Origin of the sequence: Nocardia sp. CA-135398, from assembly GCF_050955845.1 — a bacterium.
Classification (GTDB): domain Bacteria; phylum Actinomycetota; class Actinomycetes; order Mycobacteriales; family Mycobacteriaceae; genus Nocardia.
Genome location: NZ_CP192084.1, coordinates 1,838,933 through 1,896,603, shown reverse-complemented (window position 1 = coordinate 1,896,603; position 57,671 = coordinate 1,838,933). Strand labels below are relative to the sequence as shown.

General features: G+C 66.1%; 44 protein-coding genes, 1 tRNA gene and 2 pseudogenes (2 of these 47 running past the window's edge). 16 read left to right on the top strand and 31 right to left on the bottom strand.

Annotated elements, in window-relative coordinates:
• A protein-coding gene (locus ACQP1T_RS08525; protein ID WP_433759395.1) for a succinic semialdehyde dehydrogenase crosses the window boundary here: on the top strand, nucleotides 1-1,214 show its 3' portion. Its footprint begins 340 nt before the window's first position; only the last 1,214 of its 1,554 coding nucleotides appear in the window; its start codon lies off the left edge, out of view; its stop codon occupies nucleotides 1,212-1,214.
• Between the two features lie 18 nt (nucleotides 1,215-1,232).
• Complete coding sequence (locus tag ACQP1T_RS08520) at nucleotides 1,233-1,940, top strand: endonuclease/exonuclease/phosphatase family protein (RefSeq protein WP_433759394.1); 708 nt, start codon at nucleotides 1,233-1,235, stop codon at nucleotides 1,938-1,940.
• Here ACQP1T_RS08520 and ACQP1T_RS08515 read toward each other — a convergent pair whose 3' ends face one another.
• The 5 genes and pseudogenes from ACQP1T_RS08515 to ACQP1T_RS08495 form a co-directional block, all read right to left on the bottom strand.
• Entirely contained in the window at nucleotides 1,941-2,312 is a 372-nt protein-coding gene (locus ACQP1T_RS08515) for a hypothetical protein (RefSeq protein WP_433759393.1), read from the bottom strand.
• A 128-nt stretch (nucleotides 2,313-2,440) separates the two neighbouring features.
• Complete coding sequence (locus ACQP1T_RS08510; RefSeq protein WP_433759392.1) at nucleotides 2,441-3,739, bottom strand: protoporphyrinogen/coproporphyrinogen oxidase; 1,299 nt, start codon at nucleotides 3,737-3,739, stop codon at nucleotides 2,441-2,443.
• Between the two features lie 3 nt (nucleotides 3,740-3,742).
• Nucleotides 3,743-6,223, bottom strand: a pseudogene (locus ACQP1T_RS08505) (type I polyketide synthase); the annotation flags it as partial.
• Between the two features lie 21 nt (nucleotides 6,224-6,244).
• Nucleotides 6,245-7,381: a 3-oxoacyl-[acyl-carrier-protein] synthase III C-terminal domain-containing protein gene (locus ACQP1T_RS08500; RefSeq protein WP_433759391.1), complete on the bottom strand. Its 1,137-nt coding sequence runs from the start codon at nucleotides 7,379-7,381 to the stop codon at nucleotides 6,245-6,247.
• The gene (locus tag ACQP1T_RS08495) at nucleotides 7,378-7,641 is read right to left on the bottom strand and encodes an acyl carrier protein (RefSeq protein ID WP_433759390.1); all 264 of its coding nucleotides are present in this window, start codon (nucleotides 7,639-7,641) and stop codon (nucleotides 7,378-7,380) included. Before ACQP1T_RS08495 ends, ACQP1T_RS08500 begins: the two co-directional genes overlap by 4 nt.
• 312 nt (nucleotides 7,642-7,953) lie before the next feature.
• Between ACQP1T_RS08495 and ACQP1T_RS08490 the strand changes: the two genes are divergently transcribed.
• Nucleotides 7,954-9,153 carry a hypothetical protein gene (locus ACQP1T_RS08490; protein ID WP_433759389.1) on the top strand — a complete coding sequence of 400 codons (1,200 nt, stop codon included), beginning with the start codon at nucleotides 7,954-7,956 and terminating at the stop codon, nucleotides 9,151-9,153.
• On the opposite strand, the gene ACQP1T_RS08485 is transcribed toward ACQP1T_RS08490, so the two are convergent.
• Nucleotides 9,132-9,878 carry a thioesterase II family protein gene (locus ACQP1T_RS08485; RefSeq protein ID WP_433759388.1) on the bottom strand — a complete coding sequence of 249 codons (747 nt, stop codon included), beginning with the start codon at nucleotides 9,876-9,878 and terminating at the stop codon, nucleotides 9,132-9,134. The genes ACQP1T_RS08490 and ACQP1T_RS08485 overlap by 22 nt on opposite strands.
• Before the next feature lie 21 nt (nucleotides 9,879-9,899).
• On the bottom strand, nucleotides 9,900-12,125 hold the full coding sequence (locus tag ACQP1T_RS08480; RefSeq protein ID WP_433759387.1) for a LuxR C-terminal-related transcriptional regulator: 2,226 nt from the start codon (nucleotides 12,123-12,125) through the stop codon (nucleotides 9,900-9,902).
• A gap of 259 nt (nucleotides 12,126-12,384) precedes the next feature.
• Between ACQP1T_RS08480 and ACQP1T_RS08475 the strand changes: the two genes are divergently transcribed.
• Nucleotides 12,385-12,951: a chorismate--pyruvate lyase family protein gene (locus tag ACQP1T_RS08475; protein ID WP_433759386.1), complete on the top strand. Its 567-nt coding sequence runs from the start codon at nucleotides 12,385-12,387 to the stop codon at nucleotides 12,949-12,951.
• Between the two features lie 113 nt (nucleotides 12,952-13,064).
• On the top strand, nucleotides 13,065-13,937 hold the full coding sequence (locus ACQP1T_RS08470; protein ID WP_433762095.1) for an AMP-binding protein: 873 nt from the start codon (nucleotides 13,065-13,067) through the stop codon (nucleotides 13,935-13,937).
• Between the two features lie 102 nt (nucleotides 13,938-14,039).
• Here the strand turns inward: ACQP1T_RS08470 and ACQP1T_RS08465 are convergent, their stop codons facing one another.
• Both ACQP1T_RS08465 and ACQP1T_RS08460 read right to left on the bottom strand, forming a co-directional pair.
• Nucleotides 14,040-14,702, bottom strand: coding sequence for a response regulator (locus tag ACQP1T_RS08465; RefSeq protein WP_433759385.1), 663 nt, complete (start codon nucleotides 14,700-14,702; stop codon nucleotides 14,040-14,042).
• Nucleotides 14,699-15,862: a sensor histidine kinase gene (locus ACQP1T_RS08460; RefSeq protein WP_433762093.1), complete on the bottom strand. Its 1,164-nt coding sequence runs from the start codon at nucleotides 15,860-15,862 to the stop codon at nucleotides 14,699-14,701. Before ACQP1T_RS08460 ends, ACQP1T_RS08465 begins: the two co-directional genes overlap by 4 nt.
• A 210-nt stretch (nucleotides 15,863-16,072) precedes the next feature.
• On the opposite strand from ACQP1T_RS08460, the gene ACQP1T_RS08455 reads away from it, so the two are divergent.
• Nucleotides 16,073-16,966, top strand: a complete 894-nt coding sequence (locus tag ACQP1T_RS08455) for a sterol desaturase family protein (protein WP_433759384.1) — start codon at nucleotides 16,073-16,075, stop codon at nucleotides 16,964-16,966.
• A 38-nt stretch (nucleotides 16,967-17,004) separates the two neighbouring features.
• Here the strand turns inward: ACQP1T_RS08455 and ACQP1T_RS08450 are convergent, their stop codons facing one another.
• The 3 genes from ACQP1T_RS08450 to ACQP1T_RS08440 form a co-directional block, all read right to left on the bottom strand.
• Nucleotides 17,005-17,811 (bottom strand): nuclear transport factor 2 family protein, encoded by an 807-nt coding sequence (locus tag ACQP1T_RS08450; protein ID WP_433759383.1) that lies wholly within the window; start codon nucleotides 17,809-17,811, stop codon nucleotides 17,005-17,007.
• Between the two features lie 182 nt (nucleotides 17,812-17,993).
• Nucleotides 17,994-18,455 carry a DUF2231 domain-containing protein gene (locus ACQP1T_RS08445; RefSeq protein ID WP_433759382.1) on the bottom strand — a complete coding sequence of 154 codons (462 nt, stop codon included), beginning with the start codon at nucleotides 18,453-18,455 and terminating at the stop codon, nucleotides 17,994-17,996.
• Between the two features lie 116 nt (nucleotides 18,456-18,571).
• Entirely contained in the window at nucleotides 18,572-19,813 is a 1,242-nt protein-coding gene (locus ACQP1T_RS08440; RefSeq protein WP_433759381.1) for a PucR family transcriptional regulator, read from the bottom strand.
• Nucleotides 19,814-20,140: 327 nt separating this feature from the next.
• Between ACQP1T_RS08440 and ACQP1T_RS08435 the strand changes: the two genes are divergently transcribed.
• Complete coding sequence (locus ACQP1T_RS08435; protein ID WP_433759380.1) at nucleotides 20,141-21,463, top strand: lipase family protein; 1,323 nt, start codon at nucleotides 20,141-20,143, stop codon at nucleotides 21,461-21,463.
• A 122-nt stretch (nucleotides 21,464-21,585) separates the two neighbouring features.
• Complete coding sequence (locus tag ACQP1T_RS08430) at nucleotides 21,586-22,230, top strand: VC0807 family protein (RefSeq protein ID WP_433759379.1); 645 nt, start codon at nucleotides 21,586-21,588, stop codon at nucleotides 22,228-22,230.
• A gap of 6 nt (nucleotides 22,231-22,236) precedes the next feature.
• Here ACQP1T_RS08430 and ACQP1T_RS08425 read toward each other — a convergent pair whose 3' ends face one another.
• Nucleotides 22,237-22,791: a PadR family transcriptional regulator gene (locus tag ACQP1T_RS08425; RefSeq protein ID WP_433759378.1), complete on the bottom strand. Its 555-nt coding sequence runs from the start codon at nucleotides 22,789-22,791 to the stop codon at nucleotides 22,237-22,239.
• Nucleotides 22,792-22,878: 87 nt separating this feature from the next.
• Between ACQP1T_RS08425 and ACQP1T_RS08420 the strand changes: the two genes are divergently transcribed.
• Nucleotides 22,879-23,280 (top strand): nuclear transport factor 2 family protein, encoded by a 402-nt coding sequence (locus tag ACQP1T_RS08420; protein ID WP_433759377.1) that lies wholly within the window; start codon nucleotides 22,879-22,881, stop codon nucleotides 23,278-23,280.
• On the opposite strand, the gene ACQP1T_RS08415 is transcribed toward ACQP1T_RS08420, so the two are convergent.
• From ACQP1T_RS08415 to ACQP1T_RS08390, 6 genes are all read right to left on the bottom strand, one after another.
• Complete coding sequence (locus ACQP1T_RS08415; protein ID WP_433759376.1) at nucleotides 23,274-24,701, bottom strand: lipase maturation factor family protein; 1,428 nt, start codon at nucleotides 24,699-24,701, stop codon at nucleotides 23,274-23,276. The two genes, ACQP1T_RS08420 and ACQP1T_RS08415, sit on opposite strands and share 7 nt — an antisense overlap.
• 18 nt (nucleotides 24,702-24,719) lie before the next feature.
• Nucleotides 24,720-27,065, bottom strand: a complete 2,346-nt coding sequence (locus ACQP1T_RS08410; RefSeq protein WP_433759375.1) for a glycoside hydrolase family 65 protein — start codon at nucleotides 27,063-27,065, stop codon at nucleotides 24,720-24,722.
• Nucleotides 27,062-27,826: an HAD family hydrolase gene (locus tag ACQP1T_RS08405; RefSeq protein ID WP_433759374.1), complete on the bottom strand. Its 765-nt coding sequence runs from the start codon at nucleotides 27,824-27,826 to the stop codon at nucleotides 27,062-27,064. The genes ACQP1T_RS08410 and ACQP1T_RS08405 overlap by 4 nt, the downstream gene beginning before the upstream one ends.
• Before the next feature lie 41 nt (nucleotides 27,827-27,867).
• Nucleotides 27,868-28,719: a MurR/RpiR family transcriptional regulator gene (locus ACQP1T_RS08400; protein ID WP_433759373.1), complete on the bottom strand. Its 852-nt coding sequence runs from the start codon at nucleotides 28,717-28,719 to the stop codon at nucleotides 27,868-27,870.
• 233 nt (nucleotides 28,720-28,952) lie between these two features.
• Nucleotides 28,953-31,175, bottom strand: a complete 2,223-nt coding sequence (locus ACQP1T_RS08395; protein ID WP_433759372.1) for a hypothetical protein — start codon at nucleotides 31,173-31,175, stop codon at nucleotides 28,953-28,955.
• Nucleotides 31,176-31,710: 535 nt separating this feature from the next.
• The gene (locus ACQP1T_RS08390; RefSeq protein ID WP_433759371.1) at nucleotides 31,711-33,285 is read right to left on the bottom strand and encodes an FAD-dependent monooxygenase; all 1,575 of its coding nucleotides are present in this window, start codon (nucleotides 33,283-33,285) and stop codon (nucleotides 31,711-31,713) included.
• Between the two features lie 236 nt (nucleotides 33,286-33,521).
• On the opposite strand from ACQP1T_RS08390, the pseudogene ACQP1T_RS08385 reads away from it, so the two are divergent.
• Nucleotides 33,522-33,620: pseudogene (locus tag ACQP1T_RS08385) on the top strand (TetR/AcrR family transcriptional regulator); the annotation flags it as partial.
• 94 nt (nucleotides 33,621-33,714) lie between these two features.
• Here the strand turns inward: ACQP1T_RS08385 and ACQP1T_RS08380 are convergent.
• Nucleotides 33,715-33,788 (bottom strand) — tRNA-Met (locus ACQP1T_RS08380).
• Between the two features lie 565 nt (nucleotides 33,789-34,353).
• On the opposite strand from ACQP1T_RS08380, the gene ACQP1T_RS08375 reads away from it, so the two are divergent.
• Nucleotides 34,354-34,902: a transglycosylase family protein gene (locus ACQP1T_RS08375; RefSeq protein ID WP_433759370.1), complete on the top strand. Its 549-nt coding sequence runs from the start codon at nucleotides 34,354-34,356 to the stop codon at nucleotides 34,900-34,902.
• Nucleotides 34,903-35,011: 109 nt separating this feature from the next.
• Here the strand turns inward: ACQP1T_RS08375 and ACQP1T_RS08370 are convergent, their stop codons facing one another.
• Nucleotides 35,012-38,014, bottom strand: a complete 3,003-nt coding sequence (locus ACQP1T_RS08370) for a UPF0182 family protein (RefSeq protein ID WP_433759369.1) — start codon at nucleotides 38,012-38,014, stop codon at nucleotides 35,012-35,014.
• 201 nt (nucleotides 38,015-38,215) lie between these two features.
• Between ACQP1T_RS08370 and ACQP1T_RS08365 the strand changes: the two genes are divergently transcribed.
• A complete protein-coding gene (locus ACQP1T_RS08365) occupies nucleotides 38,216-38,797 on the top strand; it encodes a PPA1309 family protein (RefSeq protein WP_433759368.1) in 582 nt (193 codons plus the stop codon).
• Here the strand turns inward: ACQP1T_RS08365 and ACQP1T_RS08360 are convergent, their stop codons facing one another.
• Nucleotides 38,798-39,823, bottom strand: a complete 1,026-nt coding sequence (locus ACQP1T_RS08360; RefSeq protein WP_433759367.1) for a YlbL family protein — start codon at nucleotides 39,821-39,823, stop codon at nucleotides 38,798-38,800. It abuts the gene before it with no gap.
• Between the two features lie 127 nt (nucleotides 39,824-39,950).
• On the opposite strand from ACQP1T_RS08360, the gene ACQP1T_RS08355 reads away from it, so the two are divergent.
• The 3 genes from ACQP1T_RS08355 (at nucleotide 39,951) to ACQP1T_RS08345 (ending at nucleotide 43,740) form a co-directional block, all read left to right on the top strand.
• The gene (locus ACQP1T_RS08355) at nucleotides 39,951-41,360 is read left to right on the top strand and encodes a zinc-dependent metalloprotease (protein WP_433759366.1); all 1,410 of its coding nucleotides are present in this window, start codon (nucleotides 39,951-39,953) and stop codon (nucleotides 41,358-41,360) included.
• Nucleotides 41,361-41,448: 88 nt separating this feature from the next.
• On the top strand, nucleotides 41,449-42,312 hold the full coding sequence (locus tag ACQP1T_RS08350; RefSeq protein WP_433759365.1) for a hypothetical protein: 864 nt from the start codon (nucleotides 41,449-41,451) through the stop codon (nucleotides 42,310-42,312).
• 75 nt (nucleotides 42,313-42,387) lie between these two features.
• Complete coding sequence (locus ACQP1T_RS08345; RefSeq protein ID WP_433762091.1) at nucleotides 42,388-43,740, top strand: ABC1 kinase family protein; 1,353 nt, start codon at nucleotides 42,388-42,390, stop codon at nucleotides 43,738-43,740.
• 155 nt (nucleotides 43,741-43,895) lie between these two features.
• On the opposite strand, the gene ACQP1T_RS08340 is transcribed toward ACQP1T_RS08345, so the two are convergent.
• The 5 genes from ACQP1T_RS08340 to ACQP1T_RS08320 all read right to left on the bottom strand — a co-directional run bounded on the left by ACQP1T_RS08340 (nucleotide 43,896) and on the right by ACQP1T_RS08320 (nucleotide 47,986).
• Nucleotides 43,896-44,216 carry a WhiB family transcriptional regulator gene (locus ACQP1T_RS08340; RefSeq protein ID WP_433759364.1) on the bottom strand — a complete coding sequence of 107 codons (321 nt, stop codon included), beginning with the start codon at nucleotides 44,214-44,216 and terminating at the stop codon, nucleotides 43,896-43,898.
• Nucleotides 44,217-44,359: 143 nt separating this feature from the next.
• Nucleotides 44,360-44,734, bottom strand: a complete 375-nt coding sequence (locus ACQP1T_RS08335; RefSeq protein ID WP_433759363.1) for a hypothetical protein — start codon at nucleotides 44,732-44,734, stop codon at nucleotides 44,360-44,362.
• A 108-nt stretch (nucleotides 44,735-44,842) separates the two neighbouring features.
• A complete protein-coding gene (locus ACQP1T_RS08330) occupies nucleotides 44,843-47,017 on the bottom strand; it encodes an ATP-dependent DNA helicase UvrD2 (RefSeq protein ID WP_433762089.1) in 2,175 nt (724 codons plus the stop codon).
• 58 nt (nucleotides 47,018-47,075) lie between these two features.
• Complete coding sequence (locus tag ACQP1T_RS08325) at nucleotides 47,076-47,534, bottom strand: MarR family winged helix-turn-helix transcriptional regulator (RefSeq protein WP_433759362.1); 459 nt, start codon at nucleotides 47,532-47,534, stop codon at nucleotides 47,076-47,078.
• Nucleotides 47,531-47,986: an EVE domain-containing protein gene (locus ACQP1T_RS08320; RefSeq protein ID WP_433759361.1), complete on the bottom strand. Its 456-nt coding sequence runs from the start codon at nucleotides 47,984-47,986 to the stop codon at nucleotides 47,531-47,533. The genes ACQP1T_RS08325 and ACQP1T_RS08320 overlap by 4 nt, the downstream gene beginning before the upstream one ends.
• 114 nt (nucleotides 47,987-48,100) lie before the next feature.
• Between ACQP1T_RS08320 and ACQP1T_RS08315 the strand changes: the two genes are divergently transcribed.
• Nucleotides 48,101-48,331, top strand: a complete 231-nt coding sequence (locus ACQP1T_RS08315) for a mycoredoxin (RefSeq protein WP_040694747.1) — start codon at nucleotides 48,101-48,103, stop codon at nucleotides 48,329-48,331.
• 61 nt (nucleotides 48,332-48,392) lie between these two features.
• On the opposite strand, the gene nudC is transcribed toward ACQP1T_RS08315, so the two are convergent.
• The 4 genes from nudC to ACQP1T_RS08295 all read right to left on the bottom strand — a co-directional run.
• Nucleotides 48,393-49,295: an NAD(+) diphosphatase gene (gene nudC / locus ACQP1T_RS08310; RefSeq protein WP_433759360.1), complete on the bottom strand. Its 903-nt coding sequence runs from the start codon at nucleotides 49,293-49,295 to the stop codon at nucleotides 48,393-48,395.
• 23 nt (nucleotides 49,296-49,318) lie between these two features.
• On the bottom strand, nucleotides 49,319-50,374 hold the full coding sequence (locus ACQP1T_RS08305; protein WP_433759359.1) for a potassium channel family protein: 1,056 nt from the start codon (nucleotides 50,372-50,374) through the stop codon (nucleotides 49,319-49,321).
• Nucleotides 50,375-50,509: 135 nt separating this feature from the next.
• A complete protein-coding gene (locus ACQP1T_RS08300) occupies nucleotides 50,510-54,277 on the bottom strand; it encodes an ATP-dependent helicase (protein ID WP_433759358.1) in 3,768 nt (1,255 codons plus the stop codon).
• Nucleotides 54,274-57,671, bottom strand: the 3' portion of a protein-coding gene (locus ACQP1T_RS08295) for a PD-(D/E)XK nuclease family protein (protein ID WP_433759357.1). Its footprint extends 595 nt past the window's final position; 3,398 of the gene's 3,993 nt are visible here — the last part of the coding sequence; the start codon falls outside the window, past its right edge — the gene reads right to left on this strand; the stop codon is at nucleotides 54,274-54,276. Before ACQP1T_RS08295 ends, ACQP1T_RS08300 begins: the two co-directional genes overlap by 4 nt.

Genomic DNA, 57,671 nt, shown 5'->3' with positions numbered 1-57,671 from the left:
GAACCCGGTATTACGCGCGGCTGGCACCGGAGTTATTGAAACCGCGGCGAGTTCCCGGACCACTGCCCGGCCTGACCAGGGTGCGCGTACACGCGCAACCGAAAGGCGTTGTCGGCGTCATCGCACCATGGAATTATCCGATGTTCCTGGCGATCGGTGACTCGATTCCGGCACTGTTGGCAGGTAATGCGGTGGTGCTGAAACCCGCGTCCCGAACTCCCTTCGCAGCCCTGGCCAATGCCGAATTGCTCTACGAGGCTGGACTCCCCCGCGACCTGCTCGCCGTGGTCCCCGGTTCGGGCTCGACCGTCGGACGCGCCATTGTCGAGAACTGCGACTTCCTCATGTTCACTGGTTCCTCCGCCACCGGACGGGTGCTGGCCCGGCAATGCGCCGACCGGCTGATCGGCTGCTCCGCCGAGCTGGGCGGTAAGAATCCGATGATCGTCACCGCCGGTGTCGATGTCGACAAGGTCGCCAAAGCCGCACTGCGCGCGTGTTTCTCGAACGCGGGCCAGCTCTGCCTTTCCATCGAACGCGTCTACGTCGAGCAATCCATCGCCGACGAGTTCACCGCGAAGTTCGTCGCCGCGATCGAGGCGATGCCGCTCGGTCCCGGATACGACTTCGCCACCGCCATGGGCAGTCTCAGCTCCGCCGAGCAACTCGCCACCGTCTCGAAACATCTCGCCGACGCGAAATCCAAGGGCGCGAAGGTTATTACCGGCGGCAAACCACGGCCCGACCTCGGCCCTCTGTTCTTCGAACCGACTGTACTGACCGGTGTAACTCGCGAAATGGATTGCGCCCGAGAGGAAACCTTCGGACCATTGGTCGCCATCTATCCGGTCACCGATACGGACGAGGCCATCCAACTCGCCAATGACACCGAATACGGCCTGAGCGCCAGTGTGTGGGCCGCGACCCCGGCCGCGGGTGAGGCCATCGCGGTCCGGCTGCGCTCGGGTGCGGTGAATGTCGACGAGGGCTATGCGGTCGCCGCGGCCAGCTCCAGTGCGCCGATGGGCGGTATGGGCAGCTCAGGACTCGGCCGCCGACACGGTCCGGAGGGATTGCTCAAATACACCGAACCGCAGACGGTCGCTACCGCATTGGTGGTCGATCTAGACCCACCGCCGCGCATGTCCGCCGAACGATGGCAACAATTGCAGGTGCCGATGGCGGAATTCATGCGCAAATTTCCCGGCCGATGAGCACTAGCATCGTGAGCTGTGATCACAGTGGCCAGTTGGAATGTCCTGCATCGCGTGCACGCGGAGAATTGGCGCTCCGATATCGCGACCCGCTGGCCCGATGAGGCGGCGCGCATTGCCGCGGTGACCGCCTGGATCGCCGAACGCCCCGAACAGGTCATCGCGCTACAGGAGGTCAGCGGCGATCAACTGGCGAGCCTGCGATCGGCATTGTCCGACAAGGATATTCACGCGCTGCGCTATCCGCGCGTGCCGCGACCGCGCGACGGCACCACCCCGCTGCAAGATCCCACCGAACATCTCGTCATCGTCCTCGACGAACCGGGCCGAGAAATCGCGGCCGAATCCTTCGAAAACGATCCGGGCAACGGCGCTCTCGCCGTCGAAACGGCGGGCATTGTCGTGGTGGCAACCCACGTGACCGGCGATCCGCGCCGCACCCGCCAGCTGACCCGATTGGCCGAACTCGCGCCGCCGGACCGCGCGACCGTGCTACTCGGCGACTTCAATATCGACCGCGCCACCGTGGCATCCACACTCGGCCCCGACTTCACCGTCGCCGACCCGCCACCCGACTCCGCCCCGACCCGTCCACGCACATCGGGCGCCAAATCGCAGTTCATCGACCATGTGATCGTGCACGGCACGACCGTGCGGGAGGTGGCGGTCGTGCTGGTCGACGGCCTGTCCGACCACAATTTCATCCGCGCCACTATCACCGGATAACTAGACCCCGGCACGCCACAGCCAACGCCAACGGGGCAGCTCCGCCAGCACTGTGAGCACCGCGAGCACACTGACGAGAACGGCGAGCCACACCGGCCAGGCCACCCAGGAGCCGATGACCGCCGCGACAAGTTGCAGCACCACCAGCGCGACGGTGCACCACCCCGGCACGGCGACCAGTACCTGTTTCTTGTCGCCGGGCGTGGCGAACACAGTGGGCAGTCCGATCAGCACCACCACCGACAGCACGGCCAGCACAATCGAATGCCCGGCCAGCGCCCATGGCGTCACCACCCAGGCGATGAGCTCGGTCGCAAAACGCAGTACAGACGCAACTCGGCCCCGGCCGGTCAGATTCGGCGATTCAGACACGGATGCCACACTGCCACGCGATAGGTCCCGATGCTCGGCGAAGCCCCGGGCCGAAGGGGGATGGTCCGGGGCTTCACTGGGGTTATCGCGGGAACCGGTGCGCGAGTTAACCACGCGCAATGGCGTGTTCAGGCGAGTCGATTCAGGAGATCCTCGGCTGCCGCGGTGCCGGCGCGGAAGCACGCTTCCAGAGAAGTGCCGAGTAGATAGTCGCCCGCTACCGCGAGACCGGTGCAGCTGGCGATCTCGTGCCGTAGTTTGGCGGTGAAATCACCGTGGTCGGGCAGGTAGGCACAGTAAGCGGCATCCCATGTGCGGGTTACCCGATCTCGTCGGATGGCGCCGGTGGCAGCGCAGTGCTCGATGACGGTGCGTTCGGATCGGGCCAGCCAGGATTCGAAGGTTTTGGCCGAGGGCAGCGGCCGGGCATCTCGTCCGGTGAAGATATAGCGGACGGTATCGCGGCGGCTCGGACTCTCCGGGCCCACCGCCCGACACGGGCCGTCGTCGAAGGTGATACCCCAGACATCGGGTGGGAAGATCTCGCGGTCGTATGCCACCACCGCGACCGCGGCGGGGAGATATCTGATCTGCGCGAGCAGCTTTCCGACCGTCGGGAATTCGTCGATGACGAGATCCGCGGCCGCGGGCGCGGGGGTTGCCAGCAATACCGCGTCGAAGAGTTCTTCCCTTGGTGCGGAACCATTTTCGGCTATGGCGAGCCCGCGGACCCGGCCGCTGCGGACCAGCAGACGATCCGCAGTGGCGCGAGTGCGCACGACGAACTGTCGGGACAACGCCTCGAATACCGGTTGGATACCGTCGGTGAGCCGATCGAAGTCGTCGAGCACATTCGCCAGGGTAGCGCCGAACGCACCGAGATAGACCTCTTCCGGCTCCGCACCATGTGTCCATACGGTCATGGGCCGCAATAGAATTGCGGTCAGTGCCGGTCCGAAATGCTCGCTGAGCGGTTTGTGGTCGCTGTGTGCGGCGAGTTTGGTGTAGTAGCCCGGCTCGAGCAGCCCGTCGGCGGTGAGCGCGCGACTGGCGAGGTAGGAGAATTTCGCGACATCGGGTGCGGGGGTGCCCGCCTCGATCAGGTGACGCAGGCCGGTGGGACGGTCCTGGTGATCGATGGTGAACAGCTCACCGGCAACGATCCGGGACATTCGCAACGGATACGGCTCCAAGGCGAAGGGGCCCACTTCATGGAGAAATTCGCGCAGCGCGGTGTACTTACGGCCGATCAGCCGACCACCCGCCATGATGGGGCGATCCCCCAGCAGACCGACACCGCACCGCCCGCCGGGCTGGGACTCCCGATCGATCAGTTCGACCCGGTGGCCCGCCCGCCGGAGGCGATGGGCCGCGGCCAGGCCCGAAATACCCGCCCCGACCACCGCGATATGTCGACCATCCCCCACGCCTCACCTACCCAGCCAGTAGGTTCGGTGCTGAAAGGCGTAGGTGGGCAGGTCGATTCGCCGCGCACCTGTTGTCGCGTACAACGCAGACCAGTCCACTGTGGTGCCTGCGGTATGTGCCCGAGCCAGCGCCGTCACGAATGAGATCGCCTCATCCGATGGACCGTATCCCGCGGCGTCGAGCGCCGATGTGACCACCACATCGCTATCCCCGGCAACGGTCTCGCCGACGACCTTCCGCGCCCGCTCCGACCGTGCGCCCGAACCCAATTCGAGGACAATCGATCCGCCGCGCGCGGCCGTCCACCGAATGGCATCCCACGGCTGTGCGGAATCTTGTGTCCAATATTCGGCGGTGCGCAGCTCGTCCCGATCAACCGGTCCCGCGGTGCGACCGGAGACGATCGGCACCTTCGGATCGCCGAAGCTCGCGCATACCCGCGCGACCGCAGCCGGTTCGCCTGCGGCCCTGATCAATTCCGCGGCCGAGGCCAGCGGGTACACTCCGGCCGCGTATCCGGCCGCGACCTCGCCGATGCCCTGCCCGACCAGATAGTCCGGCCGCATCCCGAACGACGCCATCAGCCCATATAAGCCGACCTCGACGCCGAATAGTGCCGCTCGCGCGAATTCTGGGAGATCCCATAACCGCGCGGCTGTATCGAACTCGCCTGCCACGACCTCATACAGCGGATGCTCCGGGAAGGCAGCGCCGACTTCGTCGAAGACCGCACGGAAGACCGGGAAGTCGGCATACAGACCGCGCCCGGCGCCGATGAGCCCGGAGTCCGGAAACAGCAGCACCGTCTTGGCAACCGGCGATGCCGTCGCCCGCAGCACCGTCGGCGAATCCTGACCGGCCGCAAGGGATTCCAGACCGGACAGCAGATCATCGTGTTTACGCCCGATCAGCACCGCCCGGTGTGGCAGGCGAGCACGCGAAACTATCAGGGAATGGCCGACATTCACCGGATCCAGGCCCGGATGCTCGCGGAGATATCCGGTGAGCCGTTCCGCCTGACCCGTCAGTGCCCGCGCCGACCGCGCGGAAACCACCCAGGCCAATACCGGAGGCGCGCTTGTCGGCTCGTCCTCGGGATCCGCCGCCGGAGCCTGTTCCAGCACTACATGGGAGTTGGTGCCGGTAATGCCGAACGACGAGACGCACGCCCTTCGTGGTCGCCCGGTCTCCGGCCACGGACGCGCCCGCGTGACCAGCTCCAATTGTCCGGTGGCCCATTCGACATGCGGCGTCGGCTCAGCTACGTGCAATGTCGGCGGCACCACACCGCGTCGCATTGCCATGACCATCTTGATCACCCCGGCTACCCCGGCGGCGGCCAGACAGTGGCCCATATTGGATTTGATCGATCCGAGCAGCGCGGGCCGATCGCGATCCTGCCCGTAGGTGGCCAGCAGTGCTTGCACCTCGATGGGATCGCCGAGCACCGTCGCCGTACCGTGCCCCTCGATCACATCCACCTCGGCGGCGGACAACTGAGCATTGGCCAACGCGTCGCGAATCACCCGCCGCTGCGCCGCACCGTTCGGCGCGGTGAAGCCATTGGACGCACCGTCCTGATTAACCGCCGAACCGCGCAGCACCGCGAGCACCTGATGTCCGTGCCGCTCCGCGTCCGAAAGTCGTTCCAGCAGCAGCATTCCCACACCCTCTGACCACACTGTCCCATCGGCGGCGGCCGCATACGAGCGACAGCGGCCATCGGGGGCCGTACCGCGCTCACTCCACGAGGCGAACATATCGGGCGTCGCCATCACGGTGACGCCACCGACCAGCGCGAGCGTGGACTCCCCCGACCGCACCGACGATATCGCCTGATGCAAAGCCACCAGCGACGACGAGCACGCGGTATCCACCGTCATGGCCGGACCTTCCAGCCCGAACACATACGAAATCCGTCCGGAACCCGCGCCCGCCGCCTTACCGGTCAACAAGAATCCGGACAGACCGCTGACCTGCTCGGTCGTCAAAGCTCGATACGCACCGTCGACAGTCCCGTACGACTGCCCGATCAGCCCGACGAATACGCCCGTTCTACTGCCGCGCAGGCCGGTCGGATCCATCCCCGCCCGCTCGAACGTTTCCCAGGCCACCTCCAGCAACTGCCGCTGCTGCGGATCTATCGCCAGTGCCTCCCTTGGACTGATGCCGAAGAAGCGCGCATCGAAATCGCCTGCGCCATCGATGAATCCGCCGTGTTCGACCATCCGCGTCCGGGTCGGATCGGGATCTGCGACCCCATCGAAATCCCACCCGCGATCGGTGGGCCATCCGGAGACCACATCTCGTCCGGCGGCGACCATCTCCCATAGCTCGTCCGGCGAGCCGACTCCGCCCGGATAGCGGCATCCCATCGATACGATCGCCACCGGCTCATTGTCGCGAGCCTCCAACTGCCGCAACCGCTCTCGGACACGCTGCAATTCACGGGCCGCGGTCCGCAGGTATTCGCGCAGCTGCTGTTCCTCAGCCATGGCGCGACCTCAGACCCCGCCCGCGGCCACCGCCGTGAGATGCATGAACGAGATGATGAAGCGGCCGGATTCGGGCACCATGCACACCAGGGTGTCGCCCTCCTTGATCAGGCCCTCGGACAACATCTCGTCGAGAATGATGTAGATGCTGGCGCTGCCGATATTGCCGACCCTGGTCAGATTGCTGTACCAGTTCACCATCTCGCCCCGAGTGATATTGCGGCGCTTGAATTCACCGATCATCAGCTCTTTCATCCGCTCACTCGAGTAGTGCACCGGATACCAGGTGACCTTCTCGGGATCGAATTTGCCCGCGTCGACGAGTCGCTGGTACTCCTGGATGCCGACCTCGACCAGATGCGGCAGCAACGACAATTTCTGCCGAATCGCCAGCGCCCCGTCATGTGCGGCTTCGCTGGTCGTCGGATAGTCGCCCCAGGTCTTGGTGCAGGCATTGTCATTGCTGCCCAGGAACATGCACGCCTGTTCGGTATTGGCGTAAGAGGTCAGCGAGATCCAGTCGATGCGCAGACTGATCTTGCCCGGCTCCGGCTCGGACCGCAGCACCGCCGCCCCCGCACCATCGGAGAGCATGTATCGCAGAAAAGCGGTCTCCATGGGGAGCGTGCCCTCCTCGATGACCGATTTCATCTCGGCGTATCGCGAACTCTTGAATCCGCGCGAGGCGAATTCGCTCGCCACCGCGACGGCATTGGTCTTCTCACCGATGGCGACCTGTAGATAGGCATCTTTGAGTGCCATCATTCCGGAGCTGCAGATCCCGTGTGCGGTCATGACTTCCATCGGCGCATAGCCGAGTTCGCCGTGAATCATGCTGGCGTGGCCGGGCCCGAGCAGATCCGGCATGGTGGTCGCGGCGGCGAGCATTTCGACCTCATCGGGGCCGAGGCCCGCACGTTCCACCGCGGCGCGCACAGCCGCCGCGGCCATCGCCGCATTCGACATCACCGTCCGCTGATTCTTATCGATCGCGTAATGGCGGGTCTTGATACCGCTATTGCCCAGGATCATCTCGCGCAGATCCGCGGAGGCGAGACCGGCCTTGCCGATGTAGTCCTCGATTTCGTCATTGGGCACCGGATCGCCGGGCAGAAAACGGCCCGTCGCGGTGATGTAGGCAGTCATCGGCTCGCTCTCTCCCGCGCGGCCACCTTGCGCTGCAGCAGGTCGGTGAAGTCCTGGAAGGTTCGCACCGAGGCGATCCGCTCGTCGTCCAGGACGATGTCGTACTTCTTCCGGACAATATCGGCAATGGCGAGCAGGCCGAGCGAATCGATACCGAGTTCGTTCAACGCCGAATGACTCTTGATTTCGTCCCGCTCGATACCGTAATGCGAATCCAGATAGTCGAATATGTCCCGCTGGATTTCGTCTACTATCGACATGCGCTACCCCAATCTGCTGCGCTGGGCGTGCCCCGAAGCCGGGTGAACAACCTCGACCAAGTCTTACATCGGCCGCTACGACCGTCAAGGTGATCACCTCGAAAGATATTGTCCGACAATATAATTCGATTGCGTCAACCCCTACTCGGCAACCCCTATCGGCAGATTTCACGCCTTGACCGGCGGCCGCGCGCACCGATACAGTTTCCGGCATCGCTATCTTTTCGAATTCGCCCGGCGAAAGTGGGCAACACCATGGGCACGAAATCTTCGAAGCGAGCCGTCATATTCTCGTACTCGCAGACCGGCCAATTGACCGACACCGTACGGGCATTCACCGAACCATTGGCCGCGGCGGGCTGGCATATCCGGCATGTTCCGGTGACACCGGCGCGGCCGTATCCGTTTCCCTGGCCGATCGGCAAGTTCTTCGGCGTCTTCCCCGACAGCGTCGACGAAGCGGCCGCGATCGAGCTCGACACCTCGGCGGCGTCGCCGGGCTCGGAACCGGATGAGCTGGTCATCCTGGCCTATCAGGTGTGGTTCCTCGCACCATCGCTGCCCATGCGCACCTTGCTCAATGCCCATCCCGAGGTATTCGCCGATCGCGAGGTGCTGTCGGTGATCGCCTGCCGGAATATGTGGTATTCGGCCGCCGTGGAGGTGGATCAGCGGCTGCGGGCACTGGGAGCCAGGCATCTGGGCACTGTTGTCGCGACCGATACGCGACCTCAGTTCGTCACACTGGTCACCACCTTGCGGTGGCTACTGGGCGGAAAACGCGAAGCGCGTGGCGTTTTCGGCAGGGCGGGCATCGATCAGCGCGAGCTCGATCGGGTCCGCGACTGCGGAACCGCCTGGGCCGCAGGCGATCCCGATGTTTCCGGTAGCACGGTCGTCTACCCGATCGCGGGAGCCGACCTATTGGCTGGTCGAATCTTCCGGCGCTGGGGCAGGCTGATTCGCGCGGCCTCCCGCCGGGGCGCGATCTTGCGGGTCGCCACTTCGACGGGATTCGTACTCTGGCTCGGCGTCTCGCTCGCCTTGATGCCGCTGGGCGCGCTGCTCGCGCTGCCCATGCACCGCCGCATCGATCGGGCCATCGATAAGGCACTGGCGGGCAGTACCTTGCGGCAGCCCGAATCTCCCTCGGCGGCAAGCGAACAGGAGACATCCCGAATCATCCAACTGTCCGGTGACGAGTACGTGCTGCTCTTCGACGCACAGAACGAATCGACCTGGCGCGACGCCGTCGGCTACGTGCGCATGATGGATACCACGCCGCTCTCGGCCGTGGCCGTGTCCCGCGATGGCGAGCACGCCGACGGTGTCCTCGCGGACCCGTCCGGCACGGTGCTCGCGGCCTACGGACTCGACGGTACCGCCGCGGTGCTGCTGCGGCCCGATGCCTTCGTCGCCGCAGTACTACCCGGCGCCGATCCGCATCAGGAACTCATCCGCGCGATGCGCGACGCCACCAGCGACGACGCTCAGACCACCAGCTCCCGCTGAACGGCGGCGACGACATCCGCGAGCCGATCCCACAGGTAGAAGTGCCCACCGGGGAATTCCCGCAGCTCGAAGACGCCTGAGGTGTGTGACTGCCAGGCCTCGGCCTCGGCCCGGCTCACCCGCGGATCGCGGTCCCCGACCAGCACCGTCACCGGGCACCGGACCCGAGCGTCCGGCTCGGGCCGATAGGTCTCCACGGCCCGGTAGTCGCTGCGAATCGCGGGCAGGAATGCCGCGGCGATCTCGGGATCATCGAGCATTTCGACTCCCGGCCCACCGAGCAGCCGCAGTTCGGTGAGGATTCCGGCATCCGATCGCCGGTGCACCGATTCGTACCGCATCGCCGACGGCGCGCGCCGCCCCGATACGAAAAGATGCCGCGGCACGACGCCTTCGGCCTCCATGAGCCGAGCGACCTCGAAGGCGACCACGGCACCGAGACTGTGTCCGAAGAGCGCGATCGGCAGTTCGCGGTGCTCGAATACCGCAGGCAGCGCGCCCGCCGCCAACTCGGCCACCGTCTCCAGACACGGTTCCCTGCGCCGGTCCTGCCGCCCCGGAGTCTGCACCGCGAGCACTTCGAACGGTCCGTCGACGGCTCGGGCCAGCGTGGCGAACGAACTCGCCGAACCACCGGCGTGTGCGAAACAGATCATGCGCGCCACCGGGCGCGGGTGCGGCCGTAGGCGCTGCAGCCAGCGCTCGTGCACGGTGGATTCGGTCATCCGCGATAGTCTCCGATCAGTTCAGCACTTGGTGCTCAGCATAAAGCGCAGTTCGGTGCGCCTGCGCACCTTCAACTTCCGGTACACCCGCGTCAGATGCTGTTCGACGGTGCTGGTGGTGATCTCCAATTCCTCGGCGATCTCCCTGTTCCGCAGCCCTTTCGCCGCCATCTCCGCGACCCGGTGCTCCGCCGAGCTCAATGATCCGATGTCTAGTGCGGCGGTCGTGCGCACCGGCTCGACGGCCTCGGTCTGGTCACCGGACAGCCGCCGCACCAGCGGCTCCGCGCCGCAGTGCACCGCAAGGCGCAGCGCCGAACGCCGCAGCGATCTGGAACGGTCCACCTCGCCGAGCAATTCGTGGGTGCGACCGAGATCCGCGAGCACCGTCGCCAATTCGAGCCGATCATCGCTGCGTCGCGCGATCGTCTCGGCCTGGCGCAGCAGTGCGATGCGGTCGGACGGGTCGACAGTGGCGGCGATCAACCGCAGCGATACCGCGCCGGTGCCGTGTCCGCGCGCATCGCCGAGCCGAACCAGATGACGTTCGGCGAAGCCCCTCGCCCGATGGTGATCACCGGCCAGCAGATAGCCGAGCGCGACATCATTGCGCCACGGCACCAGGGCAGGCAGATCCATTTTCCAGCGCCGCATCAGGGAACCGCAGAGCTGGAAGTCGACAAGTGCGTCCGCGACGCGCTCGGTTGCCAATGCGAGGTGACCGCGCGCATGCAGATAGGGCAGCGCGAGCCGAGAGTCGAAGAGGCTCAACGGAACTTCGCGATCCAACTGCGCCTGCGCCTCGGTATACCGGCCCGCCGCGGTGAGCGCGCGGACATAACACCACAGCGGCCGACCGACAACCGTGCCCAGGTTGCCCGCTGGCACCTGATTCAGCGCCTGCACGGCATATCCGGCGGCATCGTCCAACCTGCCTTGACGCAGCGCGATCTCGGCCCGTAGACCGGCGAAGATCGCCTGCCAGGTCGGTGATGAGCGGGCTACCGATTCGGCGAGCAGGGCATCGCACCACGCGGTCGCCACTTCCAATTTGTCGGCATAGATGAGGCCCTCCAATGCGGTGGTGAGGGCCTCGACGGTGCCGGAGTCCAGCCGGTGCCGCGACAGGATCTGATGTGCGACCGGCACCGTTGCCGCACGACCGGCATCGGCGGCGATGGCAGACAGCAGATTCGCGGCCACCAGGTGCAGCGAGGGCGTTCCTTCGGCGCTGGCGGTACGTGGTTGCGTTGCCACCGGGACCTGTTGGCGCAGTGGGAGTTCGGGATAGGTATAGGCGATCCAGGAGCGGAGGAAGGTGAGTTCGTCGTGGTCGGCTGCCGCCGCGTCGGCCGGTGCCGGTCGCGCATCCCGTTCCAGTAGCCGCCATGCCGCGCGCGCATCGTCCATCCGCCCGTGCCACAGCAGATATCGCACCGCGGCGTGCAGGGCGGGCGCGGACAGAGTGCCAGCCCGCACGGCGGCATGCAATCTGGCGAAATTCCTGGTGGCCGTGGATGGGTTGATCCGCCACTCGATCGAGGCGAGTACGGCCGCGATCTCGGCCCGCTCGGCCGGGCCGATGGCGGTGCGGTAGGCCAGCTCCAAACATTGCACCGCGCGGTCGATCTCATCCAAAGCCAATGCCTCGTCCGCGGCGGTACGCAGGATCGCGGCCGCCCATGGGTACCGGGTCTCGCCCGACCGCACCAGATGTTCGGCGACGGTCGCGGCGGGCGCATCCCGGTCGTAGAGGGCGGCGGCGGCCCGATGGTGCAGCAGCCTGCGGGCATCGACTCGCATACCGCGCAAAATGCACCGGCCGACCTCCCGATGCCGGAACCGCTCCGCCTCCACGATTCCGCTCGCGGTCAACTGCGCGAGGATTCGGTCCACCGCATTCGGATCATGCTGCAGCACAATGGTGATCGTTTCCGCGGTACTCGCCGCGCCGAGCACCGCAATGGCCTCGCCGACCCGCACCTGCTCCACCCCACCTCGATGCAGCCGGTGCACGACCGCTTCACCGATATCACTGACCGCATGCCGACTGACGCCCGCGCGCAACACCTGTGGCGCATCCACTCGATCGGCGGCCTCGAGACATTCTTCGGGGTAGATATCGTCCGCCAACGCCGCTGACAGGCCGGTCGCGCCGTGCACAACCGGAATCGGTTTGGTGACAACGGGGTTCTTCCAGGTGGGTGCCGAGGGGCGGTTGCGCGCAGGCGGATCGAGTTTTCCCATACTTTGTCCCAGAATCGCAGGCGAATTGCATGGCAACGTCGCGGCAGCTCTGTCGCAACTGAACACGCAACTGAGTAGCAGATCATCAACTGTCGCTGCACCATTCAGATACCCAAGGAAACCGCACAGCGAGATTGCTGTCAAGGCATCGGGAATAGGCCAGGAGTTCGTAATAGGGGAAGCTTTAGGGGTTTCTGCGCCACTACATCTTTCGCCAAACTCACAGCATGAGACATAAAAGCACACCGGCGGGTGTTCCGTGCCGGTCCGAGCGTGCGGCACCGCTGTGCTGACCGATTTCGCGGCCGATGTGCTGGTGCGCAGGCACTTTCACGCACCGGCCGCGCGCCCGTCCGGTTGGCACGATATCTCCGCGGCAACGCTGAGCTCCTATCACCGCAGCGTCCTGCTCACCGACGGCACGGTGACCCGCACACTGGAGGCGCATGTGCTCGAGCCCGTCGAGGCGCGCTGCACCGCACAGCGCGAGACCACCGCCGCCGCCGCCGACCACGATGGCTGGCTCGATGTGCCGCCAGCGGAAAAAGTGCTGGTACGCAAGGTCGACCTGGTCGGTGCGCGCACCGGAACCCGGTATGCCAGAGCCGAATCCCTGATCGCGCTCGGCCGCTTGCCCGCGACGTTCTCGGCTGCCTTGCAGACCGAGGCGGCCGGTATCGGCGGCGCATTGCAGACCACCTCGTCGGAGTCGTATCGGCAGCTGTTGTTCTACGGCCGCACCGACGATGCGGTCTGCGCTCGGTGTTATCGCATCTACATTAACCGCAGACCGGCGCTGGTCATCCGAGAGTGGTTCCTGCGCTGAGCTGACAGGATCCTGCTATTGGCGATACCGCACCCACTCGTATCCAAAAGGTGAGCGATATAAAGCAATTAATCGACGATGTAATGCCAAAGCAATACCGCGGTGAGGTGAAAATGTTTCGGACTCGACTACTTCGCCCGGTCCCGATGTTGCTGACCCAACGCGCACTGCAATCCGGCGCCGCGATCGCATTCGAGGACAGATTACGGACCGTGGACTATCGCACACTGGAGGCCCGCACCGCGCGAATGGCCGGTCATCTCGTCGCGGCCGGACTGCGCGCCGGCGATTGTGTTGTGATCTGTCTCGGCAATCGGGTCGAGTCAATCGAGGCCACCATTGCGGTGACCCGCGCGGGCTGCCTCGGCATCCCGCTGAGCCCGAATCGCGGCGACGACGAATTCCATTGGCTCATCGCGCAGCACCGGCCATCCGCCCTCTTCGTAACCTCCCTATCCGAGGGACCCCTGCGAGCGCAGCGCACACCCGTGACGGTAGTCCTCCCCGAGGACGGCAGCACGACGTCAATTCCGGGGTGGTGCAAGCGCTTCGAGGACCTGGCGAGCACCGAACCCACCGTGCTCCCCCGCGACGACTACGGCATCGATGATCCGGCATGGATCCTGTACGCAGCACGCACCGCAGCCCGGCCCACGAGTGTGGTTGCGACCCAACGGAGTTCGATCTGGTCGGTGCTGTCCTGCTATCAGCGCATGTTCGCCGGTGACGGACTGCATCCGCTCCCGGTGCCGCTGTCCTACAGCTACGCACACATCCTGTGCATCCTTGGTGTTCTCGCACTCGGCGGCAGCGCCCGGCTGGCCGGATTCGTCCCGGACGAAGTCCTCGACCAGGCAGGCGGCCCCGATTACACCTTGCTCGCCGGACTCCGCCCACCCGCACGCATATGCCTCACCACAGGCCTCACCGGCGGCCCGGCCGAACTCCTCCGCCAAACCCCCCTACTCAACCTCCTGGTCCCCTGACCACCGCACACCCCCTCGCCCGCCCTCCTGAATAGTTGCCGCATAGCCCATGAGCATCTCGCGAAGGCTATAGAGGTAGTGATCGGATATGGGACAGCCCCACTAGCGGCCGTGCGGAGCGACGAGGCCGTGCTTGTGCGCGTAGACGACCGCGTGAATGCGATCGCGCACACCGAGTTTCGCGAGCACCCGGGATACGTGTGTTTTGACGGTCTCTTCGCCGACGCCCAGTGCCGCTGCGATCTCGGCGTTGCTGCGCGCATCGGCCAAGAGCAGCAACACTTCTCGTTCTCGGGCGGTGAGTTGTGCTACCTCGGGCGGGGTGTCCGGTGCGGCAAGTGTGCCGGCGAAGCGGGATATCAACCGTCGGGTCATCGACGGGTCGATCAGTGCGTCGCCACGGGCCGCGATTCGGATGGCGGCCACCAGTTCCTCCGGCGGCAGGCTTTTCAATAGAAACCCGCTGGCCCCCGCCTGCAGGGCACGGTAGAGGTTGGCATCGCTGTCATAGGTGGTGAGCACCAGCACGCGGGTGCCGCCCGCCGCGACAATCGCCGCGGTTGCCGCGAGTCCGTCCAGCTTGGGCATGCGGACATCCAGAATCGCGACATCCGGGCGCAGCCGCGCGGTTTCGGTGATGGCGTTGCGGCCGTCGCCGACCTCGGCGACGCATTCGAGATCGGTCTGACTGTCGACCACGGCGCGCAGTCCGGAGCGGAACATGCTGTGATCGTCGGCGATCAATACCCGGACCCGTGTGTTCACGAACCTCCGATCGGCAGGGAAACCCTGGTATGCCAACGGGTTTGCGCATCGTCCGGCCCGAATCGCAGTTCGCCGCCGAATAATTCGGCACGTTGACGAATCCCGCTGAGGCCTCGGTGCTCAGCTGGATCGCCGACGTCCACGGTGTCGGCCAGCGGATTGATCGACTCCAGCACCACCCGGTTCGGCTGATAATCCACGACCAGTCGCGCGTGCGCGCCGTCGCCATGACGCAGCGCATTGGTCAGCATCTCCTGCACGATGCGATACAGCGTGAGATTCAGCGAATCCGGCAGCTCGATCGCCGCACCGCGCGCGGTGAATTCGACGGCCAGACCGGCCGCGCGCACCCGCTCCAGCAGATCCTCGATATCGGCGAGTCCGGGCTGTCGCTGGCCGTCCTCCTCGCGCCCGTGGAGCAGATCGAGTTGGCGGCGCAGATCGACCATCGCCGCCCGGCTGCTCGACTCCACCGCGGTCAGCGATCGGGTGGCGGCGGCATTCCCGGTGTCGGCCATGGCGATTCGAGCCGCACCGGCATGAATGCCGATAGCGCTGACGTGATGGGAGATCACATCGTGCAGATCCCTGGCAATGGCGGCGCGCTCCTCGGTGACGGCACGTGCGAGCGCGGTCCGCTGCTCCTGTTCACGCAATTTGGCCTGCTGCTCCAGATCGGCGATATACGCGCCACGCGCCGCCGTATATCGGCCGACCAGCCACGGCACCACACCGGCGGATACCGTCGAAGCCAGCAGCAGCCGCCAATCGTGCGAGGTATTGCTCCTGATCAGCAGATGCGCACTCGCGAAGCCCGCGCTCATCGTGACCACGGTCAGCACCGATCGCGGACCCACCATCCAGGCGCCCGCCCGATATCCCGCCACCAGGAATCCGACATCGGCGAAGCGAGCGGCGAAGCCGTGCCGGTGCAGCATCAGCGCCTCGGCAAGTCGCAGCACCACCTGAATCAGGGCCACCGCACCCGCGGTGCGCGGCGGCGCGGCCAAGGCGAGATCGGCCGCGACGATGGCGATCAGCACCGCGGTCGTCTGCCATGGGGCCACCGCGAAGACCCCGTTCAACGTCAACATCGCGGCATCGACCGCCGCGGCCGCCACCGCGACCACCAACGATTGGCGGGCCAGCGATCTGCTCACATCCAACAGTTCGCACCACCTTCGCGCCGTCCGGGTCGAGCCGTCCGCGGGCGATCCTACCCAGCGTCAGCCAATATTCCTCGGACTCTGCCCGGGCGCCGGCCGCGGCGCATCCCCCGTCCGGGGGACCGCAAATCCCTCGTCAGCGCGATGTTTGCCCAGGCCAGCGCCCGTAGCGTGGCGTTGAAGCAGCAGAGCGGAGGAGCCATCGTGATCGGTGCGCAGTTGTTCATCTACGCCATACCGGCGTTCGCCGTACTCATGTTCGTGGAATGGATCGACTATCGCCGCGATCCGGATCGCCCGGCCAACGGTCACTCCGGACGGGATATGGCCGCCAATATCACCACCTATCTGCTCGGCCGATTCCTGAAGCCGGTGCTGCAGTATGTGATTCCGTTCTCGGCGGTGGTAGTCGCGGCCGCGATCACCCCGCTGCACCTGCCGCCGACCGCATGGTGGGTGTGGGTGCTCGGGCTGGTGGTCACCGACTTCTGCTATTACTGGGCGCACCGCGCCGACCATCGGGTTCGGCTGCTGTGGACCGCGCACAGCGTCCACCACTCCAGTCGATACTTCAATCTGTCCACCGCCATCCGCCTGCCATGGGTGCATCCGGCGGCCGCCATCGTGCGCGGATTCGCCTGGGTGCCAGCGGCTTTGATCGGCCTGCCCGCGTGGATGATCTTCCTGTTGCAGACCATCGGGCTGCTCTACCAGTTCCCGATCCACACCCAGCGCATCCGGACCCTGCCGCGCCCGATCGAGTTCCTGTTCAACACCCCCGCTCACCACCGCATCCACCACGGTTCGAATCAGCCCTACATCGATAAGAACTACGGCGGCGTCTTCATCATCTGGGACCGGCTCTTCGGCAGCTTCGCCGCGGAGAGCGAACCCATCCGCTACGGCCTCACCAAGAACATCGGCACGGACAACCCGCTGAAGATCAACTACCACGAGCTCGGGGCGCTGATCAGCGATGTGCGCCACGCGAATACGTGGCGCGGGCGCCTCGGCTACATCTTCGGCCCGCCCGGGTGGACCGAGGCCGATCCGCAGGTCGTCCCCGCAGCGGCGCGTGAGGGATCGGTCGCCGCATAGCTTCGTGGTCCGCGACTTGCCGAAGTCGCGGACCACCGCTAGATCGAGTGAATGAATATGCGGATGGCGGTGATCCGTCGACTATCGGGCGCGAATTCGACGAACGCGACACCTTGGGCCGCGTCGAGCCGGACGCTGGCGCTCACCGTGCGGCCTGCGGCGATCAGCTTGTCCCACTGCATACTTCGAGCCCGATTGGTGAATTCCTCCAGCGAGATCCTGGTTCCGGCCGGAAGTTCGATGGTCGTGCGCTCGCTGAGCAGGCGCCGAACCCGCGAGATATCGGTGGCCGCCGCGGCCGAGAACACCTGGGCCGCAACCCGTTTGCCTGACCCGCCGATGCCGCGCAGTGCCCGCATCATGCCGAGCATGCCGTCGAAGCCCTGATTGGCGATCAGCTGCGGCCCCAACTTCAGTGCCGCGCCGAGTCCGGGGAGTCCGGTACGCAGTAACTGCACGATCATCGCGGCCAATTCCCAATGAGCGGCCAGCCGGGTGATCTTCCAGACGCCGTCCTCCTCGACGAGGTCGTAGCGCAGGTGCATGGGCACCGCGACGGTGGCGCCGGTCGACATGGTTGTGCGGATCAGCAGATCGCGGACCACGGTCGACGGGCCGACGAAGTCGTGGTCGATCTGGAAGGCGATGGTGTTCGGGCCGATGAAGGTGTCATAGAACCGTTCGATCGCCGCGCGGCCGATGTGCGGGCGCGAACCGACCGGATCATTGACGGTGGCCGCGGCGGTGAACAGGTCGACCCAGGCTGCCTTGTCGTGTGCCGCCACCGCACGCGGTGACTCCTGGACGGCCGCGATCAGGTCCTTGGCTGTGGCATCCAGCGGCATGACAGTTCCTCCTAGCTACTGCGTAACATGGTAGAACATGTTCTAATCCCCCTGCCGATAGCAGGGCTGCCGCACACCCAAACACCGCCTCGCACTAGCTATACCTTGCGCGATACGCATGGGCTATGCGACCGCTGGAAAGACTTGGCGCGAGACTGGTCGTCCTGCGGGGGTACTCGGTGCTAGAGCGCTTGGGCGCCCCAGACGGCGCGTGAGCCGGAGTCTCCAACCCGATATATCTGGGCGGTCGCCGCACCGCCTGCGGCGATCGCCAGTACGGCCGCCAGCACGGTGACCACGCGTCCCAGCGGGCGGCCGCGCTCGTCGCGTAGGTGGATGACGATGAGTAGCGCCGTGACGAGCAGGAGTGGCACCGCGAAGTAGATCATTGTGTTGCCGAGGTCGGCGTGCTCATCGATGGCGGGGGATCCGCCGAGCTTGTGCTGGAGCCACTCCCCCGCCTCGGTCGTCACCGGTGTCAGGGCGACGGTGATCGCGGCCAAACCGGTGACCAGCCAGATCAGCCGCCGACGGGCCGCGGGCCACAGCGCGGACAAGACGAGCAGCGCCGCGGTCAACGGTACGAAGACCACGATGAGGTGCACCAGAAGAACGTGCGCGGGTAACCCGTTGATGGTCGACATAAAGCAACTCCCGGAGTTCGTGACCGCGGCGGTGGCGGCCCACCTTCAGCTCACGATTCAGTGCCGCACACGGTTCATCCCGGCACGCGCGTCGGCCGCCGCGATGCCAGAACCGATCACTCCCCCTCGACAACCTCCACCGACTCACCCACCGGATAGAACCGATGCACCGTGAGCGCCGCCGCCAGTAGCCGCGACCCATTGGGCTCGCTCGGATCGATACCGGTGAGTTCGGCGATCCGTTTGAGTCGATAGCTGAAGGTATTGGGGTGCACGTGCACCTCGGCCGCCGCCGCCTTGCGGTCGGACCCGTGCCGCAGATGCGCCTCCAGCGCCTCGAACAGGTGTGAGCGCAACAGCAGCGGAGCAATGCGATCGGCAAGCCGGTCCCGAGCCGGACCGGGCCGGGTCAGCTGATACTCCAGCAACAGATCGTCCAGGTCGTACAGCCCGCTGGGCCGATTGAGCAACCGGGCCAGTTCGGCCAGATCGGTCGCCTCCTGCACCGCGTGCGGCAGCAGATCCCGCTGCACCGCGCGACGTTCGGCGAGGAAGACATCGACGCCGAACTGTTCGGTGAGTTCGGCGGCCAGCCGCTCGTACTCCTTGGAATCGGATCCGCTCGGCAGCAGCGCGATTCCGGTCGTGCCATCGAAGGTGCTCAATGCCTTGGTCCCGGCGATCCCGTCCAATGCCCGCTGCAGCACCCGGATTCGGCGCCGGGTGAGCAGATCGGCGACCACGATCGGGTGATCGTCCGGGCGGATATGAATGGCCAGCACCGTATAGCGTTCGGTGAGAACGACATCCGCGCGAGCGGCCAGTTCCTCCGCGGGCTGGCCACGCAGCAGCGCCGAGCACAGCGCCCGCCGTGCCTCGCGTTCGGCGTGGTAGATCGACTGCTCCACATCGGTATACGCCTCCACCACGGCGACATTGATATCGCGCAGCAGATCGAGCAGCCGAGCGCCGAAGGCGATCAGATCCGGCATATCCTCCGGCATGGCCACCGCCGCGGCCTCCTGCACGAGCACCTGACCGGAACCGTGTACCGCATGCATCAACAGCCCCAAGGGAATTCGGTCCTCGGCATGCCGCTCGGCCACCGGACCGACGAATTCGATCACCTCGGTCCCGGTGAACACCCGCTGCTCCTGGATCGCGCGCAGGAAGGCCTGCCCGCATCCGGCGATCGCGGGCAGCACCTCGGCGGTGAAATGCCCATCCGGCAGATCCGCGGCCGGGGGCGTCGAGCCGAGGCCCGCCTCGAGCATGCGTTCGGCGATTTCGGGTAACCGACGAACCAGTCGGGCGATAATCGGTGCGTCTCCGGACAGCGGGGGCAGGACAACGGGCATGGCTTGCACGTTACCCAACGAAGCCATTTTCCGATAAATCTCGCAACCGCCCGGTTTTTGTCTCCGAAGACAAAATTTCCGTGGATTCTTCTCGTCGGCGTGCAGTGACAACCGGACCGGGCATGACCCTGCTCACCTGCGCATTCGACCGTGCTACCGGGTGACGACGGTCACCGTCAACACCGCCGATCGGAGAAAAACACCCCGCTCAATTGTGTTTCGGGACAATTATTTTCCCACCCCGACATTGCTACGTTGAGTATCGGTATTCCGGCGTCATTTCAAATAAAACACCGTGCCGGTGCGCCTTCGAAAGGATGTACAGGAATGAGCGTGCAGGCCGACGCCGGAAGGGAATCGGCGCACCCGGTTGCCGAAATATTTCGCTCGGATCGGCCACTACAGCCGGAGCTGGATCGGTTCTATCGGCCGCCCGCCGGTTTCGCACGCTTCGCCCCCGGCACCATCCTGCGCACCCGCGAGGTCGAGCTCGCGCTGTTCGGCCGTGTGCCACTGAAGTTTTCGGCCTGGCAACTGCTGTACCGGACCAGCAACCTGCACGGCACCGCGGAGGCGGCGGTGACGACGGTGCTGCTGCCATGGGACGCCGACCCGCGCGAGCCGCGGCCACTGGTCTCGTTCCAGTGCGCCATCGACGGCGTCAGCTCGAAATGTCTGCCCTCGTACGCTTTGCGGCGCGGCGCACGGGCGCTCGGCTCGATTCCGCAGGTCGAACTGCCCGTGATCACCTACGCACTGGCCCGCGGCTGGGCGATCTCGGTGCCCGACCACGGCGGGCTGGCCGGGCATTTCGGCGTGCCGCGCGAACCCGGCTACCGATCCCTCGACGCCATCCGGGCCAGTATGCGCTTCGCACCACTTGGCCTGAGCGAGGCGACTCCCGTTGCGCTGTGGGGCTATTCGGGCGGCGGCCTCGCCACGGCCTGGACCGCGGAACTCGCCGCCGGATACGCACCGGAACTCGATATCGTCGGCGCGGTCGCGGGCTCGCCGGTCGGCGATCCCGGTTCGGCCTTCGCGCGATTGAACGGCACCTTCTTCGCGGGTTTCGCGACGGTGTGCGTGGCCGGACTGCGCCGGGCGTACGCGGATCTCGATCGCATCCTGCGCGCCCATGTGAAGACCGAATTCCTCGATCTGCTCAGCGATGCCGAATCGCGCACCACACTGCATCTGCTGTTCCGGTTGATGGGCAAGAACGTCGACGACTACAGCCACCGCACTTTTGCCGAACTGCTCGCCGAACCCGATCTGCAGCAGATCATGGCCGATATCCGTCCCGGTGTGCAGGCGCCTGCCATGCCGCTGCTCGTCATCCAGGGCGTCAACGACGAGCTCATCGCCGTCGACGATATCGACAAGCACGTTGCCCGCTACACGGTCCGCGGCGCGCATGTGCGGTATCTGCGCGACCGCCTCAGCCTGCATATGCCGCTGCTGTTCATCGGCGCACCGGCCACCATGAACTGGGTGGCGGATCGATTCGACAACCGCCCGTTGCCCGCGGCGGGCACGAAGACGGTATGGTCGGTGGCCTTCACACGGCGAGAGGCACTGGGCCACTTGCGTTTCGCCGCGCTCTTCGTGCGCATGCTGACAGGCAGGCCGATCCGGCAGTTCCATCGGTAATCGGCGGGCATGACAGATGTCATGCCGGACCCGTGATGGTTGGCAGATCTGTCACCCTCGACCGATCCGTAACGTCATTTCACGTAGTGCACAGCCGATTTCACCAGCGAGGAGCACCCGTGATGACGACCACCGCACCGGCCCCGACCGCACAGCCACGCCTAGAGCCGATCCGCGTACTGGCCCCGATCGCCCGTGATGTCGCGGTGCCCGTCGGGGCGTACTTCCTGCTGACCGGCCTCGGCTACAGCGACTTCACCGGCCTGTTCGCGGGCACCCTGTTCGCGGGTGCGGTGCTGCTCATCGAAACCATCCGTTCGCGGCGCCTCGAACCGTTCGCCGCGATCATGCTCGGTGTCTTCGCCTTCGGTCTAGTCGGGTCGCTGATCAGCGGTGATCCCCGGATGATGATCGTCAAGGATTCCGCGGCCACCGCGATCATCGGTATCGCCTTCCTGATCAGCACCGCGGTCGGCAAACCGCTGACCTACCTGTCCGCGCGCAAGGCACTCGCGGCGGCCGGACCGGCCGCACTCGCCGAATTCGAGACCTCCTACCAGACGAATCCGGCAAAGCGGCGCGGCTTCAACACCCTGGCCTTGGCATGGGGCGTCGGCCTCGTCGCCGAAGCAACCGTCCGGATCCTGCTGGCCTACCAACTCCCCATCCACACCATGGCCTGGCTCTCACCGGTCCTGTCGGTCATCTTCTTCACCCCGCTGATCGCTCTCAGCATCCGCTTCGTCAAGCGCGCCCGCCGCGCCTGACTCCCGCTACTCGCGCCGCCGGTCCCGATATTCGGGGTCGGCGGCGAGGTCTTCCCAGAACTCGACATAGGCCCGTTCGTGCAGGATGCCGAGGCGCAGGATGCGCGCGCGAGAGACCGCGCGCGCCTTGTCGCTCGGATCTATATCGGCATACAGCGATCGATACAGCTCGAGGAGGCGGCGATGCTCCGCGGCCTCGCGGTTCGCCAGCGCGACCACATCGCCCGGGGCGCCCAGATCCGCGAAGAAGAGCTTGAGCTGTGCCGGATCCCGGGTCTCGGCGGGCGGACTCTGCGGATCGGCGAGCCAGCGCTTCAGCTCGGCCCGGCCCTTATCGGTCAGATGGAAGAGTCGACGCCGCCGCCCGGCCTGCTCGGCCTCCTCGTCGAGCAATCCCTGCTCGGTAAGGCGCACGGGAATCCGATAGAGCTGCGCATGCGGGACCGGCCAGAAGTAGTCGACGCTCTCCTCGAGCTTGGCCTTCAGCTCATAGGGCGTGAGCGGTCCGTACCGGGCGATGAGCCCCAGCACGATGTGGTCTTGCGGCCCGAGCTCCGTCATGCCTCCTCCATCTCATTGACACCGTCTCACCGAGACTATATGTTACTGCCATCGAGACCGTATCAATGAGACTATTGAGGAGTGACGATGCGCGACTTCGGCATCACCCTGTTCGACGAATGGACCGCGATGTGGAACGGCGACCTGGCGCTCGCGGACAAGATCATGGCCCCCGAATTCACGCTCCGCTACGCCCAGCCGGGCGCCGACGACTACGACGATATCCACCACCCGCAGACCTTGGCCGCCAAGATCGCCGAATTCCGTGCGCAGCGTCCCGGACTCCGATTCGCGCCCCAGGGTGAGTCGGTCGTCGAAATGGATGACACCCGAACGGGATTCGTGGCAAGCCCGTACGGAGCGGCGTACACCGGACCGGATGGCGAGCAGGTCGAGGTGAGCGGCACCGATATCCTGCGCATCGCCGCGGGGCTGATAACCGAGGTCTGGTCGGCCTCCGGTGGCGGCGCCGGTCGCAGCTTCTACTGACCGAGCGCCATCGGCGGGAGGTACTCACCGACCAGGGTGCGGCGCCACAGCATGTGCTCCTGCTGGAGTTCGGCGCGAGTTGCGAAGCGGTACAGGTAGATTCGCGCCCGCACATAGGTCGGTGGCGAGTCGGGGAAGGGACAGCGGCGCAGTAGCCGCAATGTCGCGGGGTCGTTACGCAGCAGTCGTTCGACGAAGGCGAGCAGCCAGCCGCGGGCGTAGGACGGGGAGATCGCGGCGAACCACATCAGCCAGTCCAACCTGAGGTGGTACGGGGCCCATTGCCGTGGCCACCGGCGCGGATCACCCGGCTTTCCCTTGAACTCGTACTCCCGCCACAGTGTCCGGTCGGTGATCTCCGCCTCGTCGGTGCCCTCGAACACCACCTCCTCGCGGGTGCGGCCGATACTGCCGAACGCACCGTAGGTATTGACCAGGTGCAAGGGGTTGAAGGACGCATTCATTCGCTGCTGACGCGAGAGCAGATTGCGGGCGGGCCAGTAGCTCAGCAACACCACCAGGACGGTGCACGCGAGCACCAGACCGGCGAACCACGGCGGCGCAGCGGGCATCGACGGCGGATCCGGCACGGGCAGTACCGCTTTCGCCGAGGACACATCGATCACGGTGGTGGCCAACACCATCGTCACCCAGTTCAACCAGGCGAAATTGCCGGACAGCACCAGCCACAGCTGGGTGACGATGATGATCGCGGCGGCCACGCTCGCCACCGGCTGCGGTGCGAAAAGTCCCCAGGGCACAACGAGTTGGGCGAAATGATTGGCCGCCACCTCGACTCGATGCAGCGGTTTGGGCAGGCGATGGAAGAACCAGCTCAGCGGGCCGGGCATCGGCTGGGTCTCGTGGTGGTAGTACAGACAGGTCAGATCGCGCCAACAGGAATCGCCGCGCATCTTGATCAGTCCGGCGCCGAACTCCACCCGGAACAGCAGCCACCGGGCCAACCACAACACCAGCACCGGCGGCGCGACCCGATCATTGCCGAGGAAGATCGCCAGAAATCCGGTCTCGAGCAGCAGCGACTCCCATCCGAACGCGTACCAGGCCTGCCCGACATTCACGATCGATAGGTACAGCGCCCACAGGGTCGCCCATAGCAGCATCGCCGTCCACAGCGGCACCAGCCGCAACACACCGGCCACCACCGCGGCCGACAGCGCCGCACCGGACCAGGCGACCACGGCGAAGAACCGATCGGAATAGTGGAAATGGAAGATGCTGGGAGCCCGGCGGAATTCGACCCGCCGGACGAATCGGGGCACCGGCAACATCCCATTCGCACCGATGAGCGCTCGGAATTGCCGCGCCGCCGCCACGAAGGCGATCAGATAGATGACGGCCAGACCGTGCTGGAAAACCAGTCTGCCCAACCAGTACTCGGATTCGGTGAACGATGGCATGCCCGCTCCTTCGTACCGCTACCCCCGCCGGTATGGCGCCCGCCCCTCGGGTAGCAATGGCTCGGGTCGATCGGATTGCCGCGGGATCGGCAGCGTCACGGCGACATCGCCGAGCGTTGTCACGCGACCGTGATGGCGCAGGACGAACGAATCTCCGGACAGCAGTCGATAAGTCGCGGAATCGGCGGTGATCTCGACAGCTATGCCACTGCCGCGCCAGATGATTCGGAAGGCCAAGCGCTCGATATTCGCGGGAAGTCGTGGTGCGAAACGTAATTCACCACCGCCGTCGCGCATCCCGCCGAATCCGAAGACGCAGCAGAGCCAGGCTCCCGCGAGTGAGGCCATATGCAGGCCGTTGGCGACATTGTGATGCAGATCGTGCAGGTCGGTCAGTGCGGCTTCGGCGAAATAGTCGAAGGCGAGCGAGAGGTGGCCGACCTCGGCGGCCATAACGGACTGGGCAGCGGCCGACAGCGAGGAGTCGCGGACGGTCAATGCCTCGTAATAATCGAAGTTGCGCGCCTTCTGCTCCGGGGTGAAAGCGTAGGGGCACATGTACATTGCCAAGGTGAGGTCGGCCTGTTTGACGACCTGCCTGCGATACAGATCGAAGTACGGGTAATGCAACATCAGCGGATACTTCTCGGACGGCGTCGCGGCGAAATCCCAGCGGGCATGGTCGGTGAAGCCCTCCGACTGCTCGTGCACCCCGAGTTGCTCGTTATAGGGCAGGAACATGCATTTGGCGCGGTCGCGCCAGCCGCGGATCTCCTCGGCGTCGACCTCCAACCGCTCGGCGATATCCGGCTGGCGCACACAGGCTTCGGCGGCTTCGTCCAGGTTCCGCTGCGCCATCAGATTCGTATAGAGGTTGTTATCGGCGAGTGCGGAGTATTCATCGGGACCCGTCACGCCGTCGATCCGGAAGTTCCCCGCTGTGTCGTAGTGCCCCTGGCTCACCCACGACCGGGCGGTCTCCACCAAAAGCTCGACACCGCAGCCTCTTTCGAAGTGCTCATCGCCGGTCGCGGCGAGATATCGGACCACCGCGTCGGCGATATCGGCATTGACGTGCACCGCCGCGGTGCCGGTCGGCCAGTAGCCGGAACCCTCGTCGCCATTGATGGAGCGCCATGGGAACATCGCTCCGGTGTGACCGAGTTCGCGTGCGCGCCGACGGGCCCCGTCGAGGGTGGCGTGCCGCCAACGCAGTGCATCACCCGCGGCCACCGGCACCGTGTAGGTCAACACCGGCAATACGAAAGTCTCCGTGTCCCAGAATGAATGCCCGTCATAGCCGGGCCCGGTCAGCCCCTTGGACGGTATCGCGCGGGTCTCACCGCGTGCACCCGCCTGCAGGACATGGAACAGCGCGAATCGGACGGCCTGCTGCAGTTCCGGATCGCCGTCGATCTCGATATCGGCGGTGGACCAGAAGTGGTCCAGATAGGCGCGCTGCCGGGCCAGCAATGTATCCCAGCCGGTCTCCAGACCGGCAGCCAATGCCGCATCCACCTGGGCCCGCAGCGCCGGTACCGAGCGCCGACTCGACCATCCGTAACCGAGATACTTCGTCAACCGCACGCGCTCGCCCTTCGCGACATCGACCGCGATCGTCAAGCGTGCCAGGTCGTCCTCGGCGTGCACACTGCAGCGCGGGGTCGCGTCGACCTCGAGTTCATGGTCCATGGCCGCGGCCATGCGCAACCCGGATCGCCGGGTGTGGTGGGCGAGCACAGCGGCGAAATCATGGGCCGCGCAGAAGTCCGCAACCAGAGGGCGGTCCAATGCGGCGGCGAGCCGAGGATCGCCGTGCGAGGTCGGAACCGGTTCATTGGCGAGCAGGTCCGATTGGATGACCAGCTCCAGATCGTCATCGAGGGGTTCGACCTCGTAGCGGATCGCGGCCAGGGCGCGTTCGGTGAAGGACACCAGTCGCTCCGAGTGGATGCGCACGCATCGCCCGGTCGGCGACGTCCAGACGGTGGTGCGCCGCAACGTGCCCGACCGGAAGTCCAGCACCCGTTCGTGTTCGACGGCCTTGCCGTAGCGCATATCCATCGGCTCGTCCTCGACGAGCAGCCGAATGATCTTCCCGTCGGTCACATTGACGACGGTCTGGCCCTCGTCCGGATAGCCGTATCCCGCCTCGGCATAAGGCAATTGGCGCTTCTCGTAGTACCCGTTGAGATAGGTGCCCGGCTTGCCGACCGGCTCCCCCTCCTCCAAGGTGCCGCGCAGCCCGATATGTCCGTTGGCGAGCGCGAAGATCGACTCGGTTCGGTGCAATGCCTCGAGATCCAGTCCGCACCAACGCAAGTGCCATGGCGCGATCTCGAAGCCACGGCAGTCGGTGCTCATTGCGGTGGCCCGAGCTCGGCCAGATCGGTGACGACCACGTCCGCCCCGGCCCGACGCAATGCCTCGGCCTGCGTACCGTCGCGTACTCGATCGACGCCGACGACATATCCGAACTCACCGGCCCGCCCGGCCGTCACCCCCGCGATGGCGTCCTCGAAGGCCGCGGCCTGTTCCGGTTTGACGTCCAGTGCCTGCGCGGCCACCAGAAATGCGTCCGGCGCGGGTTTGCCGCGCAGGCCGCGGCTGGCGATTTCGACTCCGTCGATGCACACATCGACGAACCGGGTCAGATCCGCGACCGCCAACACCTCATGGGCGTTCGCCGATGCGGTCACCACACCCGTTCGCAATCCGGCCGCGCGCGTCGCGTGCAGATAGGCCAGCGATCCCGGATAGACATGCACGCCGTCGCGTTCGAGGAACGACAGGAGCAGCCGATTCTTCCGATTGCCGAGGCCATGCACGGTGGGCTCGCCTTCCGCCGCATCGGGTTCCCCGTCCGGCAGCGTGATCCCGCGCGACTTCAGGAACTCGCGGATACCGTCCGCCCGCGAGCGGCCGTCCACATAGCCCAGATAGTCCGATTCGGTGAACGGGTGGAACGGGCCGGGGCTGCGTCCGGCCAGAAACTCGTCGAAGACCGCCTTCCACGCCCGCCGATGCACCGCCGCGGTATCGGTCAATACACCGTCGAGGTCGAACAGCGCCACCGAGATCGTTTCGGGCAATCCGAGCTCCCGGAGATCATGGCTGGGCGTCATATCCAAGCGGTACCCGAGGACGGCACCGGCAAACGGCGCGACTAGTCGAGCAATTGATCGTCGAGGATGTCGGTCTCGGTGCCGACGGATTCCAGGCGCAGCGCGACGGCGGTGACCAGGGCGTGGACCAGTCCCGTGAAGGCGGTGAGCGAGCGCAGCACGGTGAGGGATCCGGTTCCGACATAGAAGGTCACATCGGCGATGCGAGCCAGCGGGGAGGACGCGTCATCGGTGAGAGCGATGACGGTGGCGCCACGGCGGCGCGCCGACTCGACCGCGCGCACGGTGTCACTGCTGTAGCGCCGGATCGATACCGCGACGAGTGCGTCGCCGGGTTCGACATCGCGCAGTTCGTCGGTCAGCACCCGCGCCGTCGCGCCGAGCTGGCGGACCCGATGGCGCACCATCTGCAGCTGGTAAGTGGCGGCATAGGCGATCGCGAGGCAGCGCCGCAGCCCGATGACGTGCACGGTCGAGGCATGCGCCAACGTCTCGACCGCCCGGTCCCAGTCGCCGCGATCGATCCGCGCGAAGGTACGGGACATATTGTTCGCGTCGTATTCGGTTATCGCGGTGAAGAACTCGTCGTTCGAGCTCGGCGGCGGCGCATCGGCGGGTCTACGCACCAGATACGCCTCGGCGGCGAGTTGCCTGCGGCACAGTTCGACCAGGCCCGGATAGCCGGGCAGGCCGAGCATGGTGGCGAAACGCACCAGGGAGGAACGGTGCACGCCCGCGAGTTCGGCGCTCTGGCCGATACTGCGGAATGCGGTTCCTTCCGGATCGTCCAATACCAGCCTGGCTATGCGCTGTTGGCCGTCGGCCAGTTCGGGCAGGCGCTGCTGTAGGACAGCGCGTAGTTCCTGATAGGTGGTGGGAGCGCTGTCCCGCACGGTAAGCCTCGCGATCGATCGGGGTACTCGAACGATAGGCCGTCACCATAACTGACGGCCCGTCTGGTTCTAGTGCCCTCGGGCAATCACGTTCAACCCACAGGTTTGTCCCAGTTTTGGGGTCTATGCGGATGGGTCCCCTTGTCGAGTCGCGAGGTTCCGTGCCCGCAGACCGGCCCCCGGATCGTTGACCAGGCCATCGGTGAGACCGTCGAACGTGTGCGCATGCCCGCCTACGATGACCATGGGTTGGCTCCGCCATTCGGATCGAAGTTGTTGAAGTTGGCCAGCCGCCGGTTCGACCGCTGCAACGCTTCCAAAAGATTCGCGTCGCCCTGGTTGGCGAAGTATTCAGTGGCAGCGGATTGGTGCTCCAAAGCCAATCGTCGCCCGATGTGCTGGCGGACATCGCGTCCGGCGTTGTCCCATTGAGCAGGAGTGATGGCCCTGAGTTGATGCTCGTCATCCAGCAGGGCGGTCCCGCCCGGCGTTTGCGGGTCGAAGAGCATACGAACGAACTGATGATTATCGCCGACATGATTCACAGGCGCTGTGGAGTGCCGCACGAAGTTGTCCGCCGCGACCACGGCCTGCGCCGCGAATGCCGGCAGCGCGGCGACGCCTTGGTGGTTCTCCACCGCGTACCCCGCGGCGAGCGCCTTCTGCAAGGGCGCGAAGCCGTTCGGGTTGTAGTCCTTCATGCTGGCCTTCTGGACGGCCAAGGCGCGCTGGGCATCGATGACCTGCTGATCGGTCGCACCCATCGCCAGCATAACCGGAGCGATCATCGAGTCCGGGACCTTGCTGTCGCCCAGACCATCCAGAACATTCTGGACACCGAGAGCGGACCTGATTCCGCCGTCGATTCCGTCCAACCGCCCGGCGGCCTTGACCCGCCAGTTCCCGCGGGCAGCGTGGTTGTACTCCTGCAATTGCCGCGCCATCGGCGAGGCGGCGATGTTGTTGAGATCCATCCGCTTCTTCCTGCGCGACAGCGGGTTCAACGGGCCAACCGTGGCCCCGAGGAGCCACGCGGTCGCCGGCGACGCGTTGATCGTGTTCAGCATGCCCATCCCGGACATCAGCCCGCCGTGCAGCGAACCGCCCGCCCGAGCATCCCCCATGCCGAGTGCCGATCCCCCGCCACCTCCACCGCCGGGGCGCGCTCCAGCCCCCTGCATGGCCAGCGCGAACCGGTTGGCGATCCAGTCATTGCCCCGGCTGAGGCCGCGGCTCAGGCGTTTGAGCTGGGAGATGGCGACGATCTCGACGGTGCCCGCGATGACGATCACCGCCATGGTCTGGCCCTTCGCCTGCGCGAACAGATTGCCCATGAACAGCACGTAGATACCGAGGAAGATGGTGTAGGCGGTCATCCGGCCCGCCGCGACAATGCCGTCGACGAGATTGCGGACCAGAAAGGTCTGCGTCGGTCCGTAGACGAATCCGCCTGCGGCGAAACCGAATATCGACATGAATCCGTGGTAGATCGCATCCAGCGCGGCCTTGACGACCCTGATGCCGAGCACCACCGCGAAGGCCAACAGGATGCCACCGCAGATCAACAGCATCAGCCCGGTACCGACCTGTCCCATGGACGGATTCTGGGCCTTGGCGTAGGCGGCGGAATCACCGCAGCTCTGCATGCCCTTGCGGACGCGTTCGTCGTCACCCGCGATCATCCCCGCGGACCAGGCCGACCGGCACGCCGGTTGCTCGTCGACCACATGCCCGAAATTCCACACCTGCACCGGACGCCGGGCGAAGTTGTCCGCCAGATCGCGCTGCATGGTCGTCACCAGTTGGTTCGGATTCGGGTTGTTGTTGCCGTTCAGTCCGGCCGCCACCGAAATTCCCAAATCCCTTCCCTTGGCGAGCAATCCGTCCGAGGACAGCACATCGCCGAGCGGCTCGGCCAGGAATACCGGGCCGAGCACAGCGACACCAAGCATCGTGACGATCTGGAGCACCGCCTTGGCGTGATAGCCACGCAACCAGAACCAGGCGACGCAGAACGCGCCGATCGTCGCGGCGGTGATCAGCAGCATCGGCGTCGCGATCTGACCGGTCAGCCGGTCCGCGACGCCGGTCAGTGCCGAGCCGAACATGTTGAGCCACTGGAAGCTCAGCGCATTGCCGATCAACCAGATCGCGGTCGTCACGATGGCGATATAGCCGATGAATTCGAAGCCGAGGATCGCCCAGAGGATCGTCGAGCCAGGGTCGAGCACCCCGCCGCGGTCGGTCGCGAAGGCATAGTTCGCCAGCGGAACCCCGGACGAATCGCGGATGTGCATCCAGCTGAGGCCGTCGATTTCGGAGACACCGCTGCCGGTCGCCGCGGCCAGATATTGCGCACTGGCCACCGCGCCGACGAGCCCGGGAAAGACGAATAGGACGAAGATGACGGCCAGCACCCAGCCGACCCGCCGCCGCCACCGAATCGCATGGGACATGACGGGGCGCGGACAGCAACCCTTCGAATCCTCGGATACCCACCTCGGCCGGACCGGCCGCCTCTTCGACCGTCTGGCCATACCCCTCAGCATGACGCAACTATTGTTGCGTGGCAACACTTTTAAGAAACCGATTGTTCATCTACTGTCCACTTGGTCAGAGCGCGCGCGACATCATCGCAGGTCGCCTCGACTCCGGTTCCACAGGCGCCCAAGGGATTTCGGATCCTGGAGTACGCGTGCCACTGATGCGGGATCCCGTGCGTCGCTGCCATCGAGTGGCGATGGCGTGGTGTGGCTGGGTACTCAGGGCGTCGCGGGCAACCCCTTCGACGTCATCGGTGCCAGGAACTCGACGCGGGCCGATGCGACGTAGCTATTGCGCTGCTCCAGGAAATTCCGAAGATGTGGCTGCAGCTGGTGTTCCTCGAATGCGTCACGGTCGCAACCTCGTAGATGACGACGATTCCGGTGCGGCACCGCTCCCGCTAGCGGAATAGCGGGAGCAGTGCCGATTCATCTCGCTGGAAACCGATCAGCAGGGCTGATCGACCGGCGTTTTCAGGGGTGCGCCGAACCAGGCGGAAAGAGCCTCGCGCAGCGCGGGCGCGGCGGACTCGCTGGGTTCATCGATGGTTGCGGCCCACGCGAGGTAAGCGTCGGGGCGAATCAACAGGGCGTCGGCTGGCCGGTGATCGGTTTCGGCAGTGTGGATTTCGATGCGATGCTGCCAGTCTCGGGCGATCTCATGGAGCTCCGGTCGGTCGGCGAGGACGAGCAGGACGGGCCGTGCGGTGTGCATGAGTTCCGCGACGCTGATTGTGCCCCGGTCGGTGCGCAGCGCAAGGTCGGGTGCGAAGGTGCCGGTCAAGGCGTTTTCGTTGGGGTTGGGCAGCGGGTAGCGGATGTCGGTGCCCGCAATGAGGGCGCCCACCCGCCGCAACGGCTGCTCATCGAGGAGCAGTTCCTGGAATACCTGCCGAAGCGCTTCGGCCGCCGGGTCTTGCCCGCGACGCAACGCCACCTGGGCCCGAGTGTGCAGCAGTGTCCGCGCGCCAGCGAGGTGACGTTCGTCGTGGTAGGTGTCCAGCAGACCCTCCGGAGCCCAGCCGTCGATGTCGGCGGCCAGCTTCCAGGCCAGGTTGACCGTGTCCAGCATGCCCGCGTTGATCGCCACACCCGTGGCGGGGAACAGGTGGGCCGCATCACCGGCCAGCAGAATCCGCCCGGCGCGGTAGCGTTCGGCCAGCCGATCCTTGAAGGTGAAGCGCGACAACCGAATCGGTTCTCCCAGTGGTAGATCCGCACCGAGCACGCGGCGGACGCTGTCCTGGAACTCGGACAGGGTCATCGGTTCATCGTCGTCATAATCGGTGGACTCGTCTTCGGCGGTGAACAGACCGAGCAGTCCGGGAGTGGTCGACCCGTTCGCGAACATACCGCGATCGGTTTGCGTGAAACCCGCGCGAATCCGGCCGAACCCGGGCACCTCGAGGTCGCCGTTGTCGAGCACGGTCACCGAATCGTGCACAGCGACCTGAACCAGCCGGTTGACCTCCGGATATGTGGTGCCGGGAAATGCGATGCCCGCCATATCGCGGATCCGGCTGTGTCCGCCGTCGCAGCCCACCAAGTATCGGGCGCTCACCTGGTAGGACCCGTCCGGCCCGCGCACCTGCGCGGTCACCGTGGCGTCGTCCTGGCTCACCCCGACCACCTCATGTCCGCGGTGGATGTCGACGCCCAGTTCAGTGACCCGTTCGGCGAGCACGCGCTCGAGTCGATGCTGTGCGAGCGGCAGCGCGTGCAGCGGTGGATCCGCCAGCTGCGTCAAGTCCACGTGCACACCGCCGAACGGGAAGCGGGGAGCCGGGATGGGGTCGGTATTGGCTGCTTCACAGCGTTCCAGCAGGCCGCGGTAGCGCAGCAGTTCCAGGATTCGCCCGCCGATACCACCGGCCTTCGGGATGTCTCGGGGCTGCGGCTTCCGCTCCAACAGCAGCGGTCGCATACCGCTCAGACGCAGCTCGGCGGCCAGCATCAACCCGGTCGGGCCCGCACCCACGATGATCACATCGGTGTCGGTCACATGCATTCGGTTACTTCCCATCTCCGCAGGTTCTGGCCTCGGCCAGCGATTCTGCAGCACCACCCGGGTCTTGCCGCAATCCCGCTGGTGCGTTATACGTTGAGAAGGGAAACCCGCGATGCGACAAGTTCGCCGCAGCGGGGAGAAATTCGGGCGGTTGAGGATTCGTGCTGCGTGTCGCCGGTTACCCGGCTGCGGAGACCTGCGGGTAGTGCACCGCCGGGTCGGCGGCGAGCCCGGCTTTGACCTGCCGAGTCGAACGCCAGCTCGGCACCTACTCCGACCTCGACAAGGCCCGGCGCGGACTCACCAACGCCATCGTCGCCTACCTCGAGGGTTCTCGATCGGCGGTTTGATCGATCATCCGCACCAGATCAGCAGCGACAATGCGCGCTTCGAGCATCAATGAAAAACGACCCGGAACATTTGAGTTCCGGGTCGTTTCCCTAGTAGCGGGGACAGGATTTGAACCTGCGACCTCTGGGTTATGAGCCCAGCGAGCTACCGAGCTGCTCCACCCCGCGTCGGTAAACACAACATTACACACGTCTACGCACGGAAGGCAAATCGCTTATCTTCCAGGTGGTTTACCCTGGTCAGCGGACCGGATGCCGGGGGATGGCCGGTGCAGTGGGGTTGCACACACCGCCGTCGAGGGACGGTCGCGGACATCCACCGAATCCATCTACCGGACCGGAGCGAACGTGGCGACGAAAGTCGTTCAGAACACAACAGACCGATCGCCTATTGGATTCAAACGTGACCCGAGTCACTATTTCGTAGTGATCCCGAACACATAACGGTGCTATAACCGACCGTCCGGAATCCATTCTCAGAGCATTTGTCACCTGCGCAAACACCGGTATACCCGTTATTCGCATCATGCAATGGGGAAGTTATCAAGATGTGATCTGCTGAGATTTCTTCGTTACCGTCGAGCCACGGCCCGGATCAAACGTGATGGGCTCGAACTCGAACCGCCGAACACCGGCGACCCTGTCCCGCGGTTCGAGGATCCCCGACACACCTGGGGACAGGGACTCGGCATTCGCATTTCCGGGGGCGGTGGGCGCAGGGAGGGAATACAACATGTCGAAGCACCGAAAGCTCAGCACCCGCGCCCTCGGCTATGCCGCCGTCACCGGCGCAATCGTTGCCGTCCCGTTCGGTCTTTCCACCGGCACCGCAGCCGCGGCCCCGTCGCACAATTGGGATGGCGTCGCGCAGTGCGAAAGCGGTGGCAACTGGGGTATCAACACCGGCAACGGCTACTACGGCGGTCTGCAGTTCTCGCAGAGCACCTGGGCGGCCAACGGTGGCCACGGTTCCGCCAATAGCGCCAGCAAGGAAGAGCAGATCCGGGTGGCCGAGAATGTGCTCGCCACCCAGGGTGCGGGCGCATGGCCGGTCTGCGGTCAGTACCTGCGCGCCGGTGAGTCCGAGCCGAGCCCGGCCGTCGTCGAGCCGGAGCCCGCCGCCCCCGCCGAAGCCGCCCCTGCCCCGGCCACCAACGTCAAGTCCGCCATCGAGCAGGCCAAGTCCGCGGGCTATCAGCTGGCCAAGCAGAACGGCCTGGAGGGCCAGTTCCAGCAGCTGCTGGACCAGAACGGTGCACTGATCGACTCGTTCGGTCGCTGACGTAGGAATCCGACGTCCCTCGGCAACGGCGCCGAGGTCGACGTCGAGCCGACGTCGATGAGAACGGCCCCGTCACCCGAAACCGGATGACGGGGCCGATCTCATGGGATCAGCGACCGGCGTCCTGATACGCCTTCACCGCGGCGTCCAATTCCTCCAGCGCCTTGCCGAAGTCCTGGAAGTTCCCGGACTTCATGGCATTTCGCACACTCTCGATCTTCTTGCTCAGCTCGGCGGCCGCGGCATCCTTGGCGCCGGACCCGGTCGCGGGCGGCGGCGTGCCGCCCTGGGTCGGCGGCGTCGTGCCCTGCGTCGGCGGTGTGGCGCCGTGATCGGCCGGTGGCGTGGTACCCGGTTTCGGCCTGCTCGCCGGATCACCGCCGAACGGGGTGGCCAGCGAGCCCGTTCCGGGCAGCACCTGATTCAGCGCATCGGCCAGGGTGGAGGCGAAGCCGACCTTCACACTGCCCGCCACATCGCGATAGCTCACCAGCACCCGCAGCAGCTGCGGGAAGGTGGAGCTGCCCGCCCCGGTATTTCGCTCGTTGTAAAACGGCTCCACATAAAGGATTCCGCCGTCGGCGATCGGCAAGGTCAGCAAATTGCCATATCTGATCTTGTTCGAGTTCGACAGCAGTGTTTTCTGACTGGAGACTTCGGGCGCAGTCGTCATACTGTTCTGCGTTTGCTGCGGACCCTGCGTCTGGGTATCGGTCGGCAATTGCAAGATCGTGAATTTGCCGTAGCCGTCCGGATCCGAGCGCACCGAAATATAGGCGGACAGGAACTGCCGGTTGTAGCCGACCATGGCGCTGGTCAGATTGAATACCGGCTTATTGTTCGCCGCCGTATCACCCAGCAGCACGTAGTACGGCGGCTGATTGAAGGTGCCGCCCTCGGTGGTCGGATCGCTCGGCACCGACCAGAAAGCGTTGTTGGTGAAGAACTCTCGCGGATTGTCCACGTGGTACTTGGTCAGCATTTCGCGCTGCACCTTGAACAGATCCTCGGGATAGCGGAAGTGCGCGCGCAGTTCCGGTGAGATCTCGCTCTCCGGCTTGACCGCGCCAGGGAACACACCTCGCCAGGCCTTGAGCACCGGGTCGGTCGGATCCACCTCGTAGAGGGTCACCGTGCCGTCGTAGGCATCGACGGTGGCCTTCACCGAGTTGCGGATGTAGCTGACCTCCTTGCGCGGCAACAACCTTCCGGTCTTCTTATCGATGCTGTCCTCGACGGCACCCTCCAGCGAGGTGGTCTGCGCGTACGGGTAGTTGTCCAGCGTGGTGTACGCGTCCACGATCCACTGGATCCGGCCGTTGACGACCGCCGGATAGGCATTGCCGTCGGTGGTCAGCCAGGGCGCCACCTTCTGCACCCGCTCGCGCGGACTGCGGTTGAAGATGATCTTGGAGTTGTCCCCGATGGCCGAGGAGAACAGCAGATTGCGCTCGGTGTACTTGGCCGCGAAGGCCAACCGATTGAACCAGTTCCCGATCGACACGCCGCCCTTGCCGTTATAGGTGAATTGCGCTGTGTCGGAATCGTATTCGCGCGGCCGCGAACCGTTCACGGCGCCGACGATCGCGTAGTCCGGATTGGACTGCGAGATCAGCTCGCCGTAGTAGACGCGCGGCTGGTCTACCTTGATCTGCTGCTGGTCGGTCGAGTTGAACAGGTCGCTGACCAGGAAGATGGGGTAGCCGCTGTCGCTGCTGCCGCCGGTATTGGCGTTGGGATCCTCGTACTGCGGCCGGTTGACCCGGTTGGCGGGCGCCGCGACGAAACCGTTGCCGTGGGTGTAGACGGTGTGCTTGTTGATCCAGTCGGTCTGGTTACCGCTCAGCGCCGACGGGTGCAGTTCGCGAGCGGCCACGATGTAGTCCTGGGTATCGCCGTTGAGGGCGTAGCGGTCGATATCCAGCGACTCCGGGAAGCCATAGAAGTTCTTCAGCTGCTTGAGCTGAGTGAAGGTGGGCGACAAGATATTCGGGTCGAGCAGACGGGCATTGGCGATCGTCGCCGCATCCACCGGAACTTCCAGCGGGCTCTTCGAACTGTCGCCCTTGTAGTCCTTGTACTCGATCTTGTCCGAGGTGATGCCGAACGCCTGCCTGGTCGCGGCGATATTGCGTTCGATGTATTCACTCTCTTTGTCGGCGGCGTTCGGGCGCACCGAGAACTGCTCGACCACCAGCGGCCATACCGCGCCGACCAGGACCGAGGAGAGCACGAGCAGCGCGGCCGCCATCGCGGGCACCCGCAGATCGCGCAGCACGATACCGGCGAAGAAGGCGATCGCGCAGATCACCGCGATGGACAGCAGGATCAGCTTCGCGGGCAGTACGGCGTTGATATCGGTGTAGGAACCACCGGTGAAGGTCGGCTCCTTGCGACTGCTCGACAGCAGCTCGTAGCGGTCGAACCAGTAGGCAACCGCCTTGAGCAACACGAAGATTCCGGCGATCACCGCGAGCTGGATGCGCGCGGGCCTGGTCAGCGTGCCCTCGCGACCGGTAAGGCGCAGGCCGCCGAAGACGTAGTGGGTCACCAGGCTGGCGAAGAATGCGATGACCACCGCGACGAACAGCCAGTTCAGCACCATCCGATAGAACGGCAGGTCGAAAGCGTAGAACCCGACGTCGAGACCGAACTGCGGATCCTTCTGGCCGAACGAATCGCCATTGAGGAACAGCTGCACGGTGACCCAATTCGACTGCGCCACCAGACCGGAGAGCACGCCGAGCACCAGCGGAATGCCGATGCCGAACAGCTTGAGCCGACTCATCACGGTGGTGCGGTAGCGCGCGATCGGATCGTTCGGCCCCGCCACCGGGACAAACACCGGCCTTGTCCGGTACGCCAGCAGCAATGCCAACCACACGACGAGACCGACGAACAGCGCGACGACGATGAACAACAGAATCCGCGTGCGCAATACGGTGAGATAAACGTTGCGGAAACCGACCTCGCCGAACCACAACCAGTTCGTATAAGTGTCGGTGAACCGCGGTCCCAGCAGCAGCAAGGCCGCCAGGATGATGGCCGCCACCAGCAGCACTCTGCTGCGTCGGGACAACGAAGGTAAGCCGGTGGGGGGCCGCATGCCCACGATGCCACTCTCCAAGGTCCGGCGGCGCGCGCACCGATGTTCTCGGCCGTGACACCGCAGTCCGATGTTGCAGGTGGTCCAAAGCGGACCGTTTCGGCCCACTCTACGGAATCTGAGAGGGTACAGACCGGTGGGTTGCGATCGGTCTGCGATTACGCACGCCCCGACCTATCGATTCCGAGCGTTTGATTGGATATCGATGTGACCGCAGACCTGCACGCCGAACTCGTCCTCGCCCGTTCCGTCCGTGAAGTGGCGGAATTCGTCGATGCCGAGGGCTGGGGCAGACCGCCGCAGATGTTCGCGCTGGTGCCGACCGTCGATCTGGTCGCGGCCGAACCCGGATTGCTCGAACAGCTGGATCAGGGCAGCGAGCTGACTCCCATTGCGCAGGAGTCCTTCCCGGAGGACATCACCGGCGGATCGATGGCGCTCGACGAATTCCTCGCGACCACCAGTTGGCCCGATGCCGTGAGCGGCTGTGTGCTCGTCCAGGAGATCGTCGTGCTGCCGCCGGACGCCGAGAGCACCCTCGACGATGCGCTCACCCCGCTGCTCGCCGATCACGAGGCCGCCGACGCCGCCGCACGCGCCGCGGCCGAGACACATCCGGGACGGCGCACGGCCCGGCTGTTCGCCGCGGTACTGCGCACCGGCACGGATCTGTGCCTGTTGCAGGTCAAGCCCGAGGACGATGCCGACGACTTCGGCGATCTCGACCTGCGCACCTATCCGAATCTGGCCCCGAACCTCATCGAGGCACTGCACCACACGATGGAGTGATCAGCCGCAGGAGACGGTCTCCCGACCGGCGTTGATGTCGTTGAGGGATTGCACTGCGCCGCCGAGGTTTTCGACCTTCACCAGGCGCAGACCCTCGGGTGTGCGCTGTTTGGCCTCATTGCAGTTGGCGGCCGGGACCAGGAAGGTCTCCGCACCGGCGTCGCGCGCGGCCATCATCTTGTACTGGATGCCGCCGATCGGGCCGACCTTGCCGTCCTGATCGATGGTTCCGGTACCGGCGACGAACTTGCCGCCGTCCAGTTCACCGGGCGTGAGCTTGTCGATCAGCGCGAGACTGAACATGAGACCGGCCGACGGCCCTCCGATATCGGCGAGGTTGAACGAGACCTCCATGGGCGGGCGCGCACCCTCGGTCGGGGTCAGGCCGAGATAGCCCTTGTTCGCATCGTCGGGGCGGGCGGCCAGGGTGATGGTCGCGGTGTTCTCGGTGTTCTGACGCCGGTAGGTCACGGTGATCTGAGCGCCGGGCGCCTGCGAAGACACTGCGGCGACGACATCCTTGGGCGCGGTCATCGGTGCGCCGTTGATGCTGACCAGTTCGTCGCCCGCCTTCAGCGTCTCCTTGGCCGGGCCGTCGTCGGAGACCTTGCGCACCAACACCACCGTCGGCAGGTTCAGCAAGTGCAGCGCCGCCACCTCGGCATTGCCCTCGGAATCCTTGAAGTCCTGCTGATTGGACTTATCGATCTCCTCGCGCGGGACACCGGGCGGATATACCTCGGCGCGCGGGACGAGTCCGTGCTCACCGCTGACCCAGAACCCGAACGCCTCGAAGATATTGAGTCCGTCGCGGACCGAGACCGTCGTCATATTCAGATGACCGGTCACCGGGTCCACTTCGGCGCCGCGGACATCGACGACCTGCTTGCCATCGACCGAGCCGAGGGTATTGAACGTGGGTCCCGGCCCGAGTGCGACGAAGGGCACAGTGAGCAGACTGCCCACCACACCGAGGACGAGCACCGGGATCAGGGCGGCCACCAGGGTCAGGATCCGACGATTCACCTGGACCACAGTAATGATCGCCGCCGCGCCGGGTCATGCGAGGCGCACATTTACCGGCGTGCGCGTGCCGGGGATTTCGCGCCGCGCGAACATCGACCCCCTACACCACACGCGTAATGTTTGGGGTATGAGTGACCTCCCCTTCGGATTCTCGAACCGCGATGACGACGACCGCAAGCGCGGCGACGAGCCGAGCGGTGCCGGGGCGAACGATCCGTTCGGCTTGGGCGGGGCAGGCGCGGGCGGTTTCGATCCGGCCCAGCTAGGACAGATGCTCACCTCGCTCGGCCAGATGCTCAGTGGGATGGGGCAGCCCGGTTCGGCGCAATCCGGCCCGGTCAACTACGACGTGGCCAAGCGATTGGCCCGCCAGCAGCTCGGCGCGAGTGTGTCGCCGGTCTCCGATAGCACGATCAAGGCCGTTGCCGATGCCGCGCACCTGGCCGAACTGTGGCTGGACGGCGCGACCACACTGCCCGCGGGCGCCACCAGAACCGCGGCATGGACCGCCAACGATTGGATCGAGGAGACACTGCCGACCTGGAAGCGGCTGTGTGATCCGGTGGCCGAACAGATCTCCGGCATGTGGACCGCACAGTTGCCGGAGGAGGCGCGCGAGTTCGCCGGTCCGATGGTCGGCATGCTGGGGCAGATGGGCGGACTCGCCTTCGGCTCACAGCTCGGCCAGGCGCTCGGCCAACTCGCCAAGGAGGTGCTGACCTCCACCGATATCGGGCTGCCGCTCGGCCCGACCGGTACCGCGGCGCTGCTGCCCGCGGCCATCTCGGAGTTCAGCGCCGGCCTCGAGCAGCCGGAAAGCGAGATCCTGGTCTTCCTCGCGGCTCGCGAGGCCGCCCATCAGCGCCTGTTCGGACATGTGCCGTGGCTGCGTCAGCAGGTGCTCGGCGCGGTCGAGGACTATGCGCGCGGCATCAAGATGGACTTCTCCGCACTGGAGTCGGCGGCCCAGAATATCGACCCGATGTCGCTGACCGATCCCTCGAAACTCGAGGAGATCCTGTCCCAGGGCGCATTCGAACCGCAGACCACCCCGGAACAGAAGCAGGCCCTGGAGCGGCTGGAGACGCTGCTGGCCCTGATCGAGGGTTGGGTGCAGGTCGTGGTCACCGAGGCCGTCGGTGATCGACTGCCGGGTGCCGGTGCGCTCGCCGAAACCCTGATCCGCCGCCGTGCCACCGGCGGTCCGGCCGAGCAGACCTTCGCCACGCTGGTCGGACTCGAGCTGCGGCCCCGCAAGCTGCGCGAGGCGGCGGCGCTGTGGCGGCGGCTCACCGCCGATGCGGGCATCGACGCCAGGGACGCCATCTGGGCGCATCCGGATCTGCTGCCGAACTCGGATGATCTGGACTCCCCCGCGGGCTTCATCGACTCGGTGATCGGCGGCGGCGTGGATGCCTTCGACGATCCGCTGGCCCAATTGGCCGAAACCGAGGCACGCGAAAAGGCCGAACGCGAGTCCGCCAAGGGTGACGGTGAATCCGGCCCGAACCTCGGCAAGGACACCGACGCGTCCTGAGACATGTCCTGTTGATAAGCGCGAATTCCTGTGGATTACCGCGGGTTTCGCGCTGATTCGTCGATGACCCGATCCGCATACTGCTGCCATGACTACGAGGCGGATGTGCGGGCCGATGCTGGCGCCGCGGGTGACGGTATTGGTGCGGTCGTCCGGGGTCGTGCAGTTGGGGTGGGATCCGGAGCGGGCGCTGCTACTGGATCGGACGGCATTGGATACCGATACCGTGCTGGCATTCCTGCGACTGCTCGACGGCATGCACAGTCGCCCGCAGGTCATCTGGCGGGCCGGGGAATGTGGCATCGAACCCGAGGACGCGGCGGAGCTGCTGAATCGCATCGATCACGCGGGCCTGCTGCTGCATCCGGATCCGCGGCTGGGGCGGGTGCGTTCGGTGCGGGTGCACGGGCTCGGTCCGCTCTCGGATGCGGTCGCGACCGGGTTGCGCCGGCTCGGGCTGCGACCGAGCCGTTCGCGCGGGTACCGCGCCGACGGTTCGGTGCTGGATTGGCACGGTGAGCTCGTGGTGCTGGCCGATGCGCTCGTCATCGAACCGCACCTGGCCAATGAGCTGGTGCTGCACGGGATTCCACATGTGCAGGTCCGCATTCGCGATGGCAAGGGCGTGGTCGGGCCGCTGGTCTTTCCCGGACTGACGAGCTGTCTGCGCTGCCTCGATCTGACCCGCTGCGAGTACGACCCGGAATGGCCGCAGCTGGCGAGCCAATTGCTGGGCCGGGTGGGGCACGCCTCACCGGCCGGGATCCTGGCCACGGCGGCTTTGCTGCTCGGCGAACTCGAAGCGATCATGCACTGTTCCGCCGAGCGTCAGCTCGACACCATGAACACCACGATCGAACTCGAACTCGATACGTACCGGATCTCGCGCCGGGAATGGCCACCGCACGACGGGTGCGGATGCCGCCGCATTTTCGCTGGTACCACCGGGTGAGAGTGGCGATTCTTACAGTCCGCCAAGCAAAGACATCAAGATTGTCGTGGCGATCGCACGGGTCTGTCCGCCATGATGGGTTACGTGTCTGAGATCGTGCGCCGTCGCTCGTCCCGCAATGCCAAGTTGGCCAAGATTCCGCTGGGTATCGCCGGACGAGCCGCCGTCGGGTTCGGTAAGAAGCTCGCCGGTGGCGATAAGGGGGAGATCAACGCCCAGTTGAATCAAAAGGCCGCCGAGCAGTTGTTCACCGTGCTCGGTGAGCTCAAGGGCGGTGCGATGAAGTTCGGTCAGGCGCTGAGCGTCATGGAGGCCGCGGTACCCGAGGAATTCGGCGAGCACTATCGCGAGGCACTCACCAAACTGCAGGCCGCGGCGCCGCCGATGCCCGCCGAGACCGTGCACCGGGTGCTCGACCAGCAGCTCGGCACCCAGTGGCGGCAGCGCTTCAAATCCTTCGATGACACCCCGGCCGCGTCGGCGAGCATCGGCCAGGTGCACAGGGCGGTGTGGTCGGACGGCCGGGCCGTCGCGGTGAAGGTGCAGTACCCGGGCGCCGACGAGGCGCTGCGCGCCGACCTCAAGACACTGTCGCGGATGACCGGTCTGCTCAGCTCGGTGATTCCGGGCGCGGATGTGAAGCCGCTGCTTGCCGAGATCACCGAGCGCACCGAGGAAGAACTCGACTACCGCAATGAGGCCGCCAACCAGCGCGCCTTCGCCAAGGCCTTCGACGGACATCCGGAGATCGTGGTGCCGAAGGTAGTGGCCAGTGCACCGAAGGTGATCGTGACCGAATGGCTGGACGGCACCCCGGTCTCACAGATCATCAAGCAGGGAGCCGAGGATCCGGAGGGCACGCGTGCGCTGCGCAATCGGGTCGCCGGATTGATGGGCAAATTCCACTTCTCCTCACCGGAGACCGTCGGTCTGCTGCACGCCGATCCGCATCCCGGCAACTTCATGATGCTGTCCGACGGCAAACTGGCCGTCATCGATTTCGGCGCATGCGCACCCATGCCGGACGGCTTCCCGGAGGTCCTCGGTCGGATGCTGGCCCTCGAACTCGACGAACGCTTCGATGAGCTGGTCGAGCTCATGTACGACAACGGCTGGGTGATTCCGGGCCGGACCATTACCGATAAGGAGATCGCCGACTACCTGCGGCCGTTCACCGACCCGATCCAGACCGATTCGTTCCACTTCACCCGCAAGTGGATGCAGCGGGTGGCGGGTAAGGCCTCTGATATCGGCAGTCCGGATATGAAGACCGCGCGGGCACTGCAACTGCCCGCGCAGTACGTGATGATCTTCCGCGTGCTCGGCGGTTCGGTCGGCATCCTGGCCCAGCTCGATGCGGAACTGCCGTTCATGCAGTTGGTGCGGGCCTGGATGCCGGGCTTCCGCGAGGAGCGCTCCGCGAGCTGAAAAGCCGAAAGCGATTGGCCGAGAACGCAAACGAGCCGCCCACCGGATCTCACGGTGAGCGGCTTGTTTGCTTTCTCGTTCCTGGGCCCCACACGGAACGGATTCGGCCGTATCCGGATAGGCCTCAGCGACCGGAGGGAGGGGAATCACAGATCTCATGCCGAGATCGCGACCTTGCGTGGACGTCCACGCGGGCGCTTGCGGGCGATCACGACACCCTGGTCGAAGATCTCACCGCCCCAGACACCCCAAGGCTCGCGCCGATCCATGGCCGCGGTCAGGCAGCCCTTTCGGATGGGGCAAGACGCGCACAGCGCCTTGGCCTGCTCCAACTGGACCGGGCTCTCGGCGAACCACAGATCGGGATCTCCGGCTCGACAAGGCAGGACCTTTGTGACCTCCCGGGTACGGGTGGGCCGTGCCACGGTTCGGCATGTCACGTCAGTAGTGGCTTGTGGCCTCTCTGCGGTGAACACGTCGTTCTCCTTCAGCTCGTTTGCAGCGGTACGTTCGTTCGTTCCGCGAAACCGAGGCCGGTGGTGGCTGAAGGGCCGGTAAAAAATACTGGCCACGGTTTCGCTTCGGGCGATCCGTGGCCAGGAGGTCGGGGAGGTGTTCCCTACCTAGTTCGACATCTCTGTCGAATCCTGATCACGGTCGCTGGGTGTGCGGTGCGGCGGAGGCGTGCCTGCAGATCTGCCGGCGCATATCCGGCCTCAACTGCGAAGACGCCGGCTTCTGCCGTGTGGGCAAATGCCGGGTGCCAGCCCGCGCTTGGCTTGTCCTGAATGACGACGCAAATCGGGGAATGCATGCTCATGGCTTTGCCGTGATCCCCGGATACGCCGACGCCGGACAGACCGATCCCCGGCAAAGCGACTGCTTGCAGGTCGCGCGAACGAACACTGCTCGCGAGGATCCCCCGGGAGGCCGACATGACGGGGCCAGCATTCACCGCAACGCCATCAGCGCTGAAGTTCGTATTGCCATTCATCGGTCTGCCTCCCTCCTGTACTCGTGTCGGTAACTCTGCGCGCCGAGATGACCTCCCGGTGCGTGAATCCCACCATATGTGTTGCCGCTCATTGCGACAACCTATTTTCTACCTGCGGTTTTGTGGGCTTGACCGCAGCCGTGATGCCACTATCGATAACACCTCGGCCCCGTATTGCTCGAGCTTCTTCGCCCCGATTCCCGGGATGGCGGCGAGTGCGTTGTCATCGGCGGGCAGTTGCTCGGCGATCGCGGTGAGTGTGGTGTCGGTGAAGATCACGAACTCACGCACCCGCAGATCCTGCGCTTTCTCCTCGCGCCACGCCTGCAGTGCCACGAGTAGCTCGGCATCGAGTTCGGCCGGGCAGCGGCGGCAGCGGCCGAGCATGGTGGCGTAGGTGCCGATCAACGGTTTGGCACATACCCGGCAGGTCGGGCGCACACCATTCGAGGCACTGTCGGCGACCGGCGCGGCGATTCGCGAGGCGGGCGAGTCGTCGGGCACCAAGCCATTGAGGAACCGCGAGCGCCGCCGTGTACGTCGACTGCCCTCACCGCGCGAGAGCGCCCAGGACACTTGCAGATATTCGCGCGCCCTGGTCACACCGACATAGAGCAGTCGCCGTTCCTCTTCGAGCGCGGCCTGATCGGCGACCGAACCGTCGTCGCCGAGCACATGCGTGATCGGCAGCGTGCCGTCGGCGACACCGACGAGGAACACCGCATCCCACTCCAGGCCCTTGGCCGCATGCAACGATGCGAGGGTTACGCCCTGGACGGTGGGTGGATGCCTGGCCTCGGCGCGCGCGGCCAACTCGCGCAGTAGGCCGATCAGGTCGAGTGCGTCGTCGTGGTCGACCAACTCTTCGGTCAGGCGCACCAGCGCCATCAACGATTCCCAGCGCTCGCGCGCCTGAGCGCCCGCGGGTTCGGTTGCGGTGAGACCGACCGGCGCGAGTGCGGCGCGCACCAAGGTAACCAAGGCCTTACCACTGCGGGACTGATCGGGCAGATCCTCGCGAGCGGCCACCTGACGCAACGCAGATACGGCTTGCCTGACCTCGTTCCGCGCGAAAAAGCCCTCGCCACCCCGGACCTGATATGGAATGTTCTGGTTTGTCAGCGCCTGTTCATAAGCCTCGGACTGCGCATTGATCCGGTAGAGGACCGCGATCTCGGCCGCTGGTGTGCCCGCGGTGATCAGCTTCTTGATCGACCGCGCGACCGCATTCGCCTCGGCCGGGCCGTCGTCGAATTCGGCGAACATCGGTTCCGGGCCGTCCTCACGCTGGCCGACCAATTGCAGTCGGGTGCCCGCGATGCGACCGCGCGCGGCGCCGATCACCCGGTTGGCCAGCGAGACCACCTGCGGTGTCGAGCGATAGTCGCGTTCCAGCCGGACCACCGTCGCCTCCGGAAAGCGGCGAGAGAAGTCGAGCAGATAGCTCGGGGTGGCGCCGGTGAACGAGTAGATCGTCTGGTTGGCGTCGCCGACCACGGTCAGATCGTCGCGGTCGCCGAGCCAGGCGTCGAGCACCCGCTGCTGCAATGGCGTGACGTCCTGATATTCGTCGACCACGAAACTGCGGTAGCGCCCGCGGAATTCGTCGGCCACCGACGGATAGTCCTCCAGTGCGGCGGCGGTGTGCAGCAGCAGATCGTCGAAGTCCAGCAGCAGTCCGTCCGGTGTGGCCTTCAACTTCTCGTAGCCGCTATAGGCCGCCGCGACCCGCATCGGGTCGTACGGCGGCTCGCGGCGATGTTTGGCCACGGCCGCCGGATAGTCCTCCGGTGCGATGAGAGTGGCCTTCGCCCATTCGATTTCGGTGAGCAGATCGCGCACGGCTTCGGTGTGCGAGGACAATCCGGCCTGCTGCGCGGCCTGTGCCACGACCGGGAATTTGCGATCGAGCAACTGCCACGGCACATCGCCGACGATCTGCGGCCAGAAGTACTTGAGCTGACGCAGCGCGGCCGCGTGGAAGGTGCGGGCCTGCACCTGATTGGCCTCGCCGCCGAGACCGAGCGCGCGCAGCCGGTTGCGCATCTCCCCCGCCGCACGCGCGGTGAAGGTCACCGCGAGCACCTGGTCGGCCTTGACGTGCCCGGCGGAAACCAGGTGCGCGATGCGATGGGTGATGGTTCTGGTTTTGCCGGTACCGGCACCCGCGAGCACACAGACCGGGCCCCGGGGCGCGCGGACGGCGGCGGCCTGTTCGGGGTCCAACGAGTCCAACTCCGGGCGGGTGGGCTCGCTCGTTCTGGTTGCCGACACGAGACACATCATGGCAGTGACCGCCGACAAGTCGTGCCGCAAGGGCATTTGGCAGGCTCAGTCGCGACTAGCGATCGCGTAAGCGCCGCAGTGCGCCCGCGAATGCGCCCGTATCACCGTCGAGCGGTGCGAAGAAGTCGCGGTCGCAGTTCTCGACTTCGACTATGGCCCGATTCGCTAGTGCCACACCGTCTTCGGTGGGGACGAGGGCTTTGGCCCTGCGGTCGTGCGGATGGTCGCGGCGCTCGAGCAATCCCTTCTGTTCGAGTGCGCGCAACACCTGGGAGGTCATCATCGGATCGGTGGCGGCGTGGGCGGCCAGATCGCGTTGCATCACCGGTTCGCCGCGGCCAGCGGCGAGGTAGGTCAGCGCGGCCAGCAGGACGAACTGCACATGGGTGAGGTCGAAGGGGGCGAGGGCCGCGCGCTGAGCGGCCTGCCAGCGGTTGGTCACCTGCCAGAGCAACAGGCCAGGACTTTCGTCGGCCTCGGCGAATCGGCTGCGCAGACCGCGATCCGCACTCATATGCCTCCTTTATTACTGAGCATCGCCTGTTCGATTACCGCGAAATCGTGCGCGGTCAGTTCGACCAGCCCACGACGCAGCAGCATGCCCCAATTCGGCGTACTGGTGAGATCCAGTTCGCCGCGCAGTTCGTCGATCGCGATCTCGCGCGCATCAGTCCGATACTGCACCGCGCGCCGCCACGGTTGGAAGCAGCCGCCGTCCTGCGGATCCGCCTGCCACACCGGCCGGTCGTCGATGATCCCGATGGCGGTGAAGGATCTGATCGGCGCACCACCGCGCATACCTTCGCGCGGCGAATAATAAAGGAACCCGTCGCCGGGCCGCATGCGCTCTAGCGGCGTCCGCTTGCCATGGTTGACCTGGGCGATCCCGAGTTCGACACCGCGGCGCACATGCTCCCGAGAAACCACACCCAGCCAGTACTTGGTGGTCGTTGCAGTAGCAGTCATGGGATTTAGTATGCGCGCATACTAAATCCCTCGCAAGTCGGAATTCGGCGATGGAACAGGATCGGGCCGTCAAATGTTGAACGGTCCGTGACTGACGTGACTCCCGCTCTGACGATGTACTCGACCACCTGGTGCGGCTACTGCCGACGGCTGAAGAAGCAGTTGGACGAGTCCGGCATCAGCTATGTCGAGATCGATATCGAAGAGGATCCCGCATCGGCCGAATTCGTCGGCAGTGTGAACGGCGGCAACCATGTGGTGCCGACGGTGAAGTTCGCGGATGGGTCCACGGCGACGAATCCGTCGCTGGCCGCGGTCAAGCAGACTTTGGCCGCGCTGGCCTGATCAGGCCGCAATCAATCCGTGCGGACCGAGCGGCCCGCACGGATCTTTCGCATGTCTTCGATCAGAGCGCGGCCCAGGACTCGACGATGGTGCGCGCGATGGAGATCGAACCCGGCAGCAGTAGCCGCGCGCCCTGGTTCTGGGCGGACCAGTCACCGACGGCCAGTGCTTCGCGTACCTCGGCGCGAGTGAACCAGTAGGCCTCGGCGATCTCGCCATCGGAAAAGATCAGTGGCTGATCGGGATCGGCGATGGCGGCGAAGCCGAGCATGAGCGAGCGCGGGAACGGCCACGGCTGGCTGCCCAGGTAGCTGATGTCGCGCACGTCGAGGCCGACCTCCTCGCGCATCTCCCGCTCGACGCACCGCTCCAGCGACTCCCCCGCCTCCACGAATCCGGCGAGCAGGGAGAACAGCGTCTTCGGCCAGGTGTTCTGGCGGGCCAGCAGGACACGGTCGCCGCCGTCGTGGATCAGGCAGATGACCGCCGGATCGATCCGCGGGAACTCCTCGGCGCCGTTCTCGGTGACCCGCGACCAGCCGCCCTTCGTCGGGACGGACGCGGTGCCGTCGGCGGCATTGAATGCGGCCTTGTCATGCCAGTTCAGCAGGGCCATCGCGGAGGTGAGCAGGTCGGCGGTGAGATCGTCCAGCCCGCCGGCCATGGCACGCAGATCGGTCAGCGTGCCTTGTAGTTCGGCATCACGCACGGCCCACACGTGCTTGCCGCCGTGGATGCCGAGGAAGACCGCGGCCGGACTCGGTTCGGCAGAAAACTCGATCGTCGGCTCCAGCACCGGCGCCCCGTCGTCGAATCGGAACTGCCCTCGCTTGTTGATCCGGAGCAACTCGGCCTCGGCCCAGCCCTCCTTCAACGCCTGTTCGTCGGCCCGGATCTCCTCGGCCCGGTCGAGCACTGAACGCGAAAGCAGTGGAACACTATTGAGCTGAAATCCAGAGGCCACGGTTCGAGACTATCGCGCCGGAATTACCGGCGTGCGTGCCGGATGTAGAGCAGCTTGTCGGTCGCTTCCAGCGCGTCCACCTCGGCCTCGCCCACCCGGATCAGCTCACCGCCGCGCACCACACCGAGCACGATATCGCTGAGATGGCGCGGCGAGCCGCCGACCTCGGACGGTTCCACATCGCGTTCGGCCACCGCGAAGCCCTGTTCGGGGGTCAGCAGATCCTCGATCATCTCCACCACAGTCGGGGTGGTGGTCGCGATGCCGAGCAACCGGCCAGCGGTCTCGGAGGAGACGACCACCGAATCCGCACCGGACTGGCGCAGTAGGTGGGTGTTCTCGGCCTCCCGGATGGCGACCACGATCTTGGCGCTCTTATTGAGCTCGCGCGCCGTGAGACTCACCAGGACGGCGGTGTCGTCCCGGTTGGCGGCGACCACGATCGATGCGGCCCGCTGCGCACCGGCCAACCGGAGCACATCGGACTGGGTGGCCGAACCGTGCACCGTCACCAGGCCCGCATTCGCCGCCGCGTCCAGCGCGACCGCATCGGTATCGACCACGACGATATCGGCGGCCTGTATGCCGTCGCCGAGCATGGCGTCGATCGCGGTGCGGCCCTTCGTCCCGTATCCGACGACCACGGTGTGATTACGCACGCTGCGCCTCCAACGCTGAATCTTGAATGCCTGCCGGGAGCGCTCGGTGAGCACGCCGATGGTGGTACCGACGAGCACGATCAGGAAGAGCACGCGCAGCGGGGTGATGATGACGATATTGACCAGCCTGGCCTCGGCGGTCACCGGCGCGATATCGCCGTAGCCGGTGGTCGACAGCGACACCGTCGCGTAGTAGAGGGCGTCGAGGAACGACAGCTCGTCACCGGAATTGTCGCGGTACCCGTCGCGACCGAAGTACACCACCAGCGCCGCGGCGAACAGCAGACCGATCGCGAACAGCACCCTGCGCACCAGCGAAGCCCCTGGGCTGGTCTCGATTTCGGGAATGCGCAGCACCCCGACCAGCGCGAAATCCGGACGACTGGACAGTCCGACACTGCGTGCGCGATCACCGAACATCGGACGCACCCGCCCCTGCGCTCGCCACGACCTCGGCCGTCTCCGGCGTTGCTTGTCCCTCCGGCACGCACGGCAGCCTACCGGGTCCCGGCGGGCGCGCCTGGACTCGACGCGAACGGTTGGTGAATCTCTGGATCATTCCGGGGGCGTCGGCGCCGCATTCCGGATCAGCTCGGCCAGTTCCTCCGGGCCGGGCAGTTCGGCGGGGGCGATGGTGCGTCCGGTGCGCACGTAATGGAATGCGGCGCCGATGCGTTCGAGCATTTCCGCTTCGGTGCCGTGATCGCGGGCCGCCATCAGCCTGGCCCAGGCCAGACGGTAGACGGCCAGCTGCAGGGCGACCGCGGGCTCGTCGGCGGGCGCGGGTTCGGCGCCGGTTTTCCAGTCGACGACGATCCAGCCGCCGGGTTCGGCGAAGACCGCGTCCATCCGACCGCGAATAACCGTGCCAGCGATGGAGGTTTCGAACGGGATCTCCACTTCGATCGGGCTGCGATGGGCCCACGGGGAATTGAGGAAGGACTCCTGCATGGTGACCAGCTCGGAGTCCAGGCCCGCGTCGGCGGCGGTGCTGTCGGCCGCGCCGGGAAGTTCGTCGAAGCCGAGCAGGCGGTCGGTGGCGAACCAGCGCTGCACCCAGGCGTGGAAGGCGGTGCCGCGGCGAGCCAGTGGATTCGGCGGGAATGGCAGTGGGCGGCGCAGGCGGGCGGCGAGTCTGGCTGGGTCGGCGCGCATTTCGACGAGAGCGGTCGCGGCGATCTGGCCGGGAAGTTCGACTTCCTCGGCGATGGCTTGGTCGGCTTCGAATTCGGCGAGGAGGGCGTCGACGTCGGCGGCCCAACCGTCGGGGTCGGCGGGGTCGGGGGAATGGCCATGGGGTGGTGTGGGATCGGCGGTCGATGGGACGAATTCGTCTGGGGGTGGTTCGAATTCGGGCGGGGGAACGTCGGCATACGGATCGACCCATAGTGCGGGCTCGGCGCGATCATCGGCGCGAGCAGCCGTTGTCATCGGTGCGGCAAAGTTGTCGGTGGCAGGGTCTACAGTCGGTGCCATGTCGATGTCATGGGGCGCGCGGTCCGCGAAATCGACTGAGGCGGTTGCTTTGTCACGGATAGCAGGTTGTGCCGTAGCGTTGGTGACGCCTGCGGGTTGCGCCGAGAGTTCGGCGAGGGCGGCGCGGACGAGGGAAGCACCCTGTTCGATGGGGTCGCGGCGGTTGCCGAGAGGGTCGCGGGGCCATTCGGCCGCTGCGGGGTTATCGGTAAAGGGGTTGACGGCCTCGACGTCGGGGGCGTCGTCCCAGCGGTCGATGGTGACCGCACCGTTGGCCGGGCTGCCGGGGGCCTCGCTGGCGTGTTTGAGTTCCAGCAGGAAATCCGATGGCCCCTTCGGGGATGTGCCGGTTTCGGCCCAGTGGTGGGCGGAGACGAACAGGACGCGTTCGGTTCTGGTGAGGGCGACATAGAACAGGCGGCGGTCTTCGTCGATGCGGCGGCGGTCCAGGGATTCCTTGTGGGACTTGATCGCTCGTTCCAGGTCGGCGCGGTCGTAGATGTCGGCGAGGTCGAGTACGGGGACGCCCTCGGCGGCATCGTCCTGTCTGCGGTCACCGCGCAGGGAGGTGGGGAGTTCGGCGAGTGCGCCGAGCCAGGTGCCCGAGGCTGCGCCGGAGGGGAAGACGCCGCGGGTCACATGCGGTACCGCGACGATCTCCCATTCCAAGCCCTTGGCCGCGTGCACGGTCAACACTTGGACGCGATCCCGCGCGACCTCGACTTCGCCTGGCTCCAAGCCGTTTTCGACGGATTCGGCGGCGGCGAGGAAGGCGAGCAGACCGCCGAGCGAGGCACCGGAATCGCTGGCGTAACCGGCGACCACCTCGGCGAAGGCGTCCAGATGTTCGCGTCCGGCACCGGCGCCGAGCATGGCGCGGCGGGCCTGGGTTTCCACGCCGACGCCGATGGTGCGCTCCACATCCGAGACCAGTTCGGCGAGCGGCTGACCGCTGCGCTCGCGCAATGCGGCGAGTTCTCGGCTCAAGGCGACGATGCGTTCGAATCCGGACTCCGAATACTGTTCCGGCGGACCGGGATCGGCGATCGCATCGGCCAGCCCCGCCTGTTCGGCCGGTTCGGGCGCCACCTCGCGCAGCGCCTCGGCCAATGCTGTCGAATCGGTGATCTCGTTGACCTCATTGCCGTGCAGACGGCTGATCGACAGATCCCTGGCGCGGCGGGCCAGTGCGGCGAGGTCCGCGACACCGATGCGCCAGCGGGCACCGGTCAATATCCGCATGGCGGCGCTGCCCGCACCCGGTTCCGCGATGAGCCGCAGCGTCGCGACGATATCGGCGACCTCCGGGGTGGCGAGCAGGCCGCCGAGGCCGACGATTTCCACCGGAAGTCCTTGTTCGCGTAGGGCTTCCGCGAGGGGGGCGGCATCGGCATTGCGGCGGACCAGTACGGCCGAGGTCGGCGGTGGCTCCCCCGCTTCGCGTTTGGCCGCCCATTCCGCCGCGATCCGGACCGCCACCCAATTCCGTTCGTCGGCAATGGTTTCGGTGAGAGCCAGCGCGACCACGCCCGGTTCGGCGTCGGGTTTCGCGCGCAATGCGTCGACGGTTACGCCGCCACTGTCGATGGCATTGCGGCGCAACGGTTCGGCGACCAGATTCGCCAGCGCCAGCGCCTCCGGCGGGTTACGCCAACTGGTCAGCAGCGGCAGAATCGGCGCGGGAATGCCGGGGGCGCTGGGGAAATCGGTGGCGAACCTGGGCAGGTTTGCCGCGGACGCGCCGCGCCAGCCATAGATCGATTGCATCGGATCGCCGACCGCGGTCACCGCCAAACGCTGTTCGGCACGGACGGTTGCCCTCTGCTCGGCAGCGGACCGATGCTGCTGGGTCGCATTGCCGTCACTCCGGCGAACTTCGGTGTCGGCCCGATGGGAGTCGGAGCGGTGCCCACCATTGGCGTGTGGTTGCGGTGACGATCCGCCGAATAGCGAGGCCAGCAAGATGCGTTGGGCGTGGCCGGTGTCCTGGTATTCGTCGAGTAGGACCAGGCGGAAGCGGGCGCGTTCGGCGGCGGCGACCTCGGGATGTTCGGCGGCGAGGCGCGCGGCAAGGGACATCTGGGCGCCGAAATCCAGTGCGCCTCGGCGGCGTAAGGCCTCGGCGAGCTGGTTGACCAGTGGCAGCAGGGCGACGCGTTCGCGCTGCACCTGGACGATATTCTGCAGGGCCTGGCTCGGCCCGCCGCGTTGCCGCGGGCCCGCGGGCAGGGTGTGCACCAGTTTTTCGAGTTCGGTGTGTGCCTCGGCGAGTTGTTCGGGTTCCACCAGATGTTCGGCGAGTTGGCCGGATAGCGCGAGCACCGCCTCGGTCACCGAGACCGGAGTGCGGTCGGTGTCGAGGTCGCCATCCCAGTTGCGGACCACCTGGTGGGCGAGCTGCCAGAGTTGGGTTTCGGTCAGCAGTGTCGCGGCGGGTTCCACGGGCAGCAGCAGCCCGTGCTGGGTGAGCAGGCGGCCCGCGTACGAGTGGTAGGTGCTGATTTCGGGTTCGGCGCCGGAGAGTTGGGCGCGCAGCTCACCGCCGGTGTCGAGATCACGCAGCAGCGGTGAACCGGCCAGCCTGGCCAACCGGGTGCGGATGCGGGAGGTCAACTGCTGGGCGGCTTTTCGGGTGAAGGTCAGGCCGAGTACCTCATCGGGGGGCACCAGGCGGTTGGCCACCATCCACACCACCCGGGCGGCCATGGTCTCGGTTTTGCCCGCGCCCGCACCGGCGACGACCAGGGTCGGTCCGGGTGGGGCCGCGATCACCGCGGCCTGCTCCGCGGTGGGTGGCGGCAGGCCGAGCGCTTCCGCGAGCCGGTTCGGCGATACGGCGCCACTCACTCGTCGGTCACCTGCCTTCCGGTGTCCTGGACTGGGCAGCTGCCCGCGACCGCACAGTGCCTGCAGCCATCGTTGCGCATGGCGAGGTAGCTCGGGCCCTGGGTGGCGGCCGCGGCATCATGAATCGTGCCACGCCATTTGTCGAGTGCCTCGGCGTCGAGCGCGGGCTGCATGCGCTGGGTGGCGCCTTCCTTGCTGCTCGGCTTGGCGACGTAGACCAGTCGCGCGCCACCGGGTTCGGCCGGGCCGGATTCGGTGGAATCGTCCATGCCGATATCGAGCGCGCCCGCGGCGGCCGCGACCTGATAGGTCGCGAGCTGGGCGTGGTCGACGGCCGCCTGTTTGGTGACCGGTGACTTCCCGGTCTTCACGTCGACGATGACGAACCGGCCGAAGGCATCGCGCTCCAGTCGGTCGACTCGGCCGCGAATCCGCACGGCGGGTTCGTCTTCCGTGCGCGGGGGCAACACGCAGTCGACCGGGACCTCCACTCCGGCCTGGGTCAGTTCACCGCGGGTATTGCGCACCCAGGCCATGAAGGTCTCCAGCATGGCCTCGGTGCGACGAAGTTCCTGGCGGGAATGCCAGCCGGTACCGGGATCGATGGCCTGCCATGCCTTGTCCAGTGCGGCGCGGACCTGCGGTTCGGGCACCTTGCCAGCCAGTGCCTGAACGAGCGTGTGCACCAGATTGCCCTTGACGGCGTGTGGGTTGTCGCCGTCGGTGCCGCCGTGGCGTTCCAGTGCCCAGCGCAGCGGGCAGGTGCGCAGTAGCTCGACCGTGGACGGGGACAGCGCAACGGCGGTGTCGTCGTCATCCCAGAGCGAGCGCGTCGAGCTGAGATCGGCTGTGCCATACCACTCGTCGGGATGGGTGCCAGGTACGCCGGCGTGCGCCAGTCGGGCGAGTTGGTGGGCGGCGCGACTTCTGCGGTCCGGTTCGGCCTCGGAATCGCAGACCACACCGCGCAATTCGGCTACCAGCGCATGCATGACCAGCGCGCGGCCCGGGTCGGCGACCGGGAGCGCGCCGGGTTCGCTGTCATCGTCGTGGCCGAGAAGTTCGGCGAGGAAGCGGGACGGCACCAGATCGCGTTCGCCCGAAACCGATTCCACGGCGGTGACCAGCAGCGAGCGCCGAGCCCGGCTGCACGCGACCAGCAGCAGTCTGCGCTCCTCGGCCATGATCGGGGCGGCGCGGCTCACCACCGCCCCCGCGTCGACAATGCCCGCGGTGAGATCGACCAGATCCTCGGTCTGCAGCAAGGTGCCACGCGGGCGCGGATTCGGCCAAATCCCTTCCTGCACAGCGGCAACCGCGACCACATCCCACTCCCGGCCTGCGGACGCGTGCGCACTGAGCAGTGCCACTGCCTCCCCCGCCGCGGTCAGCGATCTGGTGTCGTGCGGAATCTCCTGCTGCACAAGGAATTCGACAAAGCCTTCAATGCTCGCACGCGGCAGTCGATCCACGTAAGCGGCTGCGGCATCGAATAATCCGACGGCGGCATCGAGATCGCGATCGGCCTGCATGCCCGCCGCACCACCGCGTTCGGACTGCGCCGCCCACCGGCGTTCCAGCCGCGACCCGGTCCACAGCGCCCACAGCACATCCTCGAGCCCGGCACCGCGCCGCCGAGTCTTGACGGCCCGGTCCAGCGCGTCGAACACCCGTTTCAGCGGCGCCGCCTCGACATCGGTGAGCCGCTCCATGATCCGACGATCGGCGCGGCCGACCAGCAGGTCACGCAGCACCTCCGCGGACGATTTGTCGACATACGCGCGCCATTGGGAATCGCTGTCGTCCAGTTCGGGTGTCGACGACGCGTGACCCCCGCTGCCCCGTTCGGAAGGATCCGCGCCCGCGTGATCGGTTCGCAGCGGGTTCCGCTCGGCGGCATCCGCACTCCGCCCGGCCTCGTCGACGTCCCGATCGACCCCATCTGTACTCGGCCCGCCCTCGCCCCGCTCCGAGGCATGCGCGGCCAGTTCAGCTGTGCTCTGTTCGGCGTCACCAGCGCCTCGCTCGGCATCGTCACCCACACCCAGCTCAGCGCTATCCGCGGCCTGCTCGGCCTCGCCCCGGCCGAGTTCGGCGGCATCTGCGCGTTGAGGAGCCGCATCGGTATCCGCCTCGGCATCGTCGGCGTCCGATTCGGGCTGGGCACTCTGCCATTCCAAATCACGGCTACTGAATTCCGGCTCGATGCCGTACCAGTCGGCATCGTCGGTGATCCGCTCGACTTGGCTGATATTCCGTTCGGACGTCGTGACATTCCGTTCGGAGCTGTCTGCCGCTGGGACGAAGCTTTCCTCGTCCGGCGGGAACGATTCCTCATCCGGCGGGAAACCCTCGGCGGCCCAATCGGGTTCAGCTCCGGACTCGGAACCAGCATGCGCCCGTGCGGCCTTGATTTCGCTGCGTGCGGCCTCCAGCACGCTGCGGCGGATACCGCGACGCAACCGGCGCAATGTGATCTGATCTGCGCCGCCGAGCGGTCCGGCCAGCAGATCCAAGGCGTCTTCGGCCGAGAACATCGCCTCGGCCGAATGTCGACGCCCACGCTGCTGCGCATCCTCCGCGAGCACCGCGCGCAGTGCGAGCAGCATCCAGGCCGCGCCGCGGCGCCGGGCCAATGGCGCGTCGAGTGCGGGCTGTTGTACGGGCACTCCGGCCGCCAACAGGGCGCGGCGCAGCGGAGCCAATGACAACGGCACCGAGCGGACGATCACCGCCATGCGCGACCACGGCACACCATCGGTGAGATGGGCGCGGCGCAAATGGTCGGCGATCAGGGCCGCTTCCTTGGCCGGGGTGGCGAGTACCCGCACACGCACTTCGGTGTCGTCATCCTGTGCTGCCGCCGGTTGATCGGGTGCCGAAAAGCGTTGTGGCGCACTGCCGGGCAACTTGGCCGCGATCCGCGCGACGGCCAGTTCCACCGCGCCACCGGATCGGTGGTTGTCCCGCAGGATGATTCGCTGTCCATCCGGCGCGGCCAGCTGCGCGACGAAGCGCGAATCCGCGCCGCGGAAGGCGAATACACCCTGATCCGGATCGCCCGCCACGACCGCCGTGTGCGCGGCCGTACCAAGCACTCGCACCAGCAGCGCGGCCTGCGGATCCAGGTGCTGGGCGTCGTCGACCAGCAGGTATCGGATCCGATTGCGTTCCGCGGCAAGCAGTTCGACATCGCCGGCCAGTGCGTCCAGCGCGGCTCCGACGAGTTCGGCCGCGTCCAGCGCGGGCGCGGTCGCCTCGGGCGCCTCCACTCCGACCGACCAGCGCAGCAGCATCGACTGCTCGTAGCGGACCGCGAATTTGCCCGCCGCCACCCATTCCGGCCGACCGTGCTCGCGACCGAGCCGCACCAGATCCTCGGGTCCGAGCCCGC

Bases quoted from the DNA above. Each gene is read 5' to 3' on its own strand.
- ACQP1T_RS08445 (WP_433759382.1), bottom strand. From the start codon at position 18,455: ATGTCGACCATCAACGGGTTACCCGCGCACGTTCTTCTGGTGCACCTC.
- ACQP1T_RS08355 (WP_433759366.1), top strand. From the start codon at position 39,951: ATGAGTGACCTCCCCTTCGGATTCTCGAACCGCGATGACGACGACCGC.
- ACQP1T_RS08485 (WP_433759388.1), bottom strand. From the start codon at position 9,878: ATGACCGAATCCACCGTGCACGAGCGCTGGCTGCAGCGCCTACGGCCG.
- ACQP1T_RS08495 (WP_433759390.1), bottom strand. From the start codon at position 7,641: ATGTCGATAGTAGACGAAATCCAGCGGGACATATTCGACTATCTGGAT.
- ACQP1T_RS08410 (WP_433759375.1), bottom strand. From the start codon at position 27,065: ATGAGCACCGACTGCCGTGGCTTCGAGATCGCGCCATGGCACTTGCGT.
- ACQP1T_RS08405 (WP_433759374.1), bottom strand. From the start codon at position 27,826: ATGACGCCCAGCCATGATCTCCGGGAGCTCGGATTGCCCGAAACGATC.
- ACQP1T_RS08470 (WP_433762095.1), top strand. From the start codon at position 13,065: ATGTTTCGGACTCGACTACTTCGCCCGGTCCCGATGTTGCTGACCCAA.
- ACQP1T_RS08320 (WP_433759361.1), bottom strand. From the start codon at position 47,986: ATGACTGCTACTGCAACGACCACCAAGTACTGGCTGGGTGTGGTTTCT.
- ACQP1T_RS08435 (WP_433759380.1), top strand. From the start codon at position 20,141: ATGAGCGTGCAGGCCGACGCCGGAAGGGAATCGGCGCACCCGGTTGCC.
- ACQP1T_RS08440 (WP_433759381.1), bottom strand. From the start codon at position 19,813: ATGCCCGTTGTCCTGCCCCCGCTGTCCGGAGACGCACCGATTATCGCC.
- ACQP1T_RS08450 (WP_433759383.1), bottom strand. From the start codon at position 17,811: ATGCCGCTGGATGCCACAGCCAAGGACCTGATCGCGGCCGTCCAGGAG.
- ACQP1T_RS08315 (WP_040694747.1), top strand. From the start codon at position 48,101: ATGTACTCGACCACCTGGTGCGGCTACTGCCGACGGCTGAAGAAGCAG.
- ACQP1T_RS08325 (WP_433759362.1), bottom strand. From the start codon at position 47,534: ATGAGTGCGGATCGCGGTCTGCGCAGCCGATTCGCCGAGGCCGACGAA.
- ACQP1T_RS08480 (WP_433759387.1), bottom strand. From the start codon at position 12,125: ATGGGAAAACTCGATCCGCCTGCGCGCAACCGCCCCTCGGCACCCACC.
- ACQP1T_RS08415 (WP_433759376.1), bottom strand. From the start codon at position 24,701: ATGCCATCGTTCACCGAATCCGAGTACTGGTTGGGCAGACTGGTTTTC.
- ACQP1T_RS08420 (WP_433759377.1), top strand. From the start codon at position 22,879: ATGCGCGACTTCGGCATCACCCTGTTCGACGAATGGACCGCGATGTGG.
- ACQP1T_RS08305 (WP_433759359.1), bottom strand. From the start codon at position 50,374: ATGTTCGGTGATCGCGCACGCAGTGTCGGACTGTCCAGTCGTCCGGAT.
- ACQP1T_RS08375 (WP_433759370.1), top strand. From the start codon at position 34,354: ATGTCGAAGCACCGAAAGCTCAGCACCCGCGCCCTCGGCTATGCCGCC.
- ACQP1T_RS08335 (WP_433759363.1), bottom strand. From the start codon at position 44,734: ATGAATGGCAATACGAACTTCAGCGCTGATGGCGTTGCGGTGAATGCT.
- ACQP1T_RS08425 (WP_433759378.1), bottom strand. From the start codon at position 22,791: ATGACGGAGCTCGGGCCGCAAGACCACATCGTGCTGGGGCTCATCGCC.
- ACQP1T_RS08395 (WP_433759372.1), bottom strand. From the start codon at position 31,175: ATGTCCCATGCGATTCGGTGGCGGCGGCGGGTCGGCTGGGTGCTGGCC.
- ACQP1T_RS08500 (WP_433759391.1), bottom strand. From the start codon at position 7,381: ATGACTGCCTACATCACCGCGACGGGCCGTTTTCTGCCCGGCGATCCG.
- ACQP1T_RS08330 (WP_433762089.1), bottom strand. From the start codon at position 47,017: ATGTGTCTCGTGTCGGCAACCAGAACGAGCGAGCCCACCCGCCCGGAG.
- ACQP1T_RS08430 (WP_433759379.1), top strand. From the start codon at position 21,586: ATGACGACCACCGCACCGGCCCCGACCGCACAGCCACGCCTAGAGCCG.
- ACQP1T_RS08390 (WP_433759371.1), bottom strand. From the start codon at position 33,285: ATGGGAAGTAACCGAATGCATGTGACCGACACCGATGTGATCATCGTG.
- ACQP1T_RS08345 (WP_433762091.1), top strand. From the start codon at position 42,388: ATGGGTTACGTGTCTGAGATCGTGCGCCGTCGCTCGTCCCGCAATGCC.
- ACQP1T_RS08350 (WP_433759365.1), top strand. From the start codon at position 41,449: ATGACTACGAGGCGGATGTGCGGGCCGATGCTGGCGCCGCGGGTGACG.